Annotated in this window: 53 protein-coding genes and 1 riboswitch; of the genes, 8 read left to right on the top strand and 45 right to left on the bottom strand. The window is 50.1% G+C overall.

What is annotated here, in order from left to right:
* Positions 1–20: 20 nt before the first annotated feature.
* The 4 genes from rlmD to AC3WTJ_RS36430 all read right to left on the bottom strand — a co-directional run bounded on the left by rlmD (position 21) and on the right by AC3WTJ_RS36430 (position 3,827).
* Entirely contained in the window at positions 21–1,565 is a 1,545-nt protein-coding gene (rlmD, locus tag AC3WTJ_RS36445; protein ID WP_492526543.1) for a 23S rRNA (uracil(1939)-C(5))-methyltransferase RlmD, read from the bottom strand.
* 34 nt (positions 1,566–1,599) lie between these two features.
* Positions 1,600–2,604 (bottom strand): diacylglycerol kinase, encoded by a 1,005-nt coding sequence (locus AC3WTJ_RS36440; protein WP_157317282.1) that lies wholly within the window; start codon positions 2,602–2,604, stop codon positions 1,600–1,602.
* Positions 2,605–2,621: 17 nt separating this feature from the next.
* The gene (locus AC3WTJ_RS36435) at positions 2,622–3,389 is read right to left on the bottom strand and encodes a sirohydrochlorin chelatase (RefSeq protein ID WP_492526540.1); all 768 of its coding nucleotides are present in this window, start codon (positions 3,387–3,389) and stop codon (positions 2,622–2,624) included.
* 147 nt (positions 3,390–3,536) lie between these two features.
* The gene (locus AC3WTJ_RS36430; protein ID WP_079414635.1) at positions 3,537–3,827 is read right to left on the bottom strand and encodes a YerC/YecD family TrpR-related protein; all 291 of its coding nucleotides are present in this window, start codon (positions 3,825–3,827) and stop codon (positions 3,537–3,539) included.
* A gap of 235 nt (positions 3,828–4,062) precedes the next feature.
* Between AC3WTJ_RS36430 and AC3WTJ_RS36425 the strand changes: the two genes are divergently transcribed.
* Positions 4,063–4,743 carry an aminotransferase gene (locus AC3WTJ_RS36425; RefSeq protein ID WP_492526538.1) on the top strand — a complete coding sequence of 227 codons (681 nt, stop codon included), beginning with the start codon at positions 4,063–4,065 and terminating at the stop codon, positions 4,741–4,743.
* A 266-nt stretch (positions 4,744–5,009) separates the two neighbouring features.
* On the opposite strand, the gene AC3WTJ_RS36420 is transcribed toward AC3WTJ_RS36425, so the two are convergent.
* Positions 5,010–10,487: an S-layer homology domain-containing protein gene (locus AC3WTJ_RS36420; RefSeq protein ID WP_492526536.1), complete on the bottom strand. Its 5,478-nt coding sequence runs from the start codon at positions 10,485–10,487 to the stop codon at positions 5,010–5,012.
* A 30-nt stretch (positions 10,488–10,517) separates the two neighbouring features.
* The gene (locus AC3WTJ_RS36415) at positions 10,518–11,702 is read right to left on the bottom strand and encodes a HupE/UreJ family protein (protein ID WP_492526534.1); all 1,185 of its coding nucleotides are present in this window, start codon (positions 11,700–11,702) and stop codon (positions 10,518–10,520) included.
* Between the two features lie 315 nt (positions 11,703–12,017).
* On the opposite strand from AC3WTJ_RS36415, the gene AC3WTJ_RS36410 reads away from it, so the two are divergent.
* Positions 12,018–14,171 carry a helix-turn-helix domain-containing protein gene (locus AC3WTJ_RS36410; protein ID WP_492526532.1) on the top strand — a complete coding sequence of 718 codons (2,154 nt, stop codon included), beginning with the start codon at positions 12,018–12,020 and terminating at the stop codon, positions 14,169–14,171.
* Positions 14,172–14,206: 35 nt separating this feature from the next.
* Here the strand turns inward: AC3WTJ_RS36410 and AC3WTJ_RS36405 are convergent, their stop codons facing one another.
* Together AC3WTJ_RS36405 and AC3WTJ_RS36400 are read right to left on the bottom strand one after the other, a co-directional pair.
* On the bottom strand, positions 14,207–15,598 hold the full coding sequence (locus AC3WTJ_RS36405; RefSeq protein WP_492526530.1) for an ABC transporter substrate-binding protein: 1,392 nt from the start codon (positions 15,596–15,598) through the stop codon (positions 14,207–14,209).
* Between the two features lie 85 nt (positions 15,599–15,683).
* Entirely contained in the window at positions 15,684–16,769 is a 1,086-nt protein-coding gene (locus AC3WTJ_RS36400; protein WP_492526528.1) for a DUF3048 domain-containing protein, read from the bottom strand.
* A gap of 233 nt (positions 16,770–17,002) precedes the next feature.
* Between AC3WTJ_RS36400 and AC3WTJ_RS36395 the strand changes: the two genes are divergently transcribed.
* Positions 17,003–17,416, top strand: a complete 414-nt coding sequence (locus tag AC3WTJ_RS36395; RefSeq protein WP_492526526.1) for a thiol-disulfide oxidoreductase DCC family protein — start codon at positions 17,003–17,005, stop codon at positions 17,414–17,416.
* Between the two features lie 20 nt (positions 17,417–17,436).
* Here the strand turns inward: AC3WTJ_RS36395 and AC3WTJ_RS36390 are convergent, their stop codons facing one another.
* Positions 17,437–18,237, bottom strand: coding sequence for a DODA-type extradiol aromatic ring-opening family dioxygenase (locus tag AC3WTJ_RS36390; RefSeq protein WP_492526524.1), 801 nt, complete (start codon positions 18,235–18,237; stop codon positions 17,437–17,439).
* Positions 18,238–18,742: 505 nt separating this feature from the next.
* Positions 18,743–19,666: an N-acetylmuramoyl-L-alanine amidase family protein gene (locus AC3WTJ_RS36385; protein WP_492526567.1), complete on the bottom strand. Its 924-nt coding sequence runs from the start codon at positions 19,664–19,666 to the stop codon at positions 18,743–18,745.
* Positions 19,667–19,758: 92 nt separating this feature from the next.
* On the opposite strand from AC3WTJ_RS36385, the gene AC3WTJ_RS36380 reads away from it, so the two are divergent.
* Positions 19,759–19,884, top strand: coding sequence for a hypothetical protein (locus AC3WTJ_RS36380; RefSeq protein WP_492526522.1), 126 nt, complete (start codon positions 19,759–19,761; stop codon positions 19,882–19,884).
* 62 nt (positions 19,885–19,946) lie between these two features.
* Here AC3WTJ_RS36380 and purD read toward each other — a convergent pair whose 3' ends face one another.
* The 12 genes from purD to purE all read right to left on the bottom strand — a co-directional run bounded on the left by purD (position 19,947) and on the right by purE (position 33,223).
* Entirely contained in the window at positions 19,947–21,206 is a 1,260-nt protein-coding gene (gene purD, locus AC3WTJ_RS36375) for a phosphoribosylamine--glycine ligase (RefSeq protein WP_492526520.1), read from the bottom strand.
* 71 nt (positions 21,207–21,277) lie between these two features.
* The gene (gene purH, locus AC3WTJ_RS36370) at positions 21,278–22,825 is read right to left on the bottom strand and encodes a bifunctional phosphoribosylaminoimidazolecarboxamide formyltransferase/IMP cyclohydrolase (protein WP_127455587.1); all 1,548 of its coding nucleotides are present in this window, start codon (positions 22,823–22,825) and stop codon (positions 21,278–21,280) included.
* 41 nt (positions 22,826–22,866) lie between these two features.
* The gene (gene purN / locus AC3WTJ_RS36365) at positions 22,867–23,478 is read right to left on the bottom strand and encodes a phosphoribosylglycinamide formyltransferase (RefSeq protein ID WP_492526518.1); all 612 of its coding nucleotides are present in this window, start codon (positions 23,476–23,478) and stop codon (positions 22,867–22,869) included.
* Positions 23,478–24,518 carry a phosphoribosylformylglycinamidine cyclo-ligase gene (gene purM, locus AC3WTJ_RS36360; protein ID WP_492526516.1) on the bottom strand — a complete coding sequence of 347 codons (1,041 nt, stop codon included), beginning with the start codon at positions 24,516–24,518 and terminating at the stop codon, positions 23,478–23,480. The genes purN and purM overlap by 1 nt, the downstream gene beginning before the upstream one ends.
* A gap of 61 nt (positions 24,519–24,579) precedes the next feature.
* Complete coding sequence (gene purF / locus AC3WTJ_RS36355; RefSeq protein WP_407870419.1) at positions 24,580–26,112, bottom strand: amidophosphoribosyltransferase; 1,533 nt, start codon at positions 26,110–26,112, stop codon at positions 24,580–24,582.
* Entirely contained in the window at positions 26,097–28,340 is a 2,244-nt protein-coding gene (gene purL, locus AC3WTJ_RS36350; protein WP_492526514.1) for a phosphoribosylformylglycinamidine synthase subunit PurL, read from the bottom strand. The genes purF and purL overlap by 16 nt, the downstream gene beginning before the upstream one ends.
* Positions 28,318–29,013, bottom strand: coding sequence for a phosphoribosylformylglycinamidine synthase subunit PurQ (purQ, locus tag AC3WTJ_RS36345; RefSeq protein ID WP_492526512.1), 696 nt, complete (start codon positions 29,011–29,013; stop codon positions 28,318–28,320). Before purQ ends, purL begins: the two co-directional genes overlap by 23 nt.
* Before the next feature lie 27 nt (positions 29,014–29,040).
* Positions 29,041–29,280: a phosphoribosylformylglycinamidine synthase subunit PurS gene (gene purS / locus AC3WTJ_RS36340; protein ID WP_079414612.1), complete on the bottom strand. Its 240-nt coding sequence runs from the start codon at positions 29,278–29,280 to the stop codon at positions 29,041–29,043.
* Between the two features lie 30 nt (positions 29,281–29,310).
* A complete protein-coding gene (locus AC3WTJ_RS36335; protein WP_181646664.1) occupies positions 29,311–30,210 on the bottom strand; it encodes a phosphoribosylaminoimidazolesuccinocarboxamide synthase in 900 nt (299 codons plus the stop codon).
* Positions 30,211–30,243: 33 nt separating this feature from the next.
* Complete coding sequence (gene purB / locus AC3WTJ_RS36330; RefSeq protein ID WP_127455580.1) at positions 30,244–31,539, bottom strand: adenylosuccinate lyase; 1,296 nt, start codon at positions 31,537–31,539, stop codon at positions 30,244–30,246.
* 26 nt (positions 31,540–31,565) lie between these two features.
* Positions 31,566–32,741 (bottom strand): 5-(carboxyamino)imidazole ribonucleotide synthase, encoded by a 1,176-nt coding sequence (purK, locus tag AC3WTJ_RS36325; protein WP_492526509.1) that lies wholly within the window; start codon positions 32,739–32,741, stop codon positions 31,566–31,568.
* Positions 32,738–33,223: a 5-(carboxyamino)imidazole ribonucleotide mutase gene (purE, locus tag AC3WTJ_RS36320; RefSeq protein ID WP_315955656.1), complete on the bottom strand. Its 486-nt coding sequence runs from the start codon at positions 33,221–33,223 to the stop codon at positions 32,738–32,740. Before purE ends, purK begins: the two co-directional genes overlap by 4 nt.
* A 136-nt stretch (positions 33,224–33,359) precedes the next feature.
* Positions 33,360–33,461: riboswitch (purine riboswitch) on the bottom strand.
* A 309-nt stretch (positions 33,462–33,770) separates the two neighbouring features.
* Here purE and AC3WTJ_RS36315 point away from each other — a divergent pair.
* Complete coding sequence (locus AC3WTJ_RS36315) at positions 33,771–34,862, top strand: stalk domain-containing protein (RefSeq protein ID WP_492526506.1); 1,092 nt, start codon at positions 33,771–33,773, stop codon at positions 34,860–34,862.
* A 95-nt stretch (positions 34,863–34,957) separates the two neighbouring features.
* On the opposite strand, the gene AC3WTJ_RS36310 is transcribed toward AC3WTJ_RS36315, so the two are convergent.
* The 5 genes from AC3WTJ_RS36310 to AC3WTJ_RS36290 all read right to left on the bottom strand — a co-directional run bounded on the left by AC3WTJ_RS36310 (position 34,958) and on the right by AC3WTJ_RS36290 (position 39,501).
* Positions 34,958–35,230 carry a Fur family transcriptional regulator gene (locus tag AC3WTJ_RS36310; RefSeq protein ID WP_492526504.1) on the bottom strand — a complete coding sequence of 91 codons (273 nt, stop codon included), beginning with the start codon at positions 35,228–35,230 and terminating at the stop codon, positions 34,958–34,960.
* 466 nt (positions 35,231–35,696) lie between these two features.
* A complete protein-coding gene (locus AC3WTJ_RS36305; protein ID WP_492526502.1) occupies positions 35,697–35,840 on the bottom strand; it encodes a hypothetical protein in 144 nt (47 codons plus the stop codon).
* Positions 35,841–35,874: 34 nt separating this feature from the next.
* Entirely contained in the window at positions 35,875–36,168 is a 294-nt protein-coding gene (locus AC3WTJ_RS36300) for a pectinesterase family protein (RefSeq protein ID WP_492526500.1), read from the bottom strand.
* Between the two features lie 29 nt (positions 36,169–36,197).
* Positions 36,198–37,121: a polyprenyl synthetase family protein gene (locus tag AC3WTJ_RS36295; protein WP_492526498.1), complete on the bottom strand. Its 924-nt coding sequence runs from the start codon at positions 37,119–37,121 to the stop codon at positions 36,198–36,200.
* A 49-nt stretch (positions 37,122–37,170) separates the two neighbouring features.
* Positions 37,171–39,501 carry a sensor histidine kinase gene (locus tag AC3WTJ_RS36290; protein ID WP_492526496.1) on the bottom strand — a complete coding sequence of 777 codons (2,331 nt, stop codon included), beginning with the start codon at positions 39,499–39,501 and terminating at the stop codon, positions 37,171–37,173.
* A 73-nt stretch (positions 39,502–39,574) separates the two neighbouring features.
* Between AC3WTJ_RS36290 and AC3WTJ_RS36285 the strand changes: the two genes are divergently transcribed.
* The 3 genes from AC3WTJ_RS36285 to AC3WTJ_RS36275 all read left to right on the top strand — a co-directional run bounded on the left by AC3WTJ_RS36285 (position 39,575) and on the right by AC3WTJ_RS36275 (position 40,567).
* Positions 39,575–39,760 carry a hypothetical protein gene (locus tag AC3WTJ_RS36285; RefSeq protein ID WP_492526494.1) on the top strand — a complete coding sequence of 62 codons (186 nt, stop codon included), beginning with the start codon at positions 39,575–39,577 and terminating at the stop codon, positions 39,758–39,760.
* Between the two features lie 257 nt (positions 39,761–40,017).
* Positions 40,018–40,179, top strand: coding sequence for a sporulation histidine kinase inhibitor Sda (sda, locus tag AC3WTJ_RS36280; RefSeq protein ID WP_492526565.1), 162 nt, complete (start codon positions 40,018–40,020; stop codon positions 40,177–40,179).
* Between the two features lie 61 nt (positions 40,180–40,240).
* Complete coding sequence (locus AC3WTJ_RS36275; protein WP_492526492.1) at positions 40,241–40,567, top strand: hypothetical protein; 327 nt, start codon at positions 40,241–40,243, stop codon at positions 40,565–40,567.
* A 104-nt stretch (positions 40,568–40,671) separates the two neighbouring features.
* On the opposite strand, the gene AC3WTJ_RS36270 is transcribed toward AC3WTJ_RS36275, so the two are convergent.
* From AC3WTJ_RS36270 to chrB, 18 genes are all read right to left on the bottom strand, one after another.
* Positions 40,672–41,040, bottom strand: a complete 369-nt coding sequence (locus tag AC3WTJ_RS36270; protein ID WP_492526490.1) for a hypothetical protein — start codon at positions 41,038–41,040, stop codon at positions 40,672–40,674.
* Positions 41,010–41,495, bottom strand: a complete 486-nt coding sequence (locus AC3WTJ_RS36265; protein ID WP_492526488.1) for a (2Fe-2S)-binding protein — start codon at positions 41,493–41,495, stop codon at positions 41,010–41,012. Before AC3WTJ_RS36265 ends, AC3WTJ_RS36270 begins: the two co-directional genes overlap by 31 nt.
* Positions 41,488–43,785, bottom strand: coding sequence for a xanthine dehydrogenase subunit D (gene pucD / locus AC3WTJ_RS36260; RefSeq protein WP_492526486.1), 2,298 nt, complete (start codon positions 43,783–43,785; stop codon positions 41,488–41,490). Before pucD ends, AC3WTJ_RS36265 begins: the two co-directional genes overlap by 8 nt.
* A complete protein-coding gene (locus AC3WTJ_RS36255) occupies positions 43,769–44,752 on the bottom strand; it encodes an FAD binding domain-containing protein (RefSeq protein WP_492526484.1) in 984 nt (327 codons plus the stop codon). The genes pucD and AC3WTJ_RS36255 overlap by 17 nt, the downstream gene beginning before the upstream one ends.
* A gap of 181 nt (positions 44,753–44,933) precedes the next feature.
* Positions 44,934–45,584 carry a nucleotidyltransferase family protein gene (locus AC3WTJ_RS36250; protein WP_492526563.1) on the bottom strand — a complete coding sequence of 217 codons (651 nt, stop codon included), beginning with the start codon at positions 45,582–45,584 and terminating at the stop codon, positions 44,934–44,936.
* Positions 45,578–46,585 (bottom strand): XdhC family protein, encoded by a 1,008-nt coding sequence (locus AC3WTJ_RS36245; protein ID WP_492526482.1) that lies wholly within the window; start codon positions 46,583–46,585, stop codon positions 45,578–45,580. Before AC3WTJ_RS36245 ends, AC3WTJ_RS36250 begins: the two co-directional genes overlap by 7 nt.
* A gap of 36 nt (positions 46,586–46,621) precedes the next feature.
* Complete coding sequence (gene ggt / locus AC3WTJ_RS36240; RefSeq protein WP_492526480.1) at positions 46,622–48,217, bottom strand: gamma-glutamyltransferase; 1,596 nt, start codon at positions 48,215–48,217, stop codon at positions 46,622–46,624.
* Positions 48,211–49,455, bottom strand: a complete 1,245-nt coding sequence (locus AC3WTJ_RS36235) for a pyridoxal-phosphate-dependent aminotransferase family protein (protein WP_492526478.1) — start codon at positions 49,453–49,455, stop codon at positions 48,211–48,213. Before AC3WTJ_RS36235 ends, ggt begins: the two co-directional genes overlap by 7 nt.
* Entirely contained in the window at positions 49,442–50,743 is a 1,302-nt protein-coding gene (locus tag AC3WTJ_RS36230) for a M20 family metallo-hydrolase (RefSeq protein WP_492526476.1), read from the bottom strand. The genes AC3WTJ_RS36235 and AC3WTJ_RS36230 overlap by 14 nt, the downstream gene beginning before the upstream one ends.
* Positions 50,736–52,133 carry an allantoinase gene (locus tag AC3WTJ_RS36225; RefSeq protein ID WP_492526474.1) on the bottom strand — a complete coding sequence of 466 codons (1,398 nt, stop codon included), beginning with the start codon at positions 52,131–52,133 and terminating at the stop codon, positions 50,736–50,738. The genes AC3WTJ_RS36230 and AC3WTJ_RS36225 overlap by 8 nt, the downstream gene beginning before the upstream one ends.
* A 47-nt stretch (positions 52,134–52,180) precedes the next feature.
* Complete coding sequence (gene uraH / locus AC3WTJ_RS36220; RefSeq protein ID WP_492526472.1) at positions 52,181–52,537, bottom strand: hydroxyisourate hydrolase; 357 nt, start codon at positions 52,535–52,537, stop codon at positions 52,181–52,183.
* Positions 52,534–53,997: a factor-independent urate hydroxylase gene (pucL, locus tag AC3WTJ_RS36215; RefSeq protein WP_492526470.1), complete on the bottom strand. Its 1,464-nt coding sequence runs from the start codon at positions 53,995–53,997 to the stop codon at positions 52,534–52,536. The genes uraH and pucL overlap by 4 nt, the downstream gene beginning before the upstream one ends.
* A gap of 214 nt (positions 53,998–54,211) precedes the next feature.
* Positions 54,212–54,697, bottom strand: a complete 486-nt coding sequence (locus tag AC3WTJ_RS36210) for a nucleoside deaminase (RefSeq protein ID WP_492526468.1) — start codon at positions 54,695–54,697, stop codon at positions 54,212–54,214.
* 101 nt (positions 54,698–54,798) lie between these two features.
* Complete coding sequence (locus tag AC3WTJ_RS36205; protein ID WP_492526466.1) at positions 54,799–54,996, bottom strand: hypothetical protein; 198 nt, start codon at positions 54,994–54,996, stop codon at positions 54,799–54,801.
* Positions 54,993–55,202, bottom strand: coding sequence for a hypothetical protein (locus tag AC3WTJ_RS36200; protein ID WP_492526464.1), 210 nt, complete (start codon positions 55,200–55,202; stop codon positions 54,993–54,995). The genes AC3WTJ_RS36205 and AC3WTJ_RS36200 overlap by 4 nt, the downstream gene beginning before the upstream one ends.
* A gap of 234 nt (positions 55,203–55,436) precedes the next feature.
* Entirely contained in the window at positions 55,437–55,655 is a 219-nt protein-coding gene (locus AC3WTJ_RS36195) for an ATP-binding cassette domain-containing protein (RefSeq protein ID WP_492526462.1), read from the bottom strand.
* A 278-nt stretch (positions 55,656–55,933) separates the two neighbouring features.
* Positions 55,934–56,467, bottom strand: coding sequence for a chromate efflux transporter ChrA (gene chrA / locus AC3WTJ_RS36190; RefSeq protein ID WP_492526460.1), 534 nt, complete (start codon positions 56,465–56,467; stop codon positions 55,934–55,936).
* Complete coding sequence (chrB, locus tag AC3WTJ_RS36185; RefSeq protein ID WP_492526458.1) at positions 56,464–57,048, bottom strand: chromate efflux transporter ChrB; 585 nt, start codon at positions 57,046–57,048, stop codon at positions 56,464–56,466. Before chrB ends, chrA begins: the two co-directional genes overlap by 4 nt.
* Between the last annotated feature and the right edge of the window lie 623 nt (positions 57,049–57,671).

Here is a 57,671-nt window from a genome sequence, read left to right as displayed (position 1 = left end):
AGACACCGATGCATCTTATTTTAGTTTTTACTTACTAACAGCGCAACCGACTCCACATGCACCGTATGCGGAAACATATCCACCGGCGTCACCTCCGCGACGCCGTAGCCCCCATCAACCAGCACGCGCAAGTCGCGAGCCAGTGTCGATGCGCTGCACGACACATAGACGACGCGGCGCGGCTGCAGCTCTAAGATCGTCGCGAGCAGCGCGGCGTCGCAGCCCTTGCGGGGCGGGTCCACCACGATCACGTCCGGGCGAATGCCCTGACGTGTCCACTCGGGGAGGACCACTTCCGCAGGGCCCGCTTCGAAATGCACGTTCGTCATGCCGTTCAACTCGGCATTCTTCCGTGCATCCGCGATCGCTTCTTCGACGATCTCAACGCCATAGACCTGTCCCGCGCGCTGCGCCAGGAACAGGGAGATCGTCCCGATGCCGCAATAGGCATCGACGACGACTTCATCGCCGGTCAACCCGGCGTACTCCAAAGCCTTCCCGTACAAGACTTCCGTCTGGACGGGGTTCACTTGAAAGAAGGATCGCGCGGAAATAGCAAATTTCACATCGCCGATATAGTCATAGATGACTTCGCTGCCCCACAGGACGCGAGTCTCATCCCCAAAAATAACATTCGTTTGTTTCACATTAATGTTATGGCAAATGCTCTTCACTGAAGGCAACGCAGCCCTAATACCATCAATCCACTCGTCCACACGCGGAATCGTGCTGCCGTTGGTCACCAAAACGACCATGATCTCGCCTGTGCGGAAGCCGACTTTGACGACGACATGGCGCAGCAGGCCGGCATTCGTCTCTTCTCTATAAGCTCGAATACCTAGCCGCGCACCGATTTCCTTCACCCGAGCGACAACTTCGTCGTTCGCCTCGTGCTGGATCAGGCACTCCTCCATATCAATAATGCGATGGCTTCCCTGCGCATAAAATCCGCCAATGAGGCCGCCGCGCTCTTCCCCAAAAGGAACCTGCGCCTTGTTCCGATACCGCCATGGCTCGGACATTCCCAGCGTGGGATGTACAACTATGCCCTCAGAAGTTTCCGAGCGCACATCCAGCTTCCCGATCCGCTGCAAATTATCCACAACCTGCTGCCGCTTCACACGTAGCTGCGCCTCATAGCTCAGGTGCTGCAGCTGACAGCCGCCGCACTCCTCATAAATGCTGCAAACCGGCATGACCCGCTCCGCACTCTCTTCCACCAATTGCAGCAGCCGCGCATACCCATACTGCTTCTTCACATGCTCCACCCGCACCAGAGCACGCTCACCCGGCAGCGCACCAGCGACAAAAAGGGTAAAGCCGTTCACACGGCCCACCCCTTCCCCATCATGGCTGATCCCGATGATCTCAGCCTCGTATTGCTGCCCGATCTGCACCGGCAGATCCGCCATCCAGGCCGGCGCCACCTTGGGCGCAGAATTCCTTACTCTTTGATCCGTAAAATTCCCTGCTCTTCTTTCCCTAGAACGTTCTGCAGAATTCCCCGCTCTTCGATCCGCAGATTTCCCGTTGGACTTCGCAGCCCTTTTATCTTTTACACTCATAATACCCTCACTCTTGTTCTTCCATTATTTAGCACTACTCCCTAGGCTGATGCGGATGATGCCCGTCATGCTCCTCATCCCCGATCCGCTCCTTCAACTGAAACGGCGTCGTCAACGTCTCAATCAGCGTCTTCTTATAAATCGACTGACCCGACTCATCGACGATGATTTGGAGGTGGCTTTTCAGGTTCGTCATGACGCACGGCAGCGTGCCGCCGAATTCGCCATCCAAGTTCAACTGGACGTAGTCCGGAGAATTAATTTCGATATGATTGGTCTGAAAATAAATCAGGTTCGGGTCATTCAGATGCTCCCCGCGCAGCGCGAGTGTGACCACTCGGATAAATTCCGCAAGATTGCACTTACGCAGTATCAAAACGTCAAACAATCCGTCATTCATTCGAGCTTCCGGCACGAGCTTCTCGAAGCCACCGACGGAGTTCGTGTTGCCGACAAGGAACATCATCACTTCATCGTGAAACTCGAGATCGCCTGCTTTAACGTACAGTTCGATAGGCTTGAGCCTAGGCAGTTTTTCGAGTCCCTTCATATAATAGGCCAACTGGCCGATCATGGTTTTGAGTTTGCTTGGGACTTCGTACGTCAGCTCGGTCATCGAGCCTCCGCCGGCAATATTAATGAAGTAGCGGTTGTTGATTTTGCCTACATCAATATCTGTACTGTACTGCTGGATGATCAGGTCGCATGCCTGTTCCAGGTTCTTGGGAATGCCAAGCGCGCGGGCAAAATCGTTGGTCGTCCCCAGCGGCAAAATGCCGAGCGGCGGCCGCCCCTCTTTCTCGGCCATACCGTTCACGACTTCGCACAGCGTGCCGTCTCCGCCAGCGGCGATAATGAGATCAAAGCCACGGTTCACAGCTTCAGCCGCGGCCAGCGTGGCGTCCCCTTCACCGATTGTCGCATGAGCGGATGTTTCGAAGCCGCCGCGCTCTAAGCGCTGCAGAACTTCTGGCAGGCGTTTCTTCATTTCTTCCCGGCCGGAAGTCGGGTTATAGATCAGTCTTGCTCTTTTGACCATTGTGTCTCATCACCTGTTCACCGTCTCGAATTTGCGGAAGCGATCTGCTTCTCCATCCATTTGGAAATTAGCGGACTTGGCAGCAGCGCCCGTCCATTATATGTATATGCAAATCCCTTCAATCGGGAAGGGATCACTTGTCTCGTGAAATAGCCCTCGCTCAGAAAAAGCGGCGCCACAATAACAGCATGTCCAGGCTTCTTAACCGCCCACTCTGTCATCTTGGCATGCACTTGATCCGGCAACAGCATGGCAACATCCGCTTCGTCATAGCCGCCCAAAGCTTTCAACCGCTCCGCGAGCTGCTCTAAGCCTTGAAGCCACTTCTGATGAAAGCCCTCTTCTTGGCTGCCGTGCCCGATGAGCAGGAGTATCTCCTTGCCCCCCGCAGTGGACAGCTCCTTGATTTTGGCATACATAATCTCCGCAATAACAGGATCGTCATCAATCGGGGATGTAAAATGAATCCTTGCCTTTATTTCAAAAGGCTCCATGTCCGTTTCCAGCAGCGGCTCTTCGATAACGCCTAAAGCGTAGCTGATTTCGTCTATATGTGTACTCCCAGAAGACACGAACAAGGGAACGACGATGATATCCGTCACACCTTGCGCCTCTAAGCTGTAAATACCGTCTTGAATCAACCTGCCTTCCACCAGCTCCAGATAGGAGGCATAGATTGGCATTCCTTCCGGCATATGAACCGCAGATACAGCTTCGTCGACCAGGTCAACCCAGCCTTTATCCCTAGATCCATGGCTTATGACCAGGACACCAACCTTACTCATTATGTTCTCCCCACCCGTTCTATCCATGGCTACAATCCTATGCTAACGAATGTGTTCCCACATGTCAATTGAGCTCTCCATAAACAGGAAAAATCCCGCATTACACTTGGTAATGCAGGATCTTGCATTCTTTTATGATACAAATATTTAACGACCTAAACGATCTAATGTCAATACGTAACCGTCATTACCATAATTCAAGCAGCGCTTAACTCTGGAGATGGTGGCTGTGGATGCGCCCGTTTCCGCTTCGATCTGATTGTATGTGCAGCCTTTGCGAAGCATGCGAGCTACCTCCAGACGTTGGGAAAGCGATTGAATCTCGTTCACGGTGCACAGGTCGTCAAAAAAGACGTAGCACTCCTCTATATCCTTAAGGGTCAGTATGGCCTCAAAAAGTTGGTCTATAGCTTTATCATTTAATTTTTTTAATTGCATACGTTATCAACTCCTGGTAGAAATGCATGTTAGCTTATTATAGTAAGCTCCAGAGTATCATTCGACACGCCCGCTTTAAATCCTGCCTTTAGGATTGCGAAACGTTAAAATTTCTATGCGTTAATGAGCTGAATTGTGACAAATATCTAGGACCCGTGACATTCGTCCATACCAATGATAGGCAAGTGACATATCCTGTAGGAGACAAATCTGATAAAAAGGATCGTGAATCCCAGTGACTAACCCTAGACAAATCATTGGTAATGGCGGTAACCGTCCTGAAGTGCATACAAGAAGCCTCACCACTTTACCTCCGCAAATTGGTGATGATCGCGCATTCGGCCAGTATCCAGGCTTAGGCGGCGGCAATCCGTTTTCGGATTTCTCTCAAGGCGGAGGGTTCCCTACTCCTTTCCAAGGGGGCGGCGATTTCTTCGGAGGCAATACCGGCGGTGGCGGTGGATTTTTTGGCGGCGGTGGTAACGCCGGTGGCGGTGGTGGCGGCTTCTTCGGGGGCGGCGGCGGAAATGCCGGTGCCACAGGAGGAGGCGGTGGCGGTGGCGGCAATTTCCTCAGCAACCTCCTGGGGGGTGGCGGCGGTGGCGCCGCAACTGGCGGAAGCTCCAACCCGCTGAGCGGCCTCAATATGAAGCAAATCTCCGGCTTCGTTGAGCGGATGGGTGGCATCGACGGTATCCTCGGCACGATGGGCAAGGTTCAGAAGTTCATGTCTAGCTTTCAGCAAATGGCTCCGATGGTGAAAACGATTTTTGGCGCTCTTGGCAAAGGTAAAGTCGCCTCAGGAGACTCTATTGAAGTGTTTAGACCGAAACGCAAACGCCGTAAGAAATCAGGGACGGCCCGCAGACGCAAAGGCGGTTCCAAATCCGGAACAGCGAAGCGCAAACGCAGATAATCGGATGATAAGGGAACTCCATTCCCTTATTTAGGGGAAACTTGGAGTTTCACGGTAGCGAGGGGAACTACAGGCTCTTATTTCGCTGCCATTGCCCAAAAACCTGCCCACATCAGCTAATTAGCGGACCACAGTTCCCGCTCCCCCGCTAAAGTAGCCGTTTCGGCCAGAATAGCGCCCTCAAGTTCCTCTCCACCTGCCACGAGAGAGAACCTGTGAGCACAAAAGGCTCCCCGTCTTTTCAGACGAAGGAGCCTTTTTCATTACTACTTTTTCAATACTCTTAGAATAAGGGTAGATGCTTCTGCGCGCGTTGTTAATCCTTGCGGCTTCAGCGTACCGTCCTCGTAACCGTTCATGAACCCTTTGGAGGTTAACGTAGCTACTGCCGCTTGCGCCCAATCTGAAATCGCAGCGTTATCGGAGAAGGTCGTATTCCCTGCCACTTTGTCCAAATGAGCGGCACGAACCATGATTTCCGCCATTTGCTCACGGGTAATGAAATCATCCGGACCAAAGGTTGTATCCGTGTATCCAGTAATAATGCCTTGCGCTGCAGCAATGGCGATCGCATTCTTCGCCCAGTGGTTCGCTGCATCCGCAAATTTATTGTTGCTGCCTTGCTCGTTCAATTTCAGGTATTTCACAACGATTGAAACGAACTCAGCGCGTGTGATGCGGTTTTCCGGTTTAAATGTGCCATCTTCATAGCCGTTAATGGAACCCGCTTTAACCAGTTCAAGAATGTTAGATTCTGCCCAGTGTCCTTTGATGTCGTTTAAGGCAACGGCTGGTGTTGTTGGATCAACTACAGCTGAACCAACTGCCATAACCGCATATTTCGTAAAGTGATTAACCTCTACACTGATGCGATTGCCATTAACCTTGCCACCCTCTACTTGCACCCACAGCTTGTTCGCTTCGTCAAAATAGAAGACTGCTGCTTTTTGGTCGCCCTTCAAGCTTGCCGGGTCGAACGTAAACGTTAATGTTACCGGCTTATTGAAGTTCTCGGTGAAGTTTTTGAGGATCTCATAGATCGGGCTAGCTAGCACTTCATTATTCTTCAAAAGATCTTTCGTTTCATTCAGCTTCTCAATGGTCAACTTCAATTCTTTCATAGAAGCATCCGCCGGAATTGTAACGGTAACCGCATTTTCGAAGCTTACTTCACCCATGCTGCCTACCGGAAGGGTTAGCTTACCATCTGTCGAGGTAACTTTAGTGTCAACTGGAGTAGATGGTGAAGTTGCACCTGAGCCAGAATCGGAGTCGGAATCAGACGGATCCGTCGTCGACGTTCCAGTCGTAAACTTCCAAATATCCGACTGTCTCAAACCGCCGTAAGCATCCTCTGCGACAGCATACCACTGATATGTCGTATTCTGAGCAAGATTCGGCCACGTTACCGAAGCGTTCTCTCCGCTTTTCACAGTTGCTACGCTTCCGATCGTTTTGTTCGTATACACGTTCACACCGATATAATCCGTAGCTACGCGTTTGGTTACAGCATCCAGATTCAGATCCAGGCTGAATTCGTCTTTCCCAGGATACTCACTCGGATCATAATAGTTGTAATCGTCCAGATGAGGCGAGTAAGTTTTCATGTTGATTTTGCCATGTGCCAAATCAAATTGCATTAATCTCATATACCCAAGTCCGCCTTCAGGCGCCCCTTGGTAGTCCGCCAACATTTGATACACATTGCGGTCTGGAATGCCGTCGTTGTTATCGTCGATCGGATCGACTTTCAACTCAGCGTCGTGATAATGACCGGATAGAGCGGCAATAACGTTCTTATTCGGCTTAATAACGCGCTCAAATACTTTTTCCGCCATTGGCGCACGGTTATTGGAAACGAGCATGAATTCATGGAAGTTCAGAATCGCTTTGCGGTTCGGATACTTTTTCAACACTTCGTTGATCCAATCAATCTCTTTGTCTCCATATCCCCAGCCCATGTAAACCATGATAAAATCGTTACCGTTCGAGGAAACTAAGTCATAGTGGCCGCGGTTGTTATCGTAAGATTCTCCATAGGTTGGTTGGTTTTTGAAACGATCCTCACCAAACCATTTGTCATAATAGCTGTAATCATTGTCTTGATGGCCTACGTCATGGTTCCCTGCAAGCACCCCGTAAGGGATTCCAGCCGTTTCCAAAACTTTCATATCTTTATCGGCTTCAATCCATTGGTACTCTTGGTCGGCGTTATCAACGATGTCGCCGGTATGAATGACGTATTTAATTTTGTTGTCTTCTTTGTGGTCGGCGATCCATTTCACCATTTTTTGATAGATATATGGATAGCTCTTGGAATAGTACTGCGTATCGGACATCCACACGAAGGAGAAATCATAGTCGGTATCAGCGGCTTGATTCTGTGTGATAGCAATTTCGTCCTGCACCATCACTTGAATTTTCGCGTTATTGGCATAATCGCCGGCTTGAACATTCGCTTTGAGCTCAAAGTCTTCGCTGCCCGCGATAACGGTCTTCAAAGCGACCCACTCCAGCTTACTTGGGCTCCAAGCATATAAAGAAACTTTACGCCCTTCCAGGGATTTCCCTTTCCAGTCAATGACAACTTCATCCGTGCTTTGAATCGCAGGATCCAATGCAACCTCAAAACGTTGATAAGGGAACTTCTCAACAGCATCATCAGTAAGATAATTGCCGTCTACGCTGCTGATTTTACTGTAATCTTCAGGTGTCATAGCCGCTTCACTTGCAGGCTTCTCCTGCTTCGGAGGCTCTGTATCCGCAGCGCCGCGATAGCCGGTGAACGTTCCCTGTGTGCTTGCATCGTATTTGAAGCCTTGATTGAACGTAACTTTCAAGTCGTCGTTCATCGGATCGCTTACTTTCACGCTTAAGGAAGCGTTCGGATCCACATTGCTCGCACCTTGACTCGGAGAGATTAATACCGGCATATCCGGCGCCTCGTTAGGCACTTCGAAATGAACAGTGACTTCCTTCACATTCCCAACTTTATCCGTTGCCTTGACGTTGAAAACATGCGCTCCACCCGGCAGTTGTGCGGATGAAGTAGCCATTGGCAGCGTAACTGTCTGATCGTCTAGCAAAGCCTCGACCTTGTCTACACCGGCCAATGCATCCGTTACGTTCGCATCGATCGTGAAGCTTCCGCGGTACATTTTCCCTTCCTCAATGGAAGGCTGCACAACAGGAGCTGTGTTATCTACCTGAACGTTAGAAGTAATCGTACCCCCTGTCGTATCGCTAACTGTAACCTGATGATTACCATCATTCGTTAACGCCGTGTTCCAATCATAAGCCTTGGAAGCAAGCTGCGTGGACGGAATGACGAAGTTGAAATCAATCACTGGCGACAGACCGGAGGAATCCCCGATTTTGATCACCTTGTTCGGATCGCTATATTTTGCATCATACACAACCGTACCGTCAGCAAACACGAGACGAACGTTCTTCACTTCAAAATTATCTTTATTCTCTTCCGGACGATCGTCAAACGGTGAAGCCTTGGAACCAGCACGAATCTGGAACGCATTGCTTCCTTCTTTGAGACGCTCGGCTTTTAATGGAATGGATAATGTTTTGTAGCTATTAATAGGATCTTGGAAAATCGAGAGAATTTCCTGCCCTTGGGTAATCCCATTTTTGAAATAATAGTTCACGCCCATGACTTCAAAAGCGAAGAACGCATCATGCTCTACGGCATGATAAGTCGACTGTGTCAGCTCGCTGCCGTCGATCGCCAGTTTCAGGCTGTCCGGGTTAACGCCCTCGCCTGTTCCTTTCAACGCTTTCGTTTGCGAAACGACGTCACCGTCTTTCACATTCAAGCGCAGGTTGGAATGGTCTGATCCGCCTTGAATTTGAACACGCTTCGTCTGAGTAACCGTTTCATTCGTGCCGTCGGACGCTGTGAAATAATAATCCAGGTAAGAGTTTCCGATAAGCTCAGGCGAATAAACCATATAGTGGTACAACGTATCCGCGAAGCTTTCTTTCAAGTACCTCTTATTGTATTGGGACTGCTTTTCTGTTTTATAGTAGAGTGCTACGGTTTTGAGCGATGTTTCGTCTTTAGCCTCTCCGATAATTTCAAGATCTAAAGCTTGATCCAGCGTGCTCTCTTTGGTCAAATCATTAAGCGTAGGCTTAAGAGTATCCGGCGTGACCTTCACCGTCTGTGGTGGCACTTGAACTTGATCTACGGAACCCGGTGTTGCTGCTGCAACGGTCGAGCTGTATTTAATCATCGTTTTGCCGCCGTCAGTCGGGTATTTATACAAAATCCCTTTATTGGCCTTTGAATCGCCGTTGATGTAATAAGCTGTAGAAAGCTCAATACCCGTATTCGTAGCAATCACGAGACCACGGTTGGAGCCGTTCGCCATCCCGTCACTGTGCACGCGTACAAGGTTAGTGCCTTCTACCAGATTCGTTCCGTAGTTGGCATTGAAGTCAGCTGCGGTCGAGTTCGCATTCTGGTTGTTGATGATCCAGAAGACGAGCGTCCCTTTTGAAGGAATGATCATATCTTCTTTATCCGCAGGCCATGGAACGTCCGCATCAGGACCCGAATCTGTGTAACGGTAGACGACTTTATAGTCTTTGAAATTCACGGGTTGATCCGTATTGTTATAAACTTCAATGAACTCATAACCGTCCGCTGAGCCCACATTCGTGGAGTCTGGAACAACTTCGGTCACCATGAGCGGTGGAACTTTCGAGTAGTCGGATTGATCAAGCGTAACATTTACGTTGTAAACGTTCGATCTTACCGTGCTGAAGCCGTCATTCGCTTGAATGTAGTAATTCAATTGACTTTCAGTTAGCTTGTCCTTCGTAATAACAGCTTGATATTGATTGCTGCCCGTTACTGTCATAGGTACGGATTCATAGCTGGTCTGCGATGCCAACTGATAATACACGGCAGCAGATACCGTTTCATTCTGCTCTGTGTTAGCAATCTGAGCTTGCAAGATCAAGTCGTTCTTCTGATCAGCCTGGGCAACCGGCGTGTGGCCGATGACAGGAGGATCAGAGAAGTACAGCGGAACAGGCGGAACCTGAGTAGGGTCGATAGTCCCTGGGGTGGCAGCGGCTGCATTCGCGTCAGCCCCCGAGCCATACATCACCATGTTCTTCGTTCCATCCGCCGGGAAGCGATAGAAAATTCCTTTTTCCGGCTTTGTTTGGTCATCGTTTTGGTAGCTGGCAATGGAGATATCCGTGCCGTCTTTCTCTTGAATGACTAGATCCCTTGGGCTGCTGTTGTGCATACCACCACCGCCGTCAACACGGAAAAGGTTCACATTTTCTTGCAGAGTCGTATGGAAGTTCTGATTAAAATCCGATGCTTGCAGATTTAAATTGATCCCTTTATCCGTATTCATCACCCACAGGACGATGGAGGATTGCGCAGGAATCTTCATACTTCCATTGGGATTCCCATTCTGATAAGATCCCCAAACCGTGCTCGTTCCGGGATATCGGTACACCAGATTGTAATCTTTAAAATCGAGTGTTTTGTTCGTATTGTTATAAACTTCAATAAATTCATAAGCATCTGAACTGCTGATATTCGCTGTATCCGGAACAAGCTCCGTAATCATCAGTTTAGGCAATTTCGAATAGTCGACCGCGCTGATTTGCGTCTCATCCGCCTGTGCCGCCATAGGCATCAGCATGCTGAACATCATCCCAGCTACGGTCGCGCCGGATATCCATCGTTTGAAACTCTTTTTAACCAACTTGATAACGTCCCCTCATCATAAAAAGTTTTATTGACTAATAATGCGCTCAATCAACCAGTAAAGCCCGAACACGCCAATGATCCCCGATGCGTATTGATTCCATTTGATTTGCAAAGGCAAACGTTTAATCCACAGGAGTACTGGAATCACAATCGCTACAACGACAAGCTGTCCAATTTCTACCCCCAAGTTGAATGAAAATAAAGGAAGGGCCATATGTCCAGACAACGTTCCTCGCAGCACCTCGGCAAAACCGAATCCGTGCACAAGGCCAAACAACAACGTAACGATTACACGTGCACTCTCTTTTCGCTTCCATATATTCTCTACAGCAATGTACAGAATGCTAAGGGCAATTAAGGGTTCAACGATTTTAGGTGAGAGATAAGCGACCTCTAGAGAAGATAGGACTAGCGTAATGCAGTGACCTATTGTAAAGGCGGTAATCAGTCGTACGATTTTCCATACCCTTTGCTCAGCAGCTAACAGAAGTCCCAGCACGAAAAGCATGTGATCCAGACCCGACCAGATGTGCTCCATCCCCATGAGAACGTAGGTTTTGAGCGTACTTAGCCAAGAAGCCTCCTCCAAATTAACGGCAGGCTTTGCATCAAGGGTTGAAGCTGGTGCCGCTGCTGACGGATTCCCGGCTGCTGCGCCCGGCCCTTGAATCTGTACAATATAATTCTGGCTGCCAAGTACCTGCTGAATGGTTTGGCCGCCGACCTGAATCGTGGCATAGTTACTATGGTTGACATCGACCCCGCTGTACCAGAAGAAATTGTACTGCATCAGATACTGCTTCACGGTGGCAGCGAATTTATATCGGATATCGATACCGATCATATCCATGCTGGCTCGTTTCTCATGCTTGGCACCGGTAATCACCGCAGATCCGATTTTCCCGTCTCCCGTTACGATCAGGCCGTCATCGACAAGCCTTGTTAGAGCATCCGTAGATGCTGACAATTGTTTATCGCTGATCTTGTCGCCGCCATCCGGCTTGTCCGGGAATATATGAACAAAGTCGCTCTCCAGAATCGACAGGTGGTATTGGATCGTATCCGCACCCACCTTGATATCGGAGTAACCGGTTGAAGAGAAATGAGCTCCTGCCGAACCAGCAAAGGTCATGCTTACGATTACCGCCAAAGCAATAGCAAAAAAGCTCTTATAGATGTTGGTCACGGTTCTATCACGCATGTGTTTCATTTCGTTCCTATCCCCTCATTCGTCTTCATCAACTGATCTTGCTCTTTCGAACCTTAAGCCGCCTCTCCTTCCCATAAGCCTCGCTTGTTACCTGCCCATCATATCCGGGGGGCCGCTGCCTTGCCTATATACATGATTTTCGATACTTTCCCATTGTTTCGATTGGTTTTTTAAGCTTTTATGAACCGCCTGATCAGTAAAAATGCAAAGCTTCCAAAAAAAAGCCCATACCCTTACCAAGGATAATCGTCTACAATTGACTGTATATAACTCGCCGGAAGTCAACAGCGTAACGATCAAAGGGGCCTGCGACTTATGACTATTTTTTCATTGAATAAATCCTTGTTTCGACATGTTTTGACAAGCTTCATCATTCTGATTCTGATCTTCTCCTCTTTTAGCCTACTCATCTTCTGGATGCTAAAAAGCCACCTTCGCAGCGAGATGATCGAACAGAATCACCTCACTTTGCAGAAAGTGGCGGAGCGTTATCAGTTTCAGTTGGATAAAATCAGAGAGGCCCTTTTCAAGCAATTCACAGATAAAGATGTCATTACTCTTAACAATCAAGTGAATCTTAAAAAAGATGCCGAGTCGCTGACCACACGACCCATTGTTCTGGACATCCAAAGTATCGTGGGGGATTCAGAGCTTTATCTGGATAATATGATCCTTCTGTTTCGTTCTGCGAATCTGGCCATTAATAAATTTGGTCCGGGAACGAATCAAGAATTGTTTGCAGGACTGTATGTCAGTAAACCATACCCAGTTTCTTATTGGCAGTCACAGTTTCAACGTACAGAGAATTTCGTGCTTCATCCGGCTGCTGAATTTGGTGCTACACAAGCTGATCCAACGTTCAAAACCATGATTCCTTATTCCATCAAACCTGCACTAGCCGATAATATGTTGATCGCCATGATCGACGCCGATCGTTTGCGGGACGCGATGCTCAAGGAAAATCCCAATCTGGATTTAACCATTGTGGGACCGGGGCAAGACCTCATTTATCAAACGAATCGTAGTAGTGCTGCTAAGCTGCCAGACACGTTATTCTCATCTCCACCTACTGAGCGTGCCTATCTACTGGAAAAAGGGATTTATTACGTCGATTATCAAAATGAAGACAGCATGCATTTCATCATGCGAGTTACCAATCCTGATTTCGCAGGCAAAATCCTTCGTTTGGACAATCTCATGATCATCCTGCTAGGTATCTCGATTTTCATCGCTTTCGTTGTCTCGATCTTTTTCAGCAAAAGGATTAACAATCCTGTACGCCAGCTGCTGAAGGAAAAAGGGCAAATTCAACAAGAACTGAAGGAGCAGCAGTCCGAGCTGACCAACTACCACTTCATCAATAAGTTAAAAAATATCAATCTGGAATCAGGCGAATGGCCGCACATCCAAGGTACTGAAGAAACTTACACCATCGTTCTGTACGAGCTTCGCTATCGAGCAGCTGCTTTTGTAGATGTCCCGCTGAGCAAAGAGCAGATCTCACAGTCGGTCGGTGCGCAGCTCAAACAGTTTGCGGATGCAACTATTCCCGGGTCCCATACTTTTCAAATTGAGCATCATCAGTTTCTGTCTGTTTTTCCTGGTAATGAGAGAGATCGCATCATCGCCATGCTAGGGAAGCTGAAGCAGGTTCTGGATCAAGACAAACGCTACTGTCTGGTAACGGCGGCCGTAAGTTCTGCTTTCGAACATTCGATCCAGTTTGGCTATGCCTACCGCCAAGTCAATGAAATGGCCATGCAAGCCAGACTGCTGGGCGAAACGCAAACGATCACCGAGTTCCGCACGGACCGCTCTACGTATGTCTTAACGCTTTCGCAGGAGCAAGAATTAACCGCCGTACTGAAGGCTGGCAAAGAGCAGGAAACACTGGACCTCTTCCTCCCATGGTTACAAGAACTTAACCACAAAGAAGCGTCAGTTGATGTGTTTAGGCATATGACAGTTGCCGTGACGGACAAGGCCAAGATGGTGCTGGAGCATTACAAAGTCCAAACAGAGGCCTTATGGCAGCTTAAACCCCTTCTGCTTCAGCTGGACGAATGCTGCACACTCACGGAATACGAAATCACCTTCCAGGCTTATTTCCGAGCTGTTACTCAGATTATCCGTGAGAAAAAAGAAGCCAACGACCCTATCGTTGACCGTGTTCTTCGCGTGATTCATGAGCAATTCGCAGAGGATCTCTCGCTCGATGTCCTAGCTGATCAACTGAATTTAAGCACCTCCTACCTCTCGACGTATATCAAAGAGAAGACGGGTGCCAACTTCATGGAACACCTGCATGACCGAAGAGTGAGCAATGCGAAGGAATTGCTGCATTCGACCGATTTGAACATCCAAGAAATCAGTATCCAAGTGGGTTATCGCAACATCTCTTCGTTTAACCGAATGTTCAAAAACCGCACAGGCTCATCCCCAGGCGAATACCGCAAAACAAAGCTATAAAAAAAAGCATCCCGAATCGGGGTGCTTTTTTAGGTTTATTGTAATGCCTGATTATACGCTGCTATTTTGGCGTTAATTTCGGCTGCTGCCGCATCAAGCGCCGCCTGCGGCGGCTGCTGTCCGCTGAGCGCCTGATTGACGGCTTCTTCTGTAAGTTTCCTTGCGTCAGGGTATACGCCAAGAATGCCGCCTAGCGTTGCTTTATTTAATTTTGAAGCCTGATGTTGTTCGATCGCTGTCTTGAACTGCGGATATTTCTTCATGTTTTCCTGCACGATTGGCAGCTCATAGGTTTTCTTCGTGATTGGAAAATAGCCCGTATTTACGTGAAAAATGGCTTGTTGTTCAGGCTCTGATAAAAACTTCATGAACGTCCAAGCAGCCTGCTGTTCCTCCTCGGACTTACTGTTCAGAATCCAGTTGCTGCCGCCTCCAACTCCTACGCCGCCACTCGCCGTCTCAGCTGGTTTCGGAAAGAAGCCTGTCCCGACTTCGAATTTGCCTTCAACCGAGTCCAGGATATCACGCAATGCGGCCGTTGTATCGAAAATCATCGCAACCTTGCCTTCGGCGAACGCTTTCTTCGAGGTATCTCCCTTGCCAGCCGAGTAGATCGCTACATTGTTGTCTACAAGCTCCTTCCACCAAGCAAGAGCCTTGACGCCCTCTGCGCCGTTCAACTGCCAAGCGGTAGCTAGTCCATCGCGACCATTCCCGTTATTTACCCACTCTGCGCCTTGATTGGCGACAAACTGCTCCATATACCAGCTATGTGTACCAAAATAAGCGCCCGTTACGCCGCCTTTTGTCAGCTTAGTTGCCGCTTTCTTAACGTCTTCATACAACACGGGCGGTTGATCAGGATTCAGTCCTGCTGCCGTGAACAAATCTTTGTTATAGTACAGGATCGGATTGGATGCGTTAAAAGGCATCGAAAACAGCGTATTATCCACTGTGTAATAATTAATAATAGCTTCATCCATCTGAGATGTGTCGTACTTCTCCCGATCGATAAACGTCTGAATCGGTGTAATGGCTTTCGAATCAATCATAAACCGGGTTCCGATATCATACACCTGTGCCATGGTAGGTGCAATCGTTGTACCGATGGACGCTTTCAACTTCGTCAGGCTATCGTAATAAGAGCCCTGATAGACGGCTTCCACCTTCATATCTTTATGCGATGCATTGAACGCAGAGACGAGCTTGTCCACTACTTTGCCGTTCTCGCCGCTCATCGCGTGCCACCAGACGATTTTCGTAACCCCAACGGCCGACTCCGAGACGGCTTCCGCAGCTCCAGCTTTGCCTCCTCTGACTCCGCTTTGGTTCCCCCAGATTGTATAGCTAATTCCAAAAATGCCAAACAGCAGCAAAATAAACATCGTATAAATGGGTACTGAAACTTTACGTTGAAATTTATTCATGATATTCCCCCCCATGACTTTTAATCATAGGGGATCAATGTATGAGCATGATTATTGGAATGTTAAGAGATTGTTAAAATTGGACTTATTCCATTTTAAGCGCCGTTCCTTCAGGCACGATCTGCACCCATGTATTGCCAGGCAGCAGCGGCACTTCTTTGCCGTCTTCCGCGTAGGCGCGCAGCATGCCGTTTTTGCGTTCCCATGTAATCGGCTGGGATTTGCCCTCTTGCAGGATGACGCCTTTATTAGGGCCGAACACGTCGACCTCGCGGCGCCCTTCCTTGTCTACGATTTTGTGCTTGCTCTCGAGCACGAGCAGATTTTTGGCTTGCAGTTGCTTTCCGGTCTCCTTGTCGAGATGCGGCTTGCCCTCCATGCTGCGCATGTACACGCCATCCCCGGCATTGTATTCATAGGAAACGAAATATCCTTGAAGATAAGGAATAAGAATGTAATGAGTGGCAGCGCCGGTTAGTTTACTTTGACCATCATCCTTGGCGAAAGTAAGCAGCGGTCCATTCCACTCTGTGCGGAATTTGCGCGCTTCGGCGCCTTTCTTCATTTTATCCACAGAGGTATAGAGATTGTGAGGAGCCTTACGATCCGTCGAGCGCCAGTAGTAGGCGCCATCGCCATAGACCTCATCGAGATGAGCCAGCTTGCGGCCGGCCATCATGTCCATCGCCTCCTGGCTCCAACCGGCATGAACGATAACGGCATCCAGCGCATCGCCGATCTCTACAAAATAAGGCCGGATGCTGCGAACTGGACCGATCGTTGTGGCCTCGTGGCTTTGGAACACGGAGACAAATCTAGTAATCTCGCCTTCTGCGAGAATTTCGTAGACGATGTCAGCCTGATCAAGTCCGGTTTGCGGCCTGGCTTGCGGAGCATTTTCGACCATAACCATGAAAGGACGGCTCTTCACTTCTTTCGCCGAAGGGAGTCCAGTCAGCGGGAATTTGTAGGGTAGCTCCGACTCTACGGCTGTGGTTGCGGGCTTCGTGGCAGGCGTTGAAGCAGACGGCGTTGCTGCTGCGGTATCCGGCGTCGTTGTTGGCAGGGAAACCGGCGTATCGCTGCAGCCGACAAGGGTTATGACCGAGCAGCCGAGGACGAGCCAGGCGCTGAGCGTTCTTTTGCGGCGGGATAGGGACAATGATTTCATCAATAGGCACCTCTTCTCTTCATCTATTGTTCTATGAAAATGTATATGCTAGGCAAGAGAGAAATAGAAGACTTTTTGGGTTAGGGGCATTCCCCTGCTTACTTTACATGATGGAGGATTTCAACGTAATTAGGTATAGTAGAGGGAGAACGATGTGGTGACAGTAAATTGCGGACGAACTTCATGTAAAAAGTACAGTAAATATCGTTGCAAACCCCAAGGAGGACTCGCCCATGACCAAGCCGACTGATGACAAGGCCGTCATTCTATTCGACGGCGTCTGCAATTTGTGCAGCGGAGCTGTGCAGTTCATCCTGCGGAACGACCCGAAGGGCCATTTCCGTTTCGCGTCCTTGCAGTCGGCTGCCGGGCAAAAGCTGCTCGAGCAGCATCGGCTGCCCACGGACAACATCAGCACGATTGTGCTGATTGAGAACGGGCGCGCCTACACCCGCTCGACGGCGGCGCTGCGCATTGCCCGGCGGCTGCGCGGCGCTTACCCGCTGGCGTATGCCGCCATCATCATTCCGCCTCCGCTGCGGAATCTCGGCTATGCCTTCATCGCGAGCAATCGCTATCGCTGGTTCGGCAAGGCTGAGCATTGCATGCTGCCGAAGCCAGAGTTCAAGCAGCGCTTCCTTGAATAGCTTCGCAACACAGTACGCGCTTAATCCAGGAAGCGCTCAGGCTTTTTCAAGCCGCCGAACATCCAGCAGCACAGGCTGAGCGTGCCCATTTGGAAGCTGTGATGCAGCAGCTTCGCCCGGCGTCCGCCGTCTGCCGCACCTAGTGCGAGCAGCAAAGGCGCAAAATGCTGCGGCGTCGGCACCGCCGCAGCCGCATGGGGCGCTCTTTCGTCATACCTCACGAGCGCCTCAAGATTCCACGTTTCGAGCTGCTCCGCCAGCCACTCATCGAATTCCACCGCCCACAACTGGGGCACCGGATTATTACGGTCTAACCGCTGCAAATTGTGCACGGTGCCGCCGCTTCCGAGGATGAGGACATCCTCCTCCCGCAAAGAGCCGAGCGCCGCACCGATACGGTAATGCTCTTCCGGCGTCAATCTCGAATTCACCGAGAGCGCCACCACGGGCATCTGCGCATCCGGGTACATCAGGTACAGAGGCGCCCATACCCCATGATCCAATCCTCGCTCATCATCCAACTCACAGCGGATGCCTTCCTCTTGAAGCAGCTGCTGAACATGCAAGCTCAGCGTCAAATCGCCTCTAGCTGGGTATTTAATGCTATAAACCTTATCTGATGCTCCCGAAACATCATACATCGTCTCCGGATGAATCGCTGAGCTAATCGCCTGCACAGGACTCTCCCAATACGCGCTGAATACAACGATCGCTTTGGGCCGCGGAATGCTCTTCGCCAGTTTGTGTAAAAACTCGGTGTAAGCATGCTGCTCAATAGCCAAGTTCGGCGTTCCATGTGCGATAAAAAAGGCTGGCAGCATGACAAATCACCCCTTCGTCCGGTTTGGAAACATTTTACCAATATTCTACAGTATTCTCTACTGTAACGAAATAAAACCCGCGGATTATCATTCGCTAGGTCTGTTTTGTTGAGGTGCATTGGATGAAATCTAACGAAGAGGCCTATTCGAGGCCTCCATCTTACATTACATTGGACAAAATCCAATGAGGCCTAGAAAAATTGCCTCTTAGAGCCGAATAAGGAGCTCCCCGTTGGATTTCATCCAATATAACGGAGATTTAAGCTGCTAAATCCGTCTTTCTATTGGATTTTGTCCAACGGGATGGCTGGGAGGCCTGGTGGCCGATTGTTCGTTGCCGGAAGTTGCTGGGCTCAGTGGATGTAGCCTGCGTGCCGCGAGCTAGTGGCCCGGGTTGACTAGTAGCCAGAGCGCCGAGAGTTGGCAATTCGAGTAGCATGTGGACTGGGAGCAGCCTTGCCTATAGGCCGGTTAGCTAGTCAATGGGTGCTAAAGTGCTGATAGGCTAGCTGCCACCATTCAAAAACTGCTCAATCCCGTCAGCAATCCCGACGGCGAGCTTTTGCTGGTACTCCGCTTCAGACAGCCGCTCATCTTCTTCAGAGTTAGTCATGAAACCGAGCTCAACCAGCACAACTGGCACCTTGGACCAGTTAAAACCGGATAGGTCGCTACGCGCCGACAGCCCTCTGCCTGCTGTCCCTGTCGCCGCCTTTAAGTGCTCAGCAATGAAACCGGCAGCTTGCCGGCTTTCTGCTGAAATGGGCTTCAGCGCCGCCGAAGCAGCTGACGGATACAAAACCGAAAATCCGCTCGTTTTCGGCGAGCTATCCCCATCTGCATGAATGCGCACGGCCAGCACTGCGCCGGCCTCATTCGCCATCTCCGAACGCTGCTTGTTGGAGATATCGACATCGTGCGATTCGCGGGTCATCGCCACTTCGATGCCGCGCTTTACCAGCTCGTCCTTAACCAACTGCGAGACCTCCAGGTTCAGCACATATTCCGGTTTCTTCGTACGAACGCCGACAGTACCGGAGCTGACCTTAGGTTTCACTTCTCGCGTATCCGGGCCTACGGCCTCGGGCTCGTTGTTGCCATGACGCTGATGCCCCGGGTCCAGCATCACCAGCTGGCGCGCCACAGGCAGCCGTTCCACTTGCGCTGCATCTGGTTCTGCTTCCGCCGTTTCCGCCGTTTGCTCCGTCGGTATCGGCACCAATTCCTTCCCCTGTGCCATTAACACCTGTGCTGGCTCTTGAACTGCCGTCAGCTCAGGCGTCGGCCGCGCGCCTACAGCCGGCGTCTCCACTACCGGCAAGCCGTTAACTTCAACACCTGCCCGCTCGCCGCAAGCAACGAGCAAACCAACCACCAAGACCAACATAGCCATGGTAGCCAGCGGCATCGCTCTTTTTCCCACCATCATCACACCGTTCTCTCCTATCTGTTATCTAACCATGCATGAAACGCAGAGCGGCAGCCAAAACTAGTCGAAAGGCATCCCAAGGAGGCAATCGCATGAACACCCTCTGGAACTTTATCGTAGATCACTGGATATCCCTCGCCCTCATCGTCGGCGTACTCCTAGCCATCTGGTACGAATTTAAAAACAAAGACAAATATATCCGCGGCGGCAAGGATTAGTACCCATAAAAAACAAAAACACAGCCCTTTCCCGCAAGAAAGACACTGTGTTTTTCATTATCCTATTTCAAAGCTTTCATCGCAATATCCGTCCGGTAGTGCTTCCCGTCAAAATGGATCCGGTCCGCATCCGCGTAAGCTTTCTGACGAGCTTCGACGATGTCTTTGCCGATACCGGTGATGCCCAGAACGCGTCCGCCGTTCGTCACGATCTGCCCGTTCTCCAGCGCCGTTCCTGCGTGGAACACCAAGGAGTCCTGCACGTTCTCCAGCCCTGTAATCGGCAATCCTTTCGGATATGGCCCAGGGTAACCGCCCGAAGCCACAATCACACAAACTGCCGCGTCCTCGCTCCACTCGATCGGCTGCTCAGCCAACGTTCCGTTGTTGATGGCAAGGAAAATATCCAGCAAATCTGTTTGGAGTCGAGGTAAAATGACCTGCGTCTCCGGATCGCCGAAACGCGCGTTGAACTCGATTGTTTTCACACCGTTCGGAGTCAAAATCAATCCCGCATAGAGCACGCCCTTGAAAGGTCGGCCCTCTTTCACCATCGCATCAGCCGTCGGCTGGACGATGTTCACAAGCGCTTCCTGCACGATGGACTCCGGGATATGCGGCAGCGGTGAGTACGTGCCCATTCCGCCCGTATTCGGCCCTTTGTCGTTATCGAAGACTGGCTTATGATCTTGCGAAGGCACCATCAGACGAACCGTAGAGCCGTCAACGAATGCAAGCAGCGACATCTCTTGCCCCGTCAAGAACTCCTCAATCACGACGCTCGCGCCGGATTTACCGAATACTTGATCAACCATAATGTCGCGAAGCGCCGCTTCCGCTTCTTCCATCGTTTGCGCAACAGTCACACCTTTACCAGCAGCTAATCCATCAGCTTTGATAACGATTGGCGCTTTTTGCGAACGCAAGTAGGCAAGTGCCGGTTCGTACGCGTCAAAAGTTTCATAAGCCGCCGTAGGAATGTTGTATTTTTTCAGGAGCTCCTTCATAAATACTTTGCTTCCCTCAATAATTGCTGCATTCGCGCGAGGGCCGAACGCCTCAATCCCTTTAGACTCCAAGTGGTCCACAAGGCCTGCAGCCAGCGGATCGTCAGGAGCTACCATAACCAGATCAATCGCTTGCTCTTTCGCAAATGTGCTGATCTCTTCGAATTGCAGTTCCGTGATCGGCACACATTCCGCCAACCCCGCAATGCCGCCGTTCCCCGGTGCGCAGAAAAGCTTGCTGATTTTCGGGCTCTTGCTCAGCGCCCATACAATGGCATGCTCGCGCCCGCCTCGTCCAATTACTAATACACGCATCTTTGTCACCAGTCCCTTTCATGGGGAATGCCCACGGTCCGCACTCGAATCGTGAGCATTCTCAGTTGTTTTTAGTGTTTGAAGTGACGAACGCCCGTCATGACCATCGCGATTCCGTTCTCGTTCGCTACGCGAATGGACTCTTCATCTTTGATCGATCCACCCGGTTGGATAACCGCTGTGATGCCTGCTTTCGCAGCCATTTCAAGCGTGTCGCCCATTGGGAAGAAAGCATCGGAGGAAAGAACGGCGCCTTTCGACTTGTCCCCAGCTTGCTCGATCGCAATTTTAGCCGCGCCGACACGGTTCATTTGCCCCGCGCCTACACCAACCGTCATGTCATCAGCGACAAGTACGATCGCGTTAGATTTAACGTGCTTAACTACTTTCCATGCAAAAAGCAGCTGCTTCATTTCTTCTTCTGTCGGCTGACGCTCGGAAACAACCTTCAGATCCGCTTCCGTCAGTTGGTAAGCATCGCTGTCTTGCACGAGCATGCCGCCTTCAACGGTTGTAACAACTGGCTCTGCCTTGCGGCCAGCAACGGTATCTAAGCCGACTACTTTCAGCAGTCGGATATTTTTCTTTTTAGAAAGGATATCAAGTGCTTCCGGTGTAAAATCTGGCGCAATGACGATTTCCAGGAAAATCTCATGCAGCAATTGCGCTGTTGCTTCGTCAACCGTACGGTTCGCTGCTACGATACCACCGAAGATGGACGTAGGGTCAGCGGCGTACGCTTTTTGATATGCTTCCAACACATTCGTACCGATACCTACACCACAAGGATTCATGTGCTTAACTGCAACAACGGCAGGCTCGCTGAATTCCTTAACGATTTGAAGCGCCGTATTGGCATCATTGATGTTATTGTAAGAAAGCTCTTTGCCGTGAAGCTGTTCAGCCGTCGTAATGTTGCCGGCCGCCGCATTCGGCTTGCGGTAAAACGCCGCGCTTTGATGCGGGTTTTCTCCATAGCGAAGCTCTTGCATTTTCTCGTAAGTAACTGTGTAACGCTCTGGGTAAGGCTCGCCCATTTGTTTGGACAAGTAGTCAGCAATCAAAGCATCGTATGAGCCAGTGTGACGGAATACTTTGGCCGCAAGACGTTTGCGCGTTTCAAGTGTTGTATCGCCCGTCTCTTGGACCTCTTCAAGCACTTTGGCGTAGTCCGCTGCATCGACAACAACAGATACGAATGCATGGTTCTTTGCCGCTGAACGTAGCATAGTCGGACCGCCGATATCGATGTTCTCGATAGCGTCTTCGTAAGAGACATTCGGCTTCGCAATCGTCTCAGCAAAAGGATACAAATTCACGACAACCAGATCAATATAATCCAGCCCTAGCTTCTTCATGCTCGCTTGGTGCTCTTCGTTGTCACGAACTGCCAACAGACCGCTGTGAACAGCCGGATGCAGCGTTTTGACGCGGCCATCCATGATCTCAGGGAAGCCTGTAACCTCGGAAATCCCGATAACCGGAACCCCTTTATCCTTCAACAAACTTTGCGTACCGCCAGTAGATATAATCTCAACGCCCAGCTTCGCCAATTCGCTCGCGAACTCAACGATCCCCGTTTTATCGGACACGCTGATCAGTGCTCTTTTGATTGCCACGGTTCTTCCTCCCAGAAAAGTAATTTTATATATATTATAACCTACAACCGAATGCCCACCCTGCGGCCATCCATGCTCACGCGGCCCTCGCGCAGCCATCGAATGACCTGCGGCAGCAATACGTGCTCAGCCGCATGAATCCGCTCTGCGAGCGATTCCGCCGTCTCGTGCTCGTGGATCTCCACGGCGCGCTGCGCAATGATCGGGCCGGAGTCCAGCCCGCCGTCCACGAAGTGCACGGTGACGCCGGTTTGCTTCACGCCGTACTCGACGGCCTGCTCAATCGCGCGCACGCCCGGAAAGGACGGCAGCAGTGATGGATGGATGTTAATCATCCGGCCGAAAAACGGCTCAACCAGCACATTCGTAATAATACGCATGTAGCCTGCCATCACAACCAAATCAACCTGGCGGTCTTGCAGCTCCTTCAAAATAAGAGCCTCATAAGCCTCACGATTGGCATATTCCTTGGGACGGAACGCGAACACAGGCACTTTCGCTTCTTTGGCACGCTCCACCACGTAAGCCTGCGGACGGTCACAGACAAGAAGCTCGATGCTGACATCAAGCTTCCCCTTCTGTACCTGATCCACGATCGCTTGGAAATTCGAGCCGCTGCCCGAAGCAAAGATCGCTATTCGATAAGGCTGCATTACACCTCAGCTCCTTGGAACGTTACAACACGCTCGCCTTCAGTAACAACGCCCAAACGGTAAACTTTCTCGCCTTGCGCTTCCGCTGCGGCAATCGCTTTCTCCGCATCATCCGCATTCACGATAATAACCATCCCAATCCCCATGTTGAACGTGCGGAACATATCGTTGTTCGAAATGCCGCCTTCACGCTGCATCAAAGAGAAGATCGGCAGAATCGGCCATGAGCCGTATTGGATATCCACGTTCACGCCGTCAGGCAGAACACGCGGAATATTTTCGATAAAACCGCCGCCTGTAATATGCGCCATGCCTTTGATCGCTACGTCTTCCAACATCGCAAGAATAGGCTTCACATACAACTTAGTAGGCTCTAGCAACACGTTGCCAAGTTTATCGCCCAGTTCATCCACATGCCCTTGAAGTGTGTACCCTTTCTCTTCCAGCAAAAGCCTGCGCACAAGAGAGAACCCGTTGCTGTGCACACCGCTTGAAGCCAGACCTAACACTACGTCTCCAGGACGGATTGTCGTACCGTCGATGATCTTTTTCTTGTCGACGATTCCAACCGTAAAGCCGGCAATGTCATACTCCCCTTGTGCATACATGCCAGGCATTTCCGCCGTTTCGCCACCGATGAGTGAGCAGCCAGACTGCTCACAACCGTCAGCGATCCCTTTGATAATAGCTTCGATTTTCTCTGGAATTACTTTGTCACAAGCGAGATAGTCAAGGAAGAAAAGCGGCTCAGCGCCTTGAACAATAATATCGTTCACGCACATAGCAACCGCGTCGATCCCGATCGTATCATGCTTATCCATTGCAAAAGCAATCTTCAGCTTCGTGCCCACGCCGTCCGTTCCAGATACAAGTACAGGCTCCTCATACTTGTCTTTGTTCAAGCTGAACAGCCCGCCGAAGCCGCCGAGGTCCGTTAACACTTCAGGACGGAAAGTCCGTTTGACGTGTTTTTTCATCCGTTCTACTGCTTCGTTACCTGCCGCGATATCGACTCCGGCCTTTTTGTAAGCATCCGACACTTCGCAACCACTCCTTATATTTGTCTATATATAGTGGGAGGCCCGAAGCCTCCCCTGTCCTTTAATCGCAAGCACAACCGACCTTCGTTACATCCACAATTTCCGTTGGATACGTATTATCGAAGCATGCTGTACAGTACCCGCTTTGGGAACCGGCCGATCCTTGACCAATGGAATCGAGCAGCCCTTCTTTGGTTAAAAAATGCAGGGAATCCGCGTTGATCGCCTTACGAATTTCCTCGATAGAGTTCATCGCAGCGATCAGCTCTTTCCGATCCGGTGTATCAATGCCGTAGTAGCATGGATTCATGAAAGGCGGCGAAGAAATCCGCACGTGCACTTCTGTAGCTCCAGCTTCTCTAAGTAAATTAACAATGCGAAGGGACGTTGTGCCGCGAACGATGGAATCATCGATCATCACGACACGTTTGCCTTCAACTACTTTGCGAACGGCGCTCAGCTTCATTTTGACACCTTGTTCACGAAGCTCCTGGCTTGGAATGATGAACGTCCGCCCTGTGTAGCGGTTCTTGATCAGCCCCAACTCATATGGGATACCCGTTTGTTCAGCAAAACCGATTGCCGCCGAGATACTGGAATCCGGCACGCCGGTTACTACATCCGCATCAACGAAAGCTTCCATCGCCAACTTTTTACCCATCCGCTTACGTGCGGAGTGAATGTTCACTGTATCGATATCGCTGTCCGGACGAGCAAAGTAGATATATTCCATCGCACAAATGGCGCGTCGGCCGCTCTCCGTGAACTGCTCGGAACGGAAACCGTCGCGATCCAGCACGATGAGTTCGCCTGGCTGTACATCACGGAAATAAGTAGCTCCCACCGCATCAAAAGCGCAGGACTCGGAAGCGAACAAGTAGGAATCGCCGAGACGGCCGATCATGAATGGGCGCAAACCGTTCGGATCAAGCGCAGCAATCATTTTATCTTTGGTAATGATCAGGAAGGCAAATCCGCCAATAACTTGCGTCAAAGCGTCTTTGACCGCGTCCACGATATCGTCATGCTCCGAACGGGCAATCAGATGCGCTAGGACTTCCGTATCGCTTGTCGTTTGGAAAATCGATCCCTTGCGCTCAAGCTCACGCTTGATAATGTTTGCGTTATCCAGGTTACCGTTCGTCGCAATCGCAAGATCGCCCTCACGATATTTGAAAACTAACGGCTGTGCATTCGCCAGCTTGCTTTCGCCTGCAGTCGAATACCGCACGTGTGCAATGGCTGTGGAACCTGTCAAAGGTGACAAGTTTTCGCCAGTGAATACCTCTTTGGCAAGCCCCATACCGCGATAGTAGTTAAACTTGCCGTCTTCTACCGTACAAATACCAGCGCTTTCCTGTCCACGGTGCTGCAAAGCATGAAGGCCATAATAGCAGAGAGAGGAAGCTTCGGAATGACCGTACACTCCGAAAACGCCGCACTCTTCATTCAGCTTGTCAAACAATCCGCCATGGCCGCCTACACCTTCGTTGAAGTACTCCCCTGTCCAAAGCTCGTGCTGCTGATCCCCCAGATTAACCAGGGGAGCCGCAGGTAGCTTTAGGGCCTTGGATTGTTTTATGCCATTAGACATGGAATCGCATCCTTCCAGACTTTCGCCAGCTCGCTTACCGGAGACTGGAGACGCTGTTCGTTGTTGATTTTCACAGTTAGTTCTGAACCTGTTACTGTTCCAATTTCTTGATAAGGCACGCCTTGCGAAGCAACCCAGTGCTTCAGGGCATCCGCTTTGTCCGGGGAAGCACTTAGCAAAATACGGGATTGGGATTCGCTGAACAATGCGAAATCAGGACGAAGCTCGGAAGCTACGTTAACGTCAGCGCCTACACGGCCGCTGATGCAGCTTTCTGCCAAAGCAACGGCCAAGCCGCCTTCGGACAAGTCATGCGCAGAAGCGACAAGACCTTCTTGGATCGCTTTAAGCACTGTGTTTTGAAGGCGTTTCTCCACGGCTAGATCAAGCACTGGAGGACGGCCTTCGGTTACGCCGTGAATCACATATTGGAATTCGCTGCCGCCGAGTTCCGCTTTCGTCTCGCCGAGCAGGATGATGATGTCGCCTTCTTTTTTGAAGCTTTGCGTCGTGATGTGGTCGATGTCATGCACCAGACCTACCATCCCGATAACCGGTGTCGGGTAAATTGCGCCTTTGGCGTTCTCATTGTAAAGAGAAACGTTACCGCCGATAACCGGCGTATCCAAGAAGCGGCAGGCTTCCGCCATACCGTCAGTGGATTTCTCCAACTGCCAGAAGATCTCAGGCTTGTCAGGGCTACCGAAGTTCAAGTTGTCCGTAACAGCCAAAGGCTCAGCGCCGGAGCAAACAACGTTACGCGCTGCTTCGGAAACGGCGATCCGTCCGCCAACCTCCGGATCCAAGTACACATAACGTCCGTTGCAGTCGGTTGTCATCGCAAGACCCTTGCGCGTGCCGCGAATGGTCACCACCGCTGCATCCGATCCCGGACGCACAGCTGTATCCGTACGAACCATGTGGTCATACTGGTTGTAAACCCACTCTTTGCTCGCTACCGTCGGGGACGCGAGCACCGATTTCAGCGCATCCGTCAGCTTCGTTACCTCTGGGTAACGCGTCGTGTCGATCGCTGCGCTTGCTTCATAATAAGCCGGAACCTTGCTCGGCTTATTGTAAACCGGGCACTCGTCGACGAGTGCGCCTACAGGCATATTCCCCACGACTTCACCGTGGTGGATCAGCTTCAGGTAACCGTCGTCGGTTACCTTACCGACTTTCGCGCAGTGCAGACCCCAGTGCTCGAAAATGCCTTTCGCTTGCGCCTCATGCTTCGGCTCAACTACGAACAGCATGCGCTCTTGCGACTCGGACAGCATCATTTCATAAGCTGTCATGCCTTCTTCGCGCTGCGGAACTTCATCCAGGTAAAGCTCCATACCGTTGCCGGCTTTACTTGCCATCTCAGCGCTGGAGCAGGTAAGACCTGCAGCGCCCATATCTTGAATTCCAAGCACGATGCCGGAATCGATTAACTCTAAGCACGCTTCCAGGACGAGCTTTTCCATGAACGGATCGCCCACTTGGACCGCCGGGCGTTTCGCTTCGGACTCAGCCGTCAATTCCTCGGAGGCGAATGTCGCTCCGTGGATCCCGTCGCGGCCTGTTGCCGGACCGACGTAGAAGACAGGGTTGCCTACACCTTTGGCAACGCCGCGTTGGATTTTGTCGTGGTCGATAAGACCCACGCACATCGCGTTAACGAGCGGATTACCTTCGTAACTCTCGTCGAACATCACTTCGCCGCCGACTGTCGGAATCCCGATACAGTTACCGTAACCAGCGATACCGGATACAACGTGCTCGAACAGGTATTTCACGCGGTCATTTTGCAGCTTGCCGAAACGCAAAGAGTTCAATAAAGCCACCGGGCGTGCGCCCATGGAGAAAATATCACGAATAATACCGCCCACGCCTGTCGCCGCGCCTTGGTAAGGTTCGATGGCGGAAGGGTGGTTATGACTTTCAATTTTGAAAACAACCGCTTGGTTGTCCCCGATATCTACGATCCCTGCGCCTTCGCCAGGTCCCATCAGAACGCGAGGTCCTGTAACCGGGAATTTGCGAAGCACCGGTTTGGAATTTTTGTAAGAACAATGCTCGGACCACATTACGCTAAATACGCCGATCTCCACATAGTTAGGATTACGTCCAAGGAAGCCGCAAATTTTGGCAAACTCTTCGTCCGTTACGCCCATTTGCTTGTAAATTTTCTGTTCCGCGATTTGTTCGGCTGTTGGTTCCTTAGCGGATAGCTGCTGCGTCATGTTTTTCCCTCCAAGCACTTAGAATAGATGTGAACATTTTCTTGCCGTCTGCGGAGCCCAGAATCTCATGAATGGCGCGCTCCGGATGGGGCATCATACCTACAACATTTCCTGCTTTGTTGCTAATTCCGGCAATATCGTCAAGGGATCCGTTCGGGTTAGACCCTGCTTCATAACGGAAAACGATTTGATTGTTTTCTTGCAGTTCTTTCAATGTAGCATCGTCACAATAGTAGTTGCCTTCGCCGTGTGCGATCGGAATATTGATTAGCTCACCTTCGGCGTAATCACGCGTGAAGGCCGTTGTGTTGTTTTCCACTTTCAAAACCGTTTGGTGGCAGCGGAATTTCATGCCGTTATTGCGCAGCAAAGCGCCTGGCAGCAATTTAGCTTCCGTCAAGACTTGGAATCCGTTACAAATACCTAGAATGTATTTGCCTTCTTCCGCCGCTTTAGCCACAGCTTTCATCACATTCGTAAATTGCGCAATCGCTCCGCAGCGCAGGTAATCCCCATAAGAGAATCCGCCCGGCACGAGGATGCAATCGTATTTGGACAAATCGTCCGCCGTATGCCACACATAATCAACCGGTTGTCCGATCGTGTCCTCAACTGCTTTGAAGCAGTCGATGTCACAGTTCGATCCCGGAAATACAAGAACCGCAAAATTCATGACGTTTCCTCCCTCTCCTGATCTCTATTAGGCCAACTCGTAGCGGTAGTCTTCGATAACTGTGTTCGCGAGCAGCTTCTCGCACATAGCTTTCACGCGTGCTTCCGCTTCTGCTTTATCCGTTGTTCCAAGTTCCAACTCCAAATATTTCCCGATGCGCACTTTGCCAACTTCCTCAAAACCCATGGAATGAAGCGCTCCTTGCACCGCTGTTCCTTGCACATCCAATACGTTCTGCTTAATCGTTACGTAGACCGTTGCTTTCATTTTCTATTCTCCTCCTCGTATGTGCTTGCTCTAATTTTTTGAATCGACTAAACGGTGCAAAATCTCTTTGTATCGGTTCGCAGTCTCTTCCACGACAGACGCTGGAAGCTCATCCGGCTCACTGTTTTTGTCCCAACCAGAACCCGCCAAGTACGTACGAACAGGCTCTTTGTCCATGGAATCAATCTCGATATCCAAGGCATATTTATCTTCCGACCAATAACGAGAGGAATCCGGCGTGAAAATTTCATCAATAATAATCAGTTCACCTGCATAAAAGCCGAATTCAAACTTCGTATCCGCTAAAATAATGCCTTTGCGCTCACAAATGGAATGAGCTAGCGTATACAGCATGATGCTGCGCTCTTGCAGCGCGTACGTCAGCTCTTCGCCAACCAGCTCAACCATCTGCTCGATGGAGATGTCCTCGTCGTGGCCGACATCATTTTTCGCCGCCGGGGTGAAAATAGGGTCCTGAAGACGTTGGTTTTTGCGCAATCCTTCAGGCAGCTTACGGCCGTTGATTTCGCCGGTTTTCTCGTACTGTCTCCAGCCGTTGCCTGTGATATATCCGCGTACAACGCACTCGATGGAGATACGCTCCGCTTTTTTCGCTACAATAATACGCTCTTTCAGAAGCTCTCTCGCTGCCGCATCCGGAATAATATCTTGCAGCAGCTCGACATCCGTGTGAACGATATGATTTTTCATATAACCGCTCGTGATATCGAACCAGTACTTGCTGAGCGCGTTAAGCACGTATCCTTTGTCAGGAACACCCGGCTTCAAAATGTAATCAAAAGCTGAAATCCGATCCGTCACGACGATCAGGAAATTTTCACCCAAATCATACAGCTCGCGTACCTTGCCTTTGTGTACCAGAGGCGCTTTTACGAGTTCAACCGCTGAATCAAGGATTTTACCTGCCACAGACAACCCATCCCTTCTCTCCCAATGTGCCTTCTATTTCAAACCTAAACGGTCAAAGATTGTAGTTACATGTTTCAAATGCCAGCTTGGATCAAAGCAATCCGCAATTTCAGCCGGGCTCAATACTTCCGTAATTGCACGCTCATTCTCTACGATGTCACGGAACGAACGCTGTTCTTCCCAAGCTTGCATCGCTCTAGGCTGCACGGTATCGTAGGCTTGCTCGCGGGAGAAACCTTTGTCGATCAGCTTCGTCATGACGCGGCCAGAGAAAGGCACATCATACGTACTGCGCATATTGCGTTTCATGTTCTCAGGGAACACCGTCAAGTTTTTGATGATGTTGCCAAGACGGTTCAGCATGTAGTTCAGCAATTGTGTAGCATCCGGAAGAATGACACGCTCAACGGAGGAGTGCGAAATGTCGCGCTCATGCCAAAGCGTCACGTTCTCGTAAGCAGAGATCATATGCCCGCGAATGACACGGGACAGACCGGAAATGCTCTCGCAACCGATCGGATTGCGTTTGTGCGGCATCGCGGAGGAACCTTTTTGACCTTTTGCAAACGGCTCTTCTACCTCGCGGAATTCACTCTTTTGCAGCGCGCGAATTTCTGTCGCGAATTTGTCCAGGGATGTAGCAACGAGCGCCAGAGTAGCCATGTACTCAGCATGACGGTCACGCTGCAGCGTTTGTGTGGAAATCGGAGCCGCTTTCGTGCCAAGCTTCTCGCACACGTACTGCTCTACGAACGGATCGATGTTCGCGTAGGTGCCTACTGCACCGGAGATTTTACCGAATTGTACGCCATCAGCGGCAAAACGGAAACGCTCCAGGTTACGTTTCATTTCCTCGTACCAAAGCGCCATTTTGAGTCCGAACGTCGTCGGCTCCGCATGCACACCATGCGTTCTGCCCATCATGGCTGTATCTCTATGTTCAATCGCTTTATTGCGAAGGATTTCTATGAAGTTCTGGATATCTTTGTCCAAAATCTCGTTGGCTTGTCTTAGCAAGTAACCAAGTGCCGTATCTACAACGTCTGTTGAAGTTAATCCGTAGTGAACCCATTTGCGCTCAGGCCCCAGTGTCTCGGATACCGCTCTTGTGAAAGCAATAACGTCATGACGCGTTTCTTGCTCGATTTCGTAGATGCGGTCAATGTTGAAGCTTGCGTTCTCGCGCAGCACTTTCACATCTTCTTTCGGGATTACGCCTAGCTCAGCCCATGCCTCACAGGATAAAATTTCAACTTCGAGCCATGCTTGAAACTTGTTTTGCTCAGTCCAAATGCTCGCCATTTCGGGGCGCGTATAACGTTCGATCATTTTGCCGTTCCTCCAATAATTATCATTTACTTACTTTCCCAAATCGTCGTGCGTTCTATCCAAGTCAGTGCTTGCTCTACATCGTTTGTCAGCAGATTAATGTGTCCCATCTTGCGTTTCTCTTTTGCTTCCTTTTTCCCGTACAGATGAACCTTGGCGCTAACGCCTAAGTCTGCATCTTCCAAGAAACCGGGCTGGTCGATCTTGGCGTTAAGCGGTTCGATATGCTCGCCGAGCAAATTCACCATAACCACTGGGGATAAAAGCTCCGTCGAACCTAACGGCAAGTTGCAAATCGCTCGAACATGCTGCTCGAACTGTGACGTGCGGCACGCTTCCATCGTGTAATGACCGGAATTGTGCGGGCGCGGAGCAAGCTCGTTGACGTAGAGCTGGCCATCCTTCGTCAGGAACAGCTCTACGGCGATCAATCCGATCACGCCAAGTCCTTCGGCGATTCGCGTCGCCAGCTTCTCGGCTTCCTGCTGCACATCCGCTGGGATGCGGGCAGGTACGATGGATTGATGCAGGATGTTATGTACATGTATATTTTCCGCTGCAGGGAATGCCTTCACTTCACCGCGAGGGCTTCTTGCTGCAATAACGGATAATTCTTTGTCAAAGTGAATGAATTGTTCGAGAACGAGCTCGGTTTTGGCACGGCTCAGCGTTTCGTAGGCTTCCTCTACTTCATCTAAAGAGCGAATAACCCATTGGCCTTTGCCGTCGTAACCGCCGGTCGCCGTTTTGAGCACACACGGTGTGCCGAACTTGATGACCGCGTCTTTCAGCTCTGCGGCGCTCTTGATTTCCGTATAAGGGGCAACCGGAACGCCTGCCGCCTCAATAGCTCTCTTCTCGCGAAGGCGATGCTGAGTCGTATATAAAAGCTCGCTTCCTTGGGGAACATAGGACTCATTCATAAGAATGCTAGTCACGTGAGCGTCCACGTTCTCGAATTCGTAAGTGATCACATCGGATAATGCCGCAAGCTTCCGTGCCGCTTCGACATCATCGAAGTTCGCAAGAATCTGTTCATCTGCGACTTGTCCGCATGGCGCATCCTCTGTGGGATCGAGCGTTACGAAGCGATACCCCATGTTGCGACCGGCCAAGGCCAGCATGCGGCCTAGCTGCCCGCCGCCCAAGACGCCGATCGTGCCGCCGGGCTTGATGACCTTACCACCTGCTGTGTCTGTCATAACAGGTCACTGCTTTCCATCACTGTCTGCGCCACGCGTTCACGGCGTGCTCTGACCCTCGCTTGCAGCTCAGGATCGAAAGCCCCTAGAATTTGCGCAGCCAGAAGGCCTGCATTCGTTGCGCCTGCATGCCCGATCGCCACCGTAGCAACCGGAATACCGCCCGGCATCTGCACGATCGAAAGCAAGGAATCGAGACCGTTCAGCGTCGATGTTTTGACTGGAACACCAATAACCGGAAGCTCCGTTTTGGCTGCTACCATTCCTGGTAGATGTGCCGCTCCGCCTGCTCCGGCGATAATGACTTGAATGCCGCGGCCTGCCGCTGCGGCTGCATATTCGAACATCAGATCCGGCGTTCTGTGCGCAGAAACCACCTTTTTCTCATAAGGCACTCCCAGCTCTTCCAACATGTCGCATGCGTGCTTCATCGTTTCCCAATCCGACTGGCTTCCCATTATGACACCAACACGTACCGTCATCACTAACCCACTCTCTATTGTATGGTAAATATGGTCAAACCCTCTAAACCAAAAAATGCCCAGAGCTAGAATACACGATTCTATCCGCTGGACAGCAAAAGAACCGAATGCAAAAAGACCATCATCTTCCTATGGTTTCCCTCATTCGCTTCCTCGTAGTCCAAAAATTCATGGTTTTTGGGTAGAAACTTTCAGGCCTTATCCCTGATTTTATACGAGTTGATTCGACATTTTCAATTAGTGCGGCTTCATTTCCCGCTTCCCTAGTTTACTACCAACTGACGTGTCATGTCAATTTCAAAAAACGAACGATTTTTAGGTAAATCTTTTGAATAGTTCGTTTTTTGCTGTTTTTTTCTCTAAAAACAAACTTTTGAGACATTCTTTCCATTTTCACCCTCACATCAAGGTTAGACTTGTTCGGTATTCGGGTATAGAGTAGGAAAAGACCCTCATCTTTTTTTCGACAAATCCGAAGAATGGCACAAACTTTTCCGCGCAAATATCGTCTAATAAGATAGATGACTTCAAAAAGGAGAGAGTTCAAATGAAAAAGAAGATGTTCTCAGCAAAAATCGCATTGGCTACAGCCCTGCTAGTCGCTGCAAGCTCTGCTCTTCTCCCGCAGCAGGCAAGTGTGTATGCCCAATCCGACAGCGTGGATTTCAGCGTACAACTCGCAACGATTAATATTCAGATCGGGGATCAACTGCTTAGTGTGCCTGGCGGAAAATCGAAGGATGGCGACACCTATGTCGGCCTCGCTTTTCTTAGCAAGGAACTGGGCTTGACGACTTCCTGGGATGCAACGACCAAAACCGTCACCGTCAGCGGCCCTAATAAGACAATGAGCATGCAAAACCAAAGCACGCAATACGCGTTAAATGGTCACACCTTCTTCGCGTCTCTACCTCCCGTCATTATCGATGGAACAACCTATTTGCCGCTTCGTTTGCTGCTGGAGCAAATGGGCTACAAGATCGGTTACAATGATGAGAACCGGGTCGTGAGTATTTCTAAAGTCAAAGAAAACGAGCTTAAACTGACGAACAAGTCCGAGACGCAAACGAAGACCGATAACCGCAGCATTAGCTTGCAGTATCCTCAGATCGAAGGCTGGGCCAATTCCGCTGCAAGCACGAAAATTAACACATTCATTCAAAATGAGATTGCTAAATATAGAGCCGCGGCCATCCAACAATTAGCCGATCTTACCGAGGATAGCAACGGGACTGAACCGGATTTTCCGAATACGTTCGATGTCAATTATCAAATTACTTATAATCAGGACCATAAGCTAAGTCTGTATTTTATCGTTTACACTTTCTCAGGCGGTGCGCACGGGTTCTATTCCTGGGATGCCCATACGTTCGATCTGGATACGGGAAATGAGCTGACTCTTCAGCAGGTGACATCGAATAACACGACCTATAAGACTATTATCAATCAAGAAATTAAAAAACAATTAAAAGCGAACGATTATGAACTTATTGAACCGTTCGAATCTATTCGTAACGATCAGGGATTTTATCTAAAAGATGACACCGTCGTCGTCTATTTCGGGCTTTATGAGTACGCCCCTTATGCGCTGGGTATTCTGGAATTTCCGATTCCGTTGTCTGCTTTTAAGGGAGAATAGCAAAAGCGCCCCATCAACTACGCGAAGCTGTGAGAGAGCTTCTTCGTAGCGTTGGGGCGCTTTCTTTGTAGCAGCCGGTTAGCATGCGCTCATGCTTATGAGCTTAACGCGGCTTCATACCGCATGGAGCTTCCGATTATGGCCAGCTCCTTCACCAAACCCAGCTGTTTGAACACATGCAGAGAGCTGTTCACCGTCATCGCATTGATCGTCGGATATTTGACGGCTAATGCTTCACAAATCTCTTTGACCGTTGTGTAACTACCTTGGTCGTACATAAATTCCAACAGCGCGTAACGCTGCGGAGTTAAGGGAATGTTTTTGGCGCGCATGCGCTGCAGCGCTTGATTCAGATCGTGTTTTGCCATTGTGGAAACCTCCTCTGCGATTTATGATCTATTTTTAAGGCGCTTGGGTGCGCTCTTATTGGAGAATAACTTATTATTTATAATAATTATAATATAATATTTATTTTATTTTAAATGATAACGATTGTCAATGATCTCATGGACTCACTTTTCATAATTAACTCCGATTCCTCCTGCTAATTTCAGTGAATACTCCTCTATTACCCAAATAACTGCAGTTTCTACCACTAATTCCGCCAGATCTAGCAGGTTTCGTCTAATTACTCATGATTTAGATGGAGCTTCTACCGCTATTTTCTCCCCCACCACTGAGCAGCGCAGAATAGCGTTAGTTTTTCCATCTGTTCGTTCCGAGTCACCGTTTTCGGTCCAATGTCCTCAATCCGAGTATCCGAGCGCAACCAAAAAAACCGATCCCCAACCGCACACGCGATTGAAGCTATCGGCTCCCACATCTATTCCTGAATCAGCCTGCAAGTAGCAAAAGGCCCATCTCTGCCATGCCTCCCTCAATTTCCGAGAAGCGTGTCTCATCATCCATCACGCCGATCAGCCCAGGCCGCTCGTGGACTCCATCCATCCCGCCCCGCAAGAATGCGGTCAACGTCAAGCTCCTCCGCCTCCTGCTCCGTAAGCTGCTTAGACTATTCCACCCGCTCCCTAACATCCGCACCAATTAAGACCGTATAGGAATGAAAGGTGTGGTACGGCTCGCCATTAGGAAAAAATTTTTTCGCATAATCACCGTTCGTGATCATCGTCGTCTCTGCCGACTCCCCAATCAGTCTGATGTACGGCTTCGTGATATGCAGCTTTTCTTCATATACGCCGCTTCTCACATAAATGACCGTTTCTTCCGCCCTCTCCTCGGCAAGGCTGTCGATTGCTTCCTGAATACGGATATAATCGGCGGTTCCATCTGCGGCTACTATAATCATCCTTTATCGCCCTTCCTGATCGATTATGCTTACTCTTCCACGACAAAACTGCCATACGTCACTTCCCGGAACCTTTCCTTCCAAGGGGAAACTCCTTGCAGCTTCTCATAGATTTCCTCCGCTTTCTGAACACACACCGACTGCACAACCTGTCCATACTCCAGGCATCCGGAGTCCTTGATCATTTGAATAAACGTTTCCTTCTCTTGTAGAAGAACATCCGACGAAATTGCCCCTTCATAGTACTCCTTCAATGGAGTAAACGCCTCATCCTCGACGGAGAGCAAATACAAAATAGGAAGCGTACGCTTCTTACCGTACAAATCATTTTTCACATCATATCGGACGATATCGCGCATATCATTCTGAATCTGATGAATGAGACCGAAGCAATCTGACAGTTCATGAAGCTGCTCGATTGTCTCCCGCGGGGAATCTACCGTCATATATCCCATAAAACAAGCTAAACGAAAAAGAGAGCCTGACTTCTCCTGCGTCATCACCAGATAATCATCCACCGACACGGCTGCATTCACTACGTCTTTGTGCTGCCCGTTGATCGAGCGTCCAACGATCTTCGTTACCTCGGCCAGCCATTCCGGTTTGATCTGCAACTGCCCCAATTCACCGAAGAATCCCATGATCAACGCCAGAACCGCATTCAATGCCTCCGCTTGCGAGCATTTCATCCAAGGTTTGTCCTCTTGATCCTGATCCTGCAAATCATCCACAACGTCCAAGATTAAATTGGCCAACTCCGCGAGTGCCGCGTAACGGTCAATATGAGGTGAATCCCCACCCAACATATAGTGCGTGCAAAGTGTGACCTTAGCCCAAGCCCCATTCTCTTTTTCTTTATCTGCAATGAAAGACTTCAAAAGGTCGTTTAAGTCCTTCACCTCAATATAGTCGTCCACCAAGCGAACCATATGTTCTTTCACATTTTGCTTCATGCTCCATTCACCTCGCTTTTATCTCTTTCGTGTTAACGGCCGGACTCCTTTAGGCAGAAATAACTTCCTCAATAGGAATCCACATTCTAAATGACGTGCCTTGCCCTTTTATCGTGTTCAAGACCATTTGACCGCCCATATGAATAATTCGGCTTCTGATTTGTTCAATCCCCATGCCGGAAGCTCCGATCTCCTTTTGCACGCCTTCATTTTGAACATTGAACCCTACACCGTCATCCTCATAATAGATATAAAAATAGTGATCCGCTTCCTCTACAGTAAACATGACTCTTGCCGCTTGCGAATGCTTTTTTGCGTTATTCAGAAGCTCTTGCACAATTCGGAATAGATGGCGTTTTGTCGGCAAATCTTTGCTTTCTATATAAGCTACTGAGCCTATGTCAATAGAAAGCTCGAACGGCGTTGTATAGGCTTCCTTCTCTACATACATTTGAAGCGTTTGAATCAGTCCTACTTCCCTCAGTAAATGCGGGTTCAACTCAAAGCAGCTCTGGCGCAAACTCGCATTAATCATATCCACAAAATTGTTCATGTTGTTAAGTTGTTCTTGATCGGACTTTTCCAAGGTGCTTTTATCCGCGATGGAGGAAATTCTTCTTTTCAGGAAGAATAAATCCTGCATGGTTGTATCATGCAAATCGTTTGCGATGCGAATCCGTTCCTCTTCTTGCAGCTCAAACATCACCTTACGAAACCACTGGATGTCCTGCGCGACCGCCTCATGCGGAAGCTGTGCGGCAAACTTTTGCAAATTCCCCGTTAACTTGCGTATCAAGTGTACGTTTTCCAGACTAATTTCCAAATACGTCGTAATAAACTGGAGCCACTGCTTCTCCTCTTTTGAAATGAGCATATTGGTCTTCTTGCGTGTCATCACCAAATATCCCGTAAATGCCCCGTGCCCCGTTATCTCTATACTTGTAAAATCAGGATGGTTAGGTAAGGATGCCTCAAGGATCAAACGTTCAATTTCCAAAGCATCAATTTCACCTTGCGTAATAATTTCTATTTTTTCATTTTCATGGCGAAATACGATGGCGCCCCCAAGAACCTGCAAGGTATTCACAATGTCTATCAGAATAATATCCTTCAACTCTCGCAGTGTAGAGATGGCTCCCAAATTTTTCGATATCTTTTTTAAAGCTAACTGCAGGACATGCTTCTTCGGGAAAAGAAAAGGCTCCAGACGCGTCGTCCCGTACTCAGCTGCATAGAGTAGAAACGATCCCAGGAATATCGAACCAGCGAAAACAAACAGGATTTGCTTTTCGTTCACCTCGTGGCTAAACAGGAAAGCGTAGATACCAGTGAACAAACTGACCGGAATGACCGATACAAGACCAGCAAAGATAAACCGACGAATCACCATGCCAATATCATAAAGCTGATTGGAAGCTATTAAGTAAATAAATGAAATCGGGAACAAGATGATCGTCCAACTCGTATAAATCGCATCAATAACCCAAATGCCAAGAAAAAGTTTAGGAAGAAAAGACAGACAAATGATAGGAAATATAGAAATGAACAAAGAAAAACAGACACTTTTTACTATGCTGGATAAGTACGTTTTATCATTACGAACTTTAAAATACATGTAAGCAATTACACAGATATTAATTAAAAAGCCTATAATGAAAAAAACTAACGTTACAATGCCATCCAACCGATAAAACTGAGTCATTGATGGCATTAAGTAAAACCCTCGCAGCATCGCTATCACTACTAAAATGGCATAAATATATTTGATATACCCCGTAGCAAATTGTAATTCTCCTTTTTCCTTAAAAAAAGTCACTATAAAATGCAAGAAGACAACCGGCAGTATCATCATAAAAGAAGATATTACAATCTTTCCAAGCAGATCACCTCTAATCGAGGCACCTAAACTCATATAAATTAACCCCATCGCCACAAAAACAACGGAAAGCAACCTGGCAGATGGAGAACGGCGCAATTTCAATAAGAGGATACAGGCTAAAAATATACAGATAGATTCTTCTGCTAAGGGAATTACGTCATAGAGAGTCGTACTATTTTTTACTATTTTAAAATCATGATCAATTCCAACTCTGGATATAAGCAATGTGCTTGCTTGTTCAATAGCGCCCCATTTGACCACATACTTAGAATCCTCAGGGGGTTTTCCATCAACAAGCTTTACAACATCTCCTACTCTAATCCCTAATTTAGCGCTTGCACTCTGCGAATGAGCCTCCGTTACCTCCCATTGATCTGCCTTATTCAAGGCTACCATGATTCCGATATATGGCGAATGAAACGTTATATAAGAACACCAAATTTGCAAGAATGCAAATATTGCGACAAAAAAACTAAATAAATACGTTTTTCTAGTATCCATACTACACGTCCTCCAAACATTTGATATAATCAAATAGTAGTTAAAAAATTGTTGAAGGGAGTCTTTCTACACAATGACTATCCAATTAGCCTCTAAGCTGCACGACGTTGTTCACATGCTTAAAAATCTTGAATTAAACCCAGTATCAAACCCTCTAGCAGGTGCTGGTGCCCTTTCTAGAGAGGAATCGTCAGCGATCATGAAAACCTTTACAACAAGAGAGAAAAAACAAACCGAACCAATCTGCAACTGGTTCTAATCCCGTTGTCTTATTTTACCAAAAACAAAAAGGATTGTATAACCAGCTTTTGGCTGTTATACGATCTTTTTTGCATTTCTTCTTACGAAAAGTTGGTCATGCCAGTCTACTACTCTTGCGACGTGAATCAGTATAACAAATAATATGTTAATTAGTACACTTATGGAATATATTCAAAACAAAAACGGGTCCATCATTTGAAATGATTGTACCTATGAGCCCTTCCATATCGAGCTCGCCAGTAAAAAAGTCATCGCCTGATTAATGCCTACTTGGAGGCGATAAACTTGCAGCTTGAGCAAGAATTCATAGACATGCTCCTGAATGAACTGATAAGGCGGGAAATCCTTATTAAAGGGCTGTCAAACCACACGGACAAGGATATTTCTGACAACAAAATTAACGATATGAATAAATGAGCTACTACGGAAACAAAAAATCTCCCGAAAGGGAGACCTACCTCAGGCGCTATTTTTCTCCATGTTTGCTTCAATCTCATATCATACGAAAATAAAGAAAAATAATAAGTTTGATATATTAAAAGCAGGTGGAATAAGTGAAGATAAAAAATCAATAGTTTTGCATGAAGATGATGAATTATTTAAAGTTGGTCACTACTATATAATGGCAGCCTATGCCCAACCAGATGGATCTATCTTAGTTTCGGGTCCCAACTCTAGCAATGAGTTAACTGAAACGAGCAAAGAAAAAATAGAATCTTCAGCAAAATATCAAGAGTATACAAAAGCTCTGGAAAACCAAGTTGTAAGTGATAGAAAAAGATTTAAGTCTTTACAAGAAGAATAGAGCATAGCAAAAAGCAGTTGGCCCCAAAGGTAGCAATGGTTCTAGGAGCTCCGGTGAAGCATTAATTATTGACAATAGCAACTCCATGTAAGGGAGACACTCCCTCATGGAGTTGTTTTGTATTCTATTGTACAAATTTCCATCCCCACCGAAACACCCAACTCGCGAAACAGCTTGCTATAAGCAATACTCAGCCAAACCGTGTTCAAATGCAGCTCCGGCTTCTGATTTTTAACCATTTCGCGGTCCTGTTCGATCAGCCGATTCTGGAAGCGGATGAAAGTATCATCCGCTTCCTCATACGCGTAGTTCCGCTGCTTAAGCATGAAGGCTTGACTTGGTCCTTCTTTCGTTAGCAAACCTGGTTCACCCAAGCAAATCCATACAAATTTACGCAGCGAGAGCGAGACGACGCCCCGATGAATGCACCAATCTTGAGCTTCTACCCCTCTCTTTTTACCGACAAACCACATCGTTCTACCGCTCTGAAAATACCTTCATAACCCGTGCAGCGGCATAAATTGCCGCACAGCGCTTGCTCGGCCTCAGCCCTTGTCGGGGCGGGATTTTTGGCCCACAAGGCCGTTAACGTCACAACCATCCCGGCGGTACAATACCCGCACTGCAGCCCTCCTTCCTCTAACATCGCTTGTTGAACAGGATGCAGCGTTTCCCCTCCGGATATCCCCTCAATGGTCGTTACCTGCTTGCCTGCGGCTTGATAAGCCATTAGCAGACACGCATTTACAGGCTTTCCATCAAGCAGCACCATGCAGGCGCCGCATCGTCCAATCTCACAAGAAACTTTGGTACCGGTCAGGCGCAAGTCGTCTCTTAAAATATCTGACAACCGCTTGGAAGCAGGAACCGGAATCGCGATCTCTTTCCCGTTAATGGAGCATTCCAGCACATACGTTGTATTAATCAATGGCCTCCACCCCTTCTAACCAGTCGATGGACTGCACGATGTCTTCCGGCGAAATCGGAAGCCGGTTCACCCAAATGCCGGTAGCTTGCCGAACCGCCGCCGTAATCGCCGGCGCCAATCCGACGCTGCCGATTTCGCCTACCCCGCGCGGGCCGAACGTATCGCCCTCGGGTAATTCTTCAATCGCTTCTACACGAATGATTTGCGGACTATCTCGAAAAGTCGGAATCAGATACGTGTCCAAATTATGCCTCACATAGGAGCTCTCCTGCATAGGAGCGTCCTCCGTTAATGTGAAGCCTAAAGCCATTACGCTGCCTCCCTCGATTTGACCGAGGAAGCCCATCGGATTAATGACAGGACCAGCTGCAATCACGTGGTCCGTCGCAACCACTCTCACCCGCCCTGTCAGCATGTTCACCTCTACCTCCACGATGGCGGCTGCGTAGGAGTACAAATAATGCGCTCCGACCTGCCCCGCCGGTGTCGTCGGGTAGTCAAAAGCCGTCTGCGCCAAGATCGGCTTAGCTGCTGATAAGGCAGCCGCCGCCAGCTGCGCATACGTCACAACCGGCTCAACCTCCCCATCGCCCTTGCGATGGATCCCGCCTACGCCGGTTGTCAGCTCCTCCGGCGCGAAGCCGCCAAGCTCAGCCGCTTGCTCCAGCAGCGCTTGCACGAACGGCGGCTTCAGCCGCTGCAGGGCGCGCCACATCATCGTCGTGGCGCGGGACGCCGTGCTCGAGCCGCTGCTCGGCACGCGGTCGGTATCACCGATGACGATACGGATGTCACCGGCGGCGCAGCCGAAGCAATCCTGCAGCATCAGCGTGAGCGCTGCGTAAAGCCCTTGCCCGAACTCCTCGAAGCCGAAGGAGGCCTGGATCTTTCCCTCCGGCGTGAGCTCGATGCGTCCGCCGGAGTGATCCGGGATGCCGAGGCCGAGCCCGGCGCCGTGCATCACCATCGAAGCGCCGACGCCACGGCGCAGCCATGGCTCCAGGTCGCCGCTCGCCTGCGGCTGGCCCCGCTTCGCCCAGAGCGGAGACTCCTGCGCCTTGTGCCATACTTGGCTGGCGCCTTCGGTCGGCACGATCTCTTGGCCCATCGGCCCGGGATCGCTCGGAGCGCGCAGGTTCAGCCTGCGCAGCTCCCAAGCGTCCATCCCGAGCTTCTCAGCGAGCCGCTCGATCTGACTCTCCACGGCAAAAATCACCTGATTGCCGCCAAAGCCCCGAAACTCCCCGGATACGCCATTATTCGTATAAACACTAGTTCCTTTTACATTAATATGAGGAATCGTATACGGCCCTATTGCATGTTCAGTGGCAAAGTTCAGCACTTCACAGCCCAACGTTGCGTAAGCGCCTGTATCCGCAAGAATGCTGACTTGATGCGCGATAAGATGTCCATTTGCATCTGTACCGGTCTTCATTGTGATCCGCATCGGATGCCTTTTGATCCCGGCAATGACCGACTCCCTGCGGGAATTATGCATCTTGATGGGAGCGCCTGTTGTAAGCGCAAGCAGGGCACCGAATGGCTGCACATTCAGCTCATCCTTCCCGCCGAACGATCCGCCGATGGGACTGGATACTACGCGAATCTGCTCTTCTTCCATGGCGAGAATCCGGGCTAGCTGCATTCGGTCTTTATAACCATGCTGCGTTGGCGAGTACACTGTCAGTCGGCCATCTTTTTCCGGAATAAAAAGGCCGCCCTCCGTTTCCATGTAGGTGTGCATTTGCCTCGGAGTGTAGTAAGTCTCCTCTACGATATGCGCACACTGTGCGAAAGCAGATTCCGCCTCACCTTGCTTCAGGCTGGTTCGATGCAGCAAATTGCCATCCGGATGAAGGCGCACAGTTCCTTCGTCCAACGCCGTTTCCGGATCGTCTACAACCGGCAGAGGCTCATAGACAACTTCGATTAAACTAAGCGCATACTCCGCGATCTCCTCTGTATCCGCTGCTACAGCCGCCACGGCATCACCGATATAACGGACACGCTCGTGGCAGAGGACAGGCTGATGCGGGAAGGCAATGCCGAACAAATTCATGCCCGGCACATTCTCCGCTGTAATAACGGCGCGAACACCCGCTGCCGCTTTGGCTTTGCTGGTATCTATGGATAATATCCACGCATGCGGGTACTTGCTTCTCAGCACTTTTCCATGCAGCATCCCCGGTGCCGTTAAATCCGTCAGGTATTGGAGCTTCCCGGTGACCTTCTCTTCACCATCGGGACGAATGATCCACTTTTTAGCATACGTATCACGACCTAGGAGCATAGGCTCCGCCCCCTTTTCGCCAAGCTTTGTAGCACTCGGAAACGATCAGATTCGCCGCCGTTATCTTGCGGTAAGCAACACCTGCGTAATCATCCGCTACAGCCTCGAATTCTTCAGACACTCCCTTATGCAACGTTTGCAGGACCTCCTTGGATAAAAGCTTACCGGTGACCGCGTCCTCAAGCTCGGTGAACCTCGCTGGAACAGCGCTTCCTCCGCCTGCGCTTAAAGCGATTGCGGCAATGGTTCCGTCCGCCTTCATCCTTAAACTGCCTGCAACCGTTACGACAGATGGGGTAAAAGCCTCTCTTCGGCCTACTTTCAAATAAAACTCATAGGTCCGGGAAGCGTCTTGTTCGAGTTGTTCTACCTTGTTCGGCTCCACGTTAGTCTGCTGCTCTGCCTCAGTCTGTTTCGCAGCAACCTGCCCAGAAGCTCGCACCACAATCTTGGTCATCATTTCATCCGAGGTAAAAAGCTTGCTTTCCAACCACTCCTTTAGCGGCAGCATGCGCTCTCTCTGCCCATCCGACCACCCCACTTGGGCATCCATGACAAGGAGAACCGGAATGAGATCTCCCGTGCGGGTTATCACATTGCCTCCGATCGAAGCTAAATTACGGACAGAAGGTGCTGCAATTTCGGAACAAGCTTGCACCAAGAGTCCGCAGCGCTGCCTCATCAACTCATTGTCCATCAAATCAGATAAACAACAGGCTGGACCTATATGAACATGACCTTGTGTGTCAATGGTTAAACCCGAAAGAGCGGGAATACGCCCTAAACTGATCAAGTGCTGCGGGGTCGGCGATAAGCCATTCTCCCAGCGTGTGCGAAGCCATGTGCCGCCCGAGATTAACACTGAATTGTCTCCCCATTGATGTTTTAATTGCATGGCTTCCTCTACGCTCGTCGGCTGCCATACCGATGGCTGCTGCTCCGGCAGCTGGTACAAAGGAACTGACATGAACAAAACCTCCTCAGCGTATTCTGAACCGCCGTTTTCCATAAATTATCCGTAGTTAAATTAGATCAACTATAAACAATTTGCAAAAACGGAGTCAACTAACTTAACATTATTTTGTATTTTTGTATAAAAAAATAGCGCATCATTAGTAATAATGCACTTTTCGCTTCAAATATGTTATTTAAATTGACATGAAGTGGTTGGCAAATAGTTTTTTCGCCTCTTCATATCGGTCTGCTGTGTCTATGTCCATGAATAGCAACTCGGTCCCCTCAAGGATATGCCCCCGGTACAATGGCGAGCGGAACAGGGAACGCGCTCCGACATCCCCTTTGAGCGAAGCAGCGGCTTGCCACATGCTCGGGCCCATAATCAGCGGAGGTTTCGGCTGACCTTGATCTCCGCTGGCGATATAGTCCTCCCCTGTATGCTCATTGAACGTCTGCGCAAGTTTATTCAACATCGCCTCATCAATGAACGGCTGATCTGCCAGCAAAATCATGACTCCTTCTGCACCCAGCTCCTTAGCCGCCTGAATCCCGGTACACAGCGAGTGCGCCATCCCGCTCGCTGCATCTGGACAGACCGCAATATGGCAGCTCCCCAGCCGTATTTGTGCTAAAGCAGCTGCCGGCAGCCAATCCAAGAAGTCACCTTCTCGCACGACAACAACCACACTGCTTAGCTCCGAGCCCAGCGCTTGCTGGAGAGCAACTCCGCCTAGCGGAACGCCTCTCGCCAGTTCTAAGGACATCTTCGATGTCCCCATTCGCCTGGAGCTGCCGGCTGCCAGATAAACGCCAACGACCTTTCGCTTCCTAACGCTCACCATGGGCGGCACCCTTCGATATCTCCCGATCTGACGGAGGAGCTCCATTCTTCATTTGCGCGTACATCACGCTTTATACTAATTAATTCCGCTATGATGCTAATGGCATTTTCGATAGGTCCCTCCGAGCCAATGTTCAATCCAACGGGATAATGCACCCATTCCGGTCGCTCCGTACCGTCCAGCAGTCTCTCGGATCTTGAACGTGATCCCATAATGCCGAGGTAGTGCAGTGGCGATTTCAGAACTGCCCGCACGAATTCAGCATCTTTATCAAACTGGTGACTCATCACAACGACATAGTCGTCAGCGGTCAATCTTAGCTTTTTAACCAGCTCTCCTGGAAAAGCAACAGTTGTCTCCGCACCGGGAAAACGTTCTTGCGTGCAGTAGGCGTCGCGCCAATCCGCGATCACTACGCGAAATCCGCTGCTTATGGCCAGCCCTGCGAGCGGAATAGCATCTTGATTAGCGCCAAACACGATGACTCTGGGCTTAGGCTTGAACGTGTAGACATACGCATTGGACAACGATTGGCAATCAGAGGAAGAAGAATATGACGCCTCCTTATCTACACCACTCAAATAATACTGTATATCGGAATACCCCTCAGCAAACGAGCGCGTTAACCTTATCACTTCCCCGCGGTCCACAGCCGCTTTGGCCGCCAGGAGGTGAACCAGCAGTTCACCCGTGACCGGCTCCAGCAGAATGCGAATTAATCCGCCGCACCCGATCGTTTCACCCCAGCCGAAATCATCGGCAGGCCGCATGTCATATTCCACCATTTGCGGCTTCTGTGATGCCTCGACGAGGGGGACATATCCGGATAGATCGGCTTCCAAGCAACCCGGGGAGATGCTCCCGTACAAGCTTCCATCCGAGAGCAGCAGCATCATGGCTCCTTGCTTTCGGTAAGCATGCCCTTCCACGTAAATGACCGTCGCCAGCACAGCTGACTGCGCACAATCCTCTACCGCTTGTAAAATGTCGTAGGCTTCCATTACTCAGTTCACCTCGCTTTTTATGGCACCCTCGTCTTACCAGCCGATTGCTAAACCGTCGCCTCGCGGATCGGCAGCTCCGCTCATGAAGCCCCTCTCATCAATAACAATCCCTTGTGCTTGCCCCATGATGCCGTCCCATGCCTTCACCGGTTCTACCCGATGCCCCCATTTTTTGAGACGGGCATAGACTTCATCATCCAGGCGATGCTCAAGTTTCAACGCATCTCCGTCTTCCCCCCATGTACGTCCGTAGACCCAACGGGGAAGTGCTATCGCTTCTTGAATGGATAGTCCATAGTCCAGTACGCCGGTGAGAATGGAAAGCTGCGTTTGCGGTTGACCTTCCCCGCCTTGGGTGCCATATAACATGTACGGCTTACCTTCTTTGCTGACAATAGCCGGCATTAACGTATGGAACGACCTTTTTTTCGGCTCCAACACGTTCGCGCAAGCAGGGTCCAGCGAGAAAAAGGAGCCCCGATTTTGCATAATCATCCCCGTATCCCCCGGCACATAGGCAGCGCCGAAGTCGAAATAGAGGCTTTGTATAAAGGACACGGAATTGCCCGCTTCGTCAACGACAGCCGCATAAGCCGTATCTTGGCCGATAGCCGGAGAGAAATGCTCACTTGCTTTAAACGGCTCATCCTGTATGGCCTGCCAGAGCTCCTTGGCATAAGCCTTGGACAGCAGATGCTCCAGCGGAATTTCCCGAAAGTGCGGATCCGTTAAATACAGATCACGGTCTTTAAACGCCTTCTTAATAATTTCCGACATGATATGATAAAAGTTGGCTGATGCTCTGGGAACCGCACTTACCTCTATATTTTCCAACATATTCATCATCATTAGCGCTGTGAATCCTTGCGAGTTCGGCGGCATTTGATAAATCTCATAGCCACGGTACGTAGTAGAGAGAGGTTGCACCCATTCCCCGGCATAACTCGTAAAATCTTCTTCCTGCAGCAATCCGCCGTCCTGTTGCACACTTTCCACAACCGCCTTCATGACGGCGCCATTGTAAAAAGCATCCCGGCCATCCCGACCAATCTGGCGCAGCGTTTCAGCCATCTCTTTCTGAACCAGTCGGTCCCCTTCCTTCAAAAGCTCGCCGCCAGTCATATATAGCGCACTAAGCTGTTCAGAAGCCCGAATGAATGCTTCATCCTTCTTCAGCCAGTAGCGTAAATTACGTGAAATCGGAAACCCCTTCTCCGCGTAAGCAATTGCGGGTTCCAACAGCCTCTCCCAAGGCAGTTTGCCGTATTTCTCCCACACTTGCCACCACGCATCGACCATGCCCGGCACCGTAATCGCGCTCAGAATCCCTCTCTGCGGAATCGCTTGCAAACCTTTAGCCTCGTAAAAATCAGGACTCGCCAGCGCCGCAGACTTCCCGCTTCCGTTGAAGCCTGTATAGGTGCCTGTCGCTGCATCGTAAATCAGGAAGAAAGCATCTCCGCCAATGCCCGTCATGTGCGGATACACAACACCGAGCGTCGCGCTAATCGCTATCGCACTGTCGAAAGCATTGCCTCCCTGCTGCAAAATCGCGCTGCCCACGCTGCTTGCCAAATAATGAGGCGTAGCAACCATGGCACGCTCCGCTCGCGGCATGATGTTTAACATGGCTGTTCCTCCTCCTTACAAGCATATTGATTGAGAGCCGCTTGCAGTGCTGCACCGACATTCACTTCTGCTCTGTGCCAGAGAAGAACAGCTTCCAGAGCGCCAAGAACGTGGAGTACGTTCTTTTGATTACAACTAAAGCCCATCGTGCCGATTCGCCAAATTTGACCTTTCAGCGGCCCGAAAGAGCTGGCAATTTCGATTCCGAACGTATTCAGCAGCATCGAGCGTACGGACTCCCCGTCAATCCCATCCGGAATGCGGATGCAGGTGACGACCGGCAGCTTGCAGGTCGGGTTCCCATACAGCGTAAGCCCCATGGCCTGCAGGCCTGCGACCAGCGCTGCTTCATGACGCTTATGACGAAGATAGCGTTCCTCCAGTCCCTCCTGAAGGACTAATCGCAGCCCTTCGCGCAAAGCATAAAGCATGGATGTCGCTTCCGTGTGATGATTGAGCCGCTTCGGGCTCCAGTAGTCCTGCAGCATACCCAAATCAAAATAGTTACTCGCCACCGGCTTCAAACTGGAGACGGCCGCCCCTTGGTCACGCAGCCCCCGTTCGATCGTTTTACGCCGCAGCACCTTGGCCTCGACTCGATCATTATAGGTGATCGGCGACATGCCGGATGGGACGGACAAGCATTTCTGCGTCCCGCCGATGACAGCATCGAGCTGCCAAGCATCCGTTCGAACCGGGACACCACCGATTGTGGCTACCGCATCCACGACTAGCAGCGCATCCACTTCCCGGCAAGCCGGGCCGATGCCATCAAGCGGTTGGATGCAGCCTGTTGACGTTTCGCCGTGAACCATCGCAACGATGTTCGGTTTTTCCCGGTGGATGGCGTCTATGATCTCCTGTGTGTCGAACACAGCCCCCCACTCCCGCTCCAACATGAGAACCTCTGCACCGCAGCGTTCAGCAATTTCTACAAGCAGATGACCGAAACGTCCATAAATAGGAACAAGCACCTTGTCCCCTGGCTCAATAACACTTACCAGCACGGCTTCAATACCGGAACGCGAGGTGCCATCTACTGGAAAGGCCCATTGATTGCTCGTTTGAAACACATCGCGAAGCATTTCCATCGTTTCATTCATTAAGTCTGTAAATTCCGGATCGAACTGCCCCAGAATTGGATACGACATCGCACGCAGCACCCGTGGGTCGACCTCTACAGGTCCGGGGGTCATAATGGTTCTCAGTGAGGGCGACAAATCCTTATAGTATTTCATCTGCTTTCCCCCCATAGCCATATTGGTACAACACGTGAACCAGTGTGTGGAATCCGGCGATCAGATCATCCGCTTCCGTAAATTCCTCCGGACTGTGACTTATGCCGCCAACACTCGGTACGAAAATCATCGCTGACGGACAGATCGGTCCGAACAGCTGAGCATCATGTCCTGCGCCGCTGGGCAGCCGCATATGCAGAAATCCGCCGGCTTCACAGGCAGCTTCAATTTCGTTCGCCATGCTTTCCTGCATCGCGACCGGTGGAGCATGTAAATTTTCAACCGTTTCTATAGTAAGCCCTCTTCGCATCGCGATCTCTTCGAGCTTTGTTAGCAACCTTACACAAAATGTACGCATCTCCGGCTCGTCAGTATGCCGAATATCCAATGTAAACTCCACTTCGCCCGGCACCACATTCGAGGTTCCCCGCTTCACTTCCAAACGTCCCACCGTAGCAACAAGCGGCTCTCCAGCCTCAAGAGCCATCTGCTCCGTTATTGCCACCATTTCTGCCGCTCCGGCGAGCGCATCCTTGCGCATCTTCATCGGTGTTGTTCCCGCATGATTAGAGCTGCCTGTTACCTGCACAGTTAGTCGGATTTGGCCAACGATGGCCGTTACAATCCCAATTTGTTTCTTTTTATAGGCTAAAATAGAACCTTGCTCAATATGAATCTCCATGTATCCGCCGATGGATTCGCGTTTTGCTGGATACTGCTGCCCGCTTGCTGTGGCATCTGTGACATCAAAGCCGGCTTCCTGCATTGCTTCAAGCAATGTTATGCCATCGCTATCTGCAATTTCAGAAGCAAGACGCAAGGTTCTTGTTCCAGTGACATGTCCTGAGCCCCAGTAGGCCAAGGGGAAGCGGCTTCCTTCTTCTTCACAGAACGAGACAGTTTCTAATGTCCGCTTTGGTGTCCCGTAAGCTGCTTTTAAATATCCGAGTGCCATCATCGAGGCGACGACACCGTAAGCGCCATCGTACTTCCCGCCGTTTTTGACCGTATCGATATGTGAACCTGTTAGTAACGGCTTCGCGTCCGGCTGACTGCCCGGCAATTTTCCAAATACATTGCCAACCGCATCGAATCCGGCCTCCAACCCCAACTGCTGCATTTTGCTAACAATCGCTCGTTGTGCCTGCAGCCATGGATCCGTATACAGCAGTCGGGTGACCCCTCCTTCGGCATTAGCCCCATACGAGGAAAGCTCCTCCAACTCCTCAAGCATCCGCTCTCCGAATTGGGACAGCGTATCAAGTGAATTCGGTACCCTTTTAGCCACCGACCTCACCTCCAACGATCACTGCGGGGCGTAACCATGCGCCATCAGCCGTCTCCGTAACTCCTTCTCCAAGCTCATACACCTTGCTTCCACGGCAAAAGGTCGCCTGCACACGGCATCCAAACGTCCGCCCCACATAAGGACTATGCTTGTGGCGGTAAAGCAAATCATCCGCCTGCAGGGTATACCCCCTGCTCAGATCAACCAATGCGAAGTCGGCATCCGCTCCGACGGCAATAACCCCCTTGCGAGGATATAGTCCAAAACGCTTGGCAGGCTCAAGCGAAAGCATCCTCGACAGCTCAGGCAGAGGCACATTTCTGCGAAGATGCCCCTCATCCAACATCAGCTCCATGGAGCTCTGCGCCCCGGAGATGCCGCCCCACGCTTCGAAGAAATCCCCCTGCTTCATGGATGTTGGGCACGGGGAATGGTCGGAAGCGAGAATATCAAGCCGCCCGGCCATCAGCTCCGCCCACAGCCGGTCTTGATCTTCCGCCGTGCGCAGCGGTGGCGCGCACTTCGCGACCGGACCCAGCTGCGCCAGATCGGCGCTGGTCAGTGCCAAATAATGCGGGCACGTTTCCACCGTGACGTCCAGCCCTTTGGCCTTCGCCTCCGTGATGGCCTGAACACCTTCCGCGCTGGAAATATGCACGAAGTGCAGCCGGCAGCCCGTCTGCTCTGCGTAGCACAGCGCGCGGTTCACCGCTTCCAGCTCTGCTGCGATCGGCCTCGTCTCAACGTAGTCGAGCGCTCCTTGTCTGCCTTCCGCTAGAGCCTTGGCGGCCCGCTTGGATACGATTTCTTCGCTTTCAGCATGAAGAGCGAGCACCAACCCCAAGCGGGCAATTTCCTGCATGCCTCTATAGAGGGTTTTGTCGTCCACCTCAGCGAATATATCGTCCCCTTCTCCTCCGGGACAGGACATGAAGGCCTTGAAGCCAATGACGCCGGCTTCCGCCAGCTCCTGCAGGTTCCCGATATTGCCGGGAACCAATCCTCCCCACAGGGCATAATCGACCACGGAGTGTCCTTTGGCCGCTGCCAGCTTTTGTTCCAGAGCGCTAAGCCTTACCGTTGGAGGTACGCCATTAAGCGGCATATCGATAAATGTCGTGCACCCTCCTGCTGCAAGAGCTGCCGAGCCTGTCGCGAACCCCTCCCAATGACCAAGCGCCGGTTCGTTAAAATGAACATGTGCATCGATCATGCCGGGCAGAATATGCAAGTGCTCCGCCTCATAAACAGGCGTCTGCTCCGAATAGTTGAGGTTTTCGCTTAACGCAGCAATTTTGCCGCCTAGAATACCGATGTCTACCTGCCGCACGTCATCCATGAGCACCGCGGTACCTTTGCGAATCACGAGGTCATACTGTTGATCATCCATGCGAAATCCTCCCTCGGACGTAGATATAGCCGCAATTTTTCCAAACGCTAGCTTCCTCTATATGTGTTATATCCCCACGGTGCAATCAAAAGCGGGACATGATAATGACTATCTGCTGCGGCAACGCCGAAACGGATGGGCACTTGATCCAGAAAAGGAGGATCGGTTAGATGCACTCCCGTCTCTCTGAAGTAATCTCCGACATGGAAAACTAACTCATAGGTTCCGGGTACAAAATCTTCCCCACTCAGCATCGGCCCCTGCAATCGGCCATCGGCATTCGTGATTTCGCTTCGTAGAAGCTCAGCCCTTCCCTCTTGAAGACGGTACAACTCTATCTGTACAGCTTGTGCTGGTTTACCTTGGCTAATGTCCAGAACGTGCGTTGTTAATCCAGCGCTCATAGGCCCTCCAGATCACGTTTTGACATCGAAAAGCCTTGAAAACCATACGGCGGTCTAGGCTCTGTGAACACCTTTCCTTCACCTGCCGTGGCTTGTTCCAGAATCGTTTCCCACGTACGGTTATTCGATTCGAACCGAATCTCTTTTAACTGTGGGAACCTTAGTAATGCGCGCTGTCCGATGCGGTAGATGAGATTTTGAATCGATGGCGAGTGTTGTTCATGAAAAACCGTATGTGCGATGTCGCGAATTTGCTCAGCAGCCACATAACGGCCCAGATCCGAATCCAGCGCATCCTCCACTTCCTCATAGCTCCAAGCAATATCCAGGAAAATAAATAGCGGGCGGTCATAGGATTCTGGTAGTGTTGTATACTCATCTCGTACAAAACCTGCGAATGAACTGCCCTTCACCTTGATCAGCTTCAGATCAGCCATACCGCCTTCATGCTCCTGAATCGCGATGCCCTCTTCCGTCCTTGTAAGCTCTACTTTGGCTGTCGGATGCTCATTTTGTGAATACCGGTAGACCAGATTCCCATTCTCGAAGCCTTTGGCTCCCGGTACCGGCAGCGCATCAAAAGCAACCTGGTCGGCCGTCATTTTCACACCGGTCATCTGAGGATATGTCTCTAGCAGCTTGCGGCTTGCGAAGGCGAGAAAACCTTCCGCCGTTGCACCTTCGTATTCTCCAGCTTTGCGCAAGATGAAATTTTTCATGGAATCCGTGGCTACGACCAGCGTATTATCCCCCTCTGTAAAAGAAGTGAAAAACTTCTCCCCACTAACCGCCACCTTAATATTCATCCCAAAAAGCACATTGTCTCGTCCCACAAAACCCGATTCAGGGATTAACGTCAGATTGGTTAGCGGTTTTGCGTAGGACCTGTATACCCATACATCGCCTTTGCCGTAGTACATGATTCTCTCAGATCCGTTCTTCATCGGTTTCCCCTCCGATTCGTCTACTAGCACTGCCTCTAGGCGAAACCGCCCGATTTTGCAAACCTCCTGTAAAGCCTTGCCCATTTCCTCCTGCACCTCTCGATGAATGCGATGGCTCAGCGCTTCGCGAATCGTTTCCTTGGTCTGACCCTTGACGGCCATGATGAACGGAAACTGAAAAGCCTCCGTATACTGCTTGTTAAGCTGAAGAAACTGCTCGTATTCTTCCGGTGATAACTGGTTCAGGCCAGCTCCAGCCTGCTCATTTACGGAGTGGTTCGTCATGCGAACACGAGTTCCCAAGTCGGGATGAGCTCGCAGCAGAGCCAACTGCTCTTCCCGATCCGCGCGCCATACTTCCTTTTCCAGACTGCTGATCAGATCCTGCCTTGTTGCGAAGGGCCGTGAACTCCACGCCCGCTCCGCCACCCAAGGGGAGTGTTCATACAAAGGGCCGAAGGTCTCGACGAACCCTTTCTGTGTCAGTTCATTCACTTCCTGAAGCGTTAGCGCCACTCCCCATCACCTCTCCAACGATGTAAATGTTAACCATTCTTGATCAAGATTTGTTTCATTGTAAATGCGCCATCCCCATGGGTCAATTTATATGAAAGAAGTTTGTAAAGTTTCATAACATCAGTAACTTTTTTTGTGAAATTACAAAAAAAGCCGCTTGGGACAAGGAATTCTCCCTAGCGGCTTTCATTTTTGGGCTTCTGCAACGCGATTCTCACCCCCAATAACCGGCATGCGCCGCAACAGCCTCCGCCTCAATCTCTGCAACCGGGCCGATAACCTGTATCTGTTTGCTGCCCCGAGCAAAAACGACCCGACACGGCAAATCCAGCGTCGGATTCTGTTCATCCACCCCAGTCAATTCAGCCAGACGCGTCTCCGAAATGCCATAAACAACGCGCCCCACGTTGCCCCAATAAATAGACCCCGCGCACATGGCGCAAGGCTCAGCAGATGTGTACAGCGTGCATGTCCATAGCTCGGCTTTGCTGTATTTTTTCGAGGCCGCTTCCATCAGTGTGGTTTCAGCATGCCCCGTACAGTTGGACTCAGTTATCTCTATATTGCCTTGCTCCAAAAGAACCTCACCCGTCGGCCCTACCAGCAGCGCACCAAATGGCGTATTGCCGGATTTTCTAGCTAAGACAGAGAGTTCAACGCATCTTTTTAAATAAAACAAGTGATTCTCTGGTCCATTCATCGGTTACCCTCCATGTTCGTCTAAAATCTTTGCTCCCTTATATAGGGAACGCCAAGCGCTTCCGGCGCGCCCGAAGGCCTATTGCGGTTACGCCAGCCTAACTACATAAGAACGAGAATAGTGACGAGATAGGGAATCATTTTCAGAAAATAAGAAGGAATATGACTTCCAATCAGCTGTACGCGGAAACCCAGAATATCCAAAACCCCAAAGAAATACGCACACACCAAGGCCCGAATCGGATTCCACCTGGCAAAAATAATGAGCGCCACGGCAATCCAGCCGCGCCCTGACGTCATGCCTTCATTCCATGTCGGCGTGTAAACAAGCAGCAGAACTCTAACAGATCGTGTACGCCAGCTGTTGCACCTACATCGAGCCCTTGCGTTGGATGTACCGCTACCATCAGCTTCGGATCGAGGTCCACTTCCCTGGCGAGGAGCAGCTTCTGTTGATTGCCACCCGACAAGTGGTGCACATGCGCATCGATTCCCGGCGTCTTCACATCAAAAAGCTCAACAAGCTTCTGCGACCAATGCCTACATTCAAACCGTTAACCACCAGCATAGGGTTGCCCAAGGGCTTCTCCCTCACAACGGTTCGGGCATTTACGCTCTCTTGTCCGACCATCAGCTGCGCCAAATCACGTTCGCTCGTCTAAGATTTCGCCATCGTTGCAATCATTTTTCCTTTGCGCATCACGGAAATATGATCGGAAGCGAACATCACTTCTTTCAGCTTATGTGTTGTCATAATTCAGGCGGATCTCACCATGAGTGGGGCGATATACCCCGGAGAGCATGCACATCATCGTGCTTTTGCCGGCGCCATTTTCCCCGAGCAGCGCATGAATTTCTCCTGCTTTTGCCTGAAAATTCACCTCATCGTTCGCGATCACTGAGCCAAATTGCTTCACAATCCGGATCATCTCAACGGAGTACTGCTCCTCTTTCTTCAATCGCGCCCCTCCTCTTATAACCGCTTATGCTCAAAACAGCATCTCCCCAGGAAGGATCTGCTGCGGCTACATACTTCTATCCATTTTTTCCACTATACTGTTCAGTTGAAATATACGTCAATTAACATCACATCTTATTAGCGATGCTCACGAAAAACACCTCTTACTTTGTGCTAATCGCCAAAAATAGCGTCAACTAACATAGCGCGAACGCAAAAAGGAGCAGCCACAAAGCGTCTCTACAGACGTTTTGTAACTGCTCCTTAGCTAATCGCTCTCTAAGAAAGAAAGATGCCGCCATATACAAAGCCGGCCACAATGACAAAAGCAGGATGAATCTTTCTCTTTTGAATGAGATAAAATGCGACTGCCGCGATGCCAATAAACTGAAGATATCCAATTGCCTTTGTAGACTCCACCAGGCTGCTCCATGTAACCAGCACCATCATGATTGCAATTACGGGCTGCACAAGCAGCGTCATTCCTTTTATCACAGGAGATTGCTTATATTTCTGCAGGATATTCAATAAAATGATAAGTGCGATAATCGACGGAACTACTGTTGCCGCTACAGCCACCAAAACCCCGATCCATCCGCCAAGCTGAAACCCGACATAAGCGGCAATTTTCGTCGCGATCGGCCCAGGCAGGGCGTTCCCCAGCGCCAGCATGTTAGAGAAGTCGCTGCTGGTCATCCAGTCATGGTTCGTGACAATCTCCTGATACATCAATGGGATCGAAGAAGGTCCACCTCCGTATCCAAACACATTGGCCAGAAAAAAACTAACGAATAAATGCCACCATTCCATCATGCGTCCTCACCAGTCCCCAGTTGTCTCTTCTTCCACTTATCCTTGAGCTTATGATGGAAGGCGCCATATAGGAGGAAGAGAAAAATGACAATCGCCGGATGCACAGAAAATGTCTGCAGCAGCAAGAAAGAGATCACGAAAAAAGTAATGCCTGCCACCCAGCCCAATCCCTTGATGGCTTTCTCCCCAAACTCATACGCCATGACACCCAGCATCACCGCTACAATCGGCACAACAGCAGCTATCATCCCTTTGATCACATGCGACGTACTAAAAAATTGAATAAATGAATATAACCCCACCATCGCCACACAGGTAGGCACAATATGCGCAAGAACCCCAACTGCCGCTCCAGCTGTTCCTTTAAGGCGGTAGCCCAGATACCCGGCCAGCTTCGTTGCAATGGGCCCAGGCAGCGTATTTGCTATGGCTAATACCTCCATGAACTCCTCATCTTTCATCCATTGAAAACGCGTCACTGCCTCATACCGGATTAACGGGACTATCGACGGTCCACCACCATATCCCAGAATCCCCGTACGCAGCATCGCCATTCCAATCTGAACATATGTATTTCCCACACGCATCACTCCTATCTCTTGTTGCAACTTCAGCATCTATATATATACATAAATCTGCAAGCAGGCATCAAAGTAAACTTTGCCTTATTGTAATCTAAGTTTAAATGATTTATCTGATTCTATCCGCACTTTTGTAAAATGACAAACAATGTTTGGTTTCTTTGGACGTTCAACTCACCAGGGGGGACTCCTGCGTCGCCTATGTTGTATTTTATGCATTTAAATCATGCAAAATAGCGAGAGATTGCCTCTTCGTTGTACATAGTGCAACATTCTTTGAGTTGCGAGTCCCTTTTTCGCATATTTCGGTGAAATGGTTGTATTTTATACAACGGGAAGTTATTTCGTAGCGGAAAAGTATCTGTTATGTTGTATTTAATACAACATACCGAGGCAAAGATGTGCTTTTATGCCTTTCATTCATCCAACTTTACTGCAAAAAGTGCAGGTAAATTGCCCTCCTCATCGTTATGTAAGAGCCCCCACGGTAATGGCAGTACACAATAAACAAAAAAACCTTACGAGGATTTCTCCTTGTAAGGTTTCTCATTGTGCTTGGCAACGTTCTACTCTCCCAGAACCCTGCGGTTCAAGTACCATCGACGCTGGAGGGCTTAACGGTC

The organism is Paenibacillus sp. FW101-FHT12H11 (assembly GCF_058790355.1).
This window is presented reverse-complemented; position numbering and strand designations above follow the sequence as displayed.

Excerpts from the sequence above, each read along its gene's own strand:
- rlmD (WP_492526543.1), bottom strand. The coding sequence starts at position 1,565 with ATGAGTGTAAAAGATAAAAGGGCTGCGAAGTCCAACGGGAAATCTGCG.
- AC3WTJ_RS36440 (WP_157317282.1), bottom strand. The coding sequence starts at position 2,604 with ATGGTCAAAAGAGCAAGACTGATCTATAACCCGACTTCCGGCCGGGAA.
- AC3WTJ_RS36435 (WP_492526540.1), bottom strand. The coding sequence starts at position 3,389 with ATGAGTAAGGTTGGTGTCCTGGTCATAAGCCATGGATCTAGGGATAAA.
- AC3WTJ_RS36430 (WP_079414635.1), bottom strand. The coding sequence starts at position 3,827 with ATGCAATTAAAAAAATTAAATGATAAAGCTATAGACCAACTTTTTGAG.
- AC3WTJ_RS36415 (WP_492526534.1), bottom strand. The coding sequence starts at position 11,702 with ATGAAACACATGCGTGATAGAACCGTGACCAACATCTATAAGAGCTTT.
- AC3WTJ_RS36410 (WP_492526532.1), top strand. The coding sequence starts at position 12,018 with ATGACTATTTTTTCATTGAATAAATCCTTGTTTCGACATGTTTTGACA.
- AC3WTJ_RS36405 (WP_492526530.1), bottom strand. The coding sequence starts at position 15,598 with ATGAATAAATTTCAACGTAAAGTTTCAGTACCCATTTATACGATGTTT.
- AC3WTJ_RS36400 (WP_492526528.1), bottom strand. The coding sequence starts at position 16,769 with ATGAAATCATTGTCCCTATCCCGCCGCAAAAGAACGCTCAGCGCCTGG.
- AC3WTJ_RS36395 (WP_492526526.1), top strand. The coding sequence starts at position 17,003 with ATGACCAAGCCGACTGATGACAAGGCCGTCATTCTATTCGACGGCGTC.
- AC3WTJ_RS36390 (WP_492526524.1), bottom strand. The coding sequence starts at position 18,237 with ATGCTGCCAGCCTTTTTTATCGCACATGGAACGCCGAACTTGGCTATT.
- AC3WTJ_RS36385 (WP_492526567.1), bottom strand. The coding sequence starts at position 19,666 with ATGATGGTGGGAAAAAGAGCGATGCCGCTGGCTACCATGGCTATGTTG.
- AC3WTJ_RS36380 (WP_492526522.1), top strand. The coding sequence starts at position 19,759 with ATGAACACCCTCTGGAACTTTATCGTAGATCACTGGATATCCCTCGCC.
- purD (WP_492526520.1), bottom strand. The coding sequence starts at position 21,206 with ATGCGTGTATTAGTAATTGGACGAGGCGGGCGCGAGCATGCCATTGTA.
- purN (WP_492526518.1), bottom strand. The coding sequence starts at position 23,478 with ATGCAGCCTTATCGAATAGCGATCTTTGCTTCGGGCAGCGGCTCGAAT.
- purF (WP_407870419.1), bottom strand. The coding sequence starts at position 26,112 with ATGTCTAATGGCATAAAACAATCCAAGGCCCTAAAGCTACCTGCGGCT.
- purL (WP_492526514.1), bottom strand. The coding sequence starts at position 28,340 with ATGACGCAGCAGCTATCCGCTAAGGAACCAACAGCCGAACAAATCGCG.
- purQ (WP_492526512.1), bottom strand. The coding sequence starts at position 29,013 with ATGAATTTTGCGGTTCTTGTATTTCCGGGATCGAACTGTGACATCGAC.
- purS (WP_079414612.1), bottom strand. The coding sequence starts at position 29,280 with ATGAAAGCAACGGTCTACGTAACGATTAAGCAGAACGTATTGGATGTG.
- purB (WP_127455580.1), bottom strand. The coding sequence starts at position 31,539 with ATGATCGAACGTTATACGCGCCCCGAAATGGCGAGCATTTGGACTGAG.
- purK (WP_492526509.1), bottom strand. The coding sequence starts at position 32,741 with ATGACAGACACAGCAGGTGGTAAGGTCATCAAGCCCGGCGGCACGATC.
- purE (WP_315955656.1), bottom strand. The coding sequence starts at position 33,223 with ATGACGGTACGTGTTGGTGTCATAATGGGAAGCCAGTCGGATTGGGAA.
- AC3WTJ_RS36315 (WP_492526506.1), top strand. The coding sequence starts at position 33,771 with ATGAAAAAGAAGATGTTCTCAGCAAAAATCGCATTGGCTACAGCCCTG.
- AC3WTJ_RS36310 (WP_492526504.1), bottom strand. The coding sequence starts at position 35,230 with ATGGCAAAACACGATCTGAATCAAGCGCTGCAGCGCATGCGCGCCAAA.
- AC3WTJ_RS36300 (WP_492526500.1), bottom strand. The coding sequence starts at position 36,168 with ATGATTATAGTAGCCGCAGATGGAACCGCCGATTATATCCGTATTCAG.
- AC3WTJ_RS36295 (WP_492526498.1), bottom strand. The coding sequence starts at position 37,121 with ATGAAGCAAAATGTGAAAGAACATATGGTTCGCTTGGTGGACGACTAT.
- AC3WTJ_RS36290 (WP_492526496.1), bottom strand. The coding sequence starts at position 39,501 with ATGGATACTAGAAAAACGTATTTATTTAGTTTTTTTGTCGCAATATTT.
- AC3WTJ_RS36285 (WP_492526494.1), top strand. The coding sequence starts at position 39,575 with ATGACTATCCAATTAGCCTCTAAGCTGCACGACGTTGTTCACATGCTT.
- AC3WTJ_RS36275 (WP_492526492.1), top strand. The coding sequence starts at position 40,241 with ATGTTTGCTTCAATCTCATATCATACGAAAATAAAGAAAAATAATAAG.
- AC3WTJ_RS36270 (WP_492526490.1), bottom strand. The coding sequence starts at position 41,040 with ATGTGGTTTGTCGGTAAAAAGAGAGGGGTAGAAGCTCAAGATTGGTGC.
- pucD (WP_492526486.1), bottom strand. The coding sequence starts at position 43,785 with ATGCTCCTAGGTCGTGATACGTATGCTAAAAAGTGGATCATTCGTCCC.
- AC3WTJ_RS36255 (WP_492526484.1), bottom strand. The coding sequence starts at position 44,752 with ATGTCAGTTCCTTTGTACCAGCTGCCGGAGCAGCAGCCATCGGTATGG.
- AC3WTJ_RS36250 (WP_492526563.1), bottom strand. The coding sequence starts at position 45,584 with ATGGTGAGCGTTAGGAAGCGAAAGGTCGTTGGCGTTTATCTGGCAGCC.
- AC3WTJ_RS36245 (WP_492526482.1), bottom strand. The coding sequence starts at position 46,585 with ATGGAAGCCTACGACATTTTACAAGCGGTAGAGGATTGTGCGCAGTCA.
- ggt (WP_492526480.1), bottom strand. The coding sequence starts at position 48,217 with ATGTTAAACATCATGCCGCGAGCGGAGCGTGCCATGGTTGCTACGCCT.
- AC3WTJ_RS36235 (WP_492526478.1), bottom strand. The coding sequence starts at position 49,455 with ATGAAATACTATAAGGATTTGTCGCCCTCACTGAGAACCATTATGACC.
- AC3WTJ_RS36225 (WP_492526474.1), bottom strand. The coding sequence starts at position 52,133 with ATGGATGATCAACAGTATGACCTCGTGATTCGCAAAGGTACCGCGGTG.
- uraH (WP_492526472.1), bottom strand. The coding sequence starts at position 52,537 with ATGAGCGCTGGATTAACAACGCACGTTCTGGACATTAGCCAAGGTAAA.
- AC3WTJ_RS36210 (WP_492526468.1), bottom strand. The coding sequence starts at position 54,697 with ATGAATGGACCAGAGAATCACTTGTTTTATTTAAAAAGATGCGTTGAA.
- AC3WTJ_RS36205 (WP_492526466.1), bottom strand. The coding sequence starts at position 54,996 with ATGACGTCAGGGCGCGGCTGGATTGCCGTGGCGCTCATTATTTTTGCC.
- chrA (WP_492526460.1), bottom strand. The coding sequence starts at position 56,467 with ATGATGGAATGGTGGCATTTATTCGTTAGTTTTTTTCTGGCCAATGTG.